The following is a 57671-nucleotide window of genomic DNA, read 5'->3' on the forward strand; positions in this document are numbered from 1 at the left end:
TGTTGCCTGCGCCAATTGCTTGTCAGTGATCTACGGGCCGCCGGCACCTTTGTCATAGGTGCCGGCGGCGGTTGCTTGCAGCCTCGGGAGTTATATCAGGCGTCCAGCCAGACGTTCTGGAAGTCCATTTCGTAGGTCTGGTGCATTCCGTAGTTTTTCACCTTCTTGCTCATGTGGCAGTACAGCTTCTGCCAGAACGGCTGGATGATGACGCCGGAATCCTGCAGGATCTGCTCGACGTCTTTCATCACCTCCTTGCGCTTGGCAGGATCGGCCAGCGAGAGCGCCTGTTTCAGCTTGGCGTCGAAATCCGGGTTGGCATAGGCCGTTTCGTTCCAGGCCTCGCCCGAGCGATAACCGAGCGCCAGCACCTGGACGCCTAGCGGCCGCATGTACCAGATGGTCATCGAGTATGGATACTTCGTCCAGTCGTTCCAGAAGGTCGAGCCCGGCAGCACCGTGCGCTTCACCTTGATGCCGGCATCGCGCAACTGGCCGGCGATCGCATCGCCGGTGTTCTTCTGCCATTCGTCCTCGACGGTGATCAGTTCATGCTCGAAGTCGGCCTGCCCGGCATCCGCCATCAGCTTCTTGGCTGCGGCGGCATCGCGTGTCTTCTTGGGCAGCGGATAATATTCGGGATGGATCGGGGCGACGTGGTGGTTCTCGCCGACCGTGCCGCGCCCAGCGTAGCCGAGCTGCATGACGGCATTGTTGTCGACGGCCATCTGCAGCGCGTTGCGCACCCGCTGGTCGTCGTAGGGCTTGTGCGTGATGTTGGTGCGGGCAACCAGCGTGGTCGCCGTTGCGACCTCCGATTTCACCAGATCCATCTTGTCGAGGGCGTCGATGAAGTCGGCCGGCGTTTCGAAATCGAGGTCTATCTCGCCGGACTCGAAGGCATTCAGCGTGGCGTTGAAGTCAGTGCCGTAGTCGATGAACTCGACACCGTCGAGCGGCGTTTCGCCACCCCACCACTTGCCGTTCTCGCGACGCTTCACGACCGCCTTCTGGCCGACGTCGTAAGAGACCAGCTCGAAAGCTCCGGTACCGATTGGCTTCTTGATCGGGTCGGCGCCATCCTTGTCGAAGTCGCGATGCATGACCAGCGCCGGATAGTCGGTGAGGCCCGGTATGATCGCGATGTCCGGTTCGTTGAGCTTCAGCTTGACCGTGAGGTCGTCGACCTTAGTGATCGCGCCATCCTTCGCCTTACCGGTCTTTGTGTCGATCAGCGCACCGACGCGTGCCGCCATGGAATTGCCGGAAGCACCCTTCTCGCACCAGCGGTTCAGATTGAAGACCACGTCATCGGCGTTGAAGGCATCGCCATTGTTCCAGGTGACGCCCTTGCGCAGATGCAGTGTGTATTCGGTGGCGTCATCATTGACGTCCCAGCTTTCGAGCAGGACCGGCTCGAAAGTGAACTGGTGCGTGTAGCGGACGAGCGGTTCCAGCCAACAACGGGTGACGTTTGCCATCTCGGTCCAGTCATAGGTGCGCGGATCCTTCTGTGCCTTGACCGACATGGCGACATGCAGCGTTCCGCCCTTTTTCGGTTCATCGGCCAGGGCTTTTGTCGGCGCGGCAAGGCCGATCATGCCATAGGCGAAAGCCGTCGATGCACCGAATGCGCTGGCCAGCGCCAGGAATTCGCGCCGGTCCATATGGCCCGCACGTGTCTTTTTCGCCATTGCCTCGATAGCGCCCGGCACGCGGTCGCCATTGCTTCTGAAGAGCGTCATTTTTTCCTCCCTGGGTGGTTCCGTCAGGTCTTCGCCATCAACTAGTGCTGTTGTTCTATCAGCTGACGCTGTCCGGTAGCTTTTCCTCGCGCCGCGCGATCAAATCCTTGAGACCATCGGCGATGCCCTCATCGAGCTTCGGCTCCTCATAGTCCGCGAGCATGTTGCGCGCTTTCTCGCGACCGCGGGTGTCGTGGTCCTTTGCGCCTTCAGCCTTCCACTGTTCGAACGAATTGAAGTCCATGATGCTGGGCATGAAGAAAGCGGACTCGAAATGTTCGAGCGTGTGCTGGGTGCCGAGGAAATGACCCTGCGGCCCGACCTCGCGGATCGCCGCCATGGCTTCCTTGAAATCGTCGAACGGCAGCCCGCCGGCATATTTGTACCAGCCGACAAGCTGCTCGCAGTCGGTCGCGAATTTCGAATAGCCGCAGGTCAGGCCGGCCTCGAGCCAGCCGGCGGAGTGCCAGATGTAGTTGGCGCCGGCCAGGATGGCGGCATGCATCAGCATGTTCGCCTCGTAGCCGGCCTGGGCGTCGTTGAGCTTCGAGCCGACATGGAAGCCCGACGTGCGCCACGGCAGCCGGTATTTCCTGGCCAGCGCGCCCATCAGATACATCATCTGGGCGGCTTCCGGCGTGCCACCCATGGGCGCGCCGGTCTTCATGTCGACCGTGACCATGAACTGTCCGTAGATCTGCGGCGAACCCGGACGCAGCAGCTGCGTGAACGCGACGCCGGCCAGCGCTTCCGCATTGACCTGCGCGACCGCGCCGACGGCGGATGCCGAGGTCGAGGCGCCGCACAGCGCGAAGGGCGCCAGGATCAACGGCTGGTTGCTGCGCGCGTAGACCTTCATGGCGTCCAGCATGGTGGCGTCCCAGACCAGCGGCGAGTTGCAGTTGGTGATCGCCACAAGCACCGAATTGTCGCGGACAAAATCCTCGCCGAACACGATGCCGGCCATCGCCATGGTGTCTTCCGCCCGCTCCTTCGACGTCACAATGCCCATGAACGGCTTGTCGGAGTGCTTCAGCGCTGAGTGGATGATGTGCAGATGGCGCTTGGGCACCGCAATTTCCATCGGCTCGCAGATGACCGAGCTCGACGAGTGCAGCGCCGGCGCCATGTAGGCGAGCTTATGGAAATTGTTGAGGTCGGCAAGCGAGCCGTAGCGCCTGTTGTTGTCGAGGTCGCGCACGTAAGGCGCGCCATACATCGGAACGAAGATGGAATTCTTGCCGCCGACGCGCACGGTACGCTCGGGGTTGCGGGCATTGAGGGTGAACTCTGGCGGGACCTTCGAGACCAGTTCCATCAAGAGCGCACGGTCGATACGGACGCGCGTCTCGGAGACATCGGCTCCGGCGGCCTTCCACAGGGCGATCGCCTCGTCGTCGCGGAACTCGCAGCCCACCTCTTCAAGGATCGAGAGCGACTCCTGGTGGATCAGCTCCACCGCCTCGTCTGGGACCATCTGATAGGCGGGGATCTGGCGGACCAGGGTTGGAAACGACGCCATGGGCACGCCCCGCATCGCCTTGCGCCCCAGACGGCCACCGCTGCGGCGGTGGGCAGTTTCGGTCACTTCAACGGCCGGTGCGTTCATGGCAAGTCAATCCTCCCTGAGCCCGTCAACTTAGCGAGACGAAATATGACTGTGACGCTGGAAAAACCTGATCTCTTGTATAAGCTCTGCTTATGCGAAGCTTGCGCCACCTCCTGCCCTCGGCCGGCAGCCTGATCGTCTTCGAGGCGGCCGGGCGGCTGTCGAGCTTCACCGCCGCCGGGCGCGAGCTCGGCATGACGCAGGCCGCCGTCTCCTATGCTGTGCGCGGGTTGGAGGAACAGCTCGGTGCCAAGCTGTTCCAACGCCGCCACCGGCAGGTCAGCCTGACCGAGGCCGGCGAGCGCTTCCACGCCGATGTCTCACTCGGCCTGTCCCACATCCGAAAATCGGCGGAAGACCTGCGCCTGCAGGTGACCGGCGGCCATGTGACGCTTGCCGCGTCGACCGCCTTCGGCTCGTTCTGGATGATGCCGCGCCTGCAGCAGTTCCGCGACGAATTGCCGGGCGTTGATCTACGCATCCAGACCGCCGACCGCGACCTCGACATCATCGCCGAGGGCATCCCGCTCGGCGTGCGCGGCGGCGTGCCGCGCGATTGGCCGGACTATCATTCGCTGTCGCTCTCTGACGAGGAGATCTTCCCGGTCGCAGGCCCCAACTATCTGGCGAAGTTTGGGCTGCCGAAGACCGTCGAGGAACTGGCAACGCACCGACTCATCCATCTCGAGGAGCCCTACCGCGAGGCCCCGAACTGGGACGAATGGTTCGCGTCCGCAGGAACCAGCCTCCGTAATGCCGAGCGCGGCTTGCGCATCAATGACTATGCCTTGGTGATTCAGGCGGTCATGGAGGGACAAGGCATCTCGCTCGGCTGGCGGCATCTGGTCGCGCGCCTCGTGGCATCTGGACTGTTGGTGCCGGTGACGGATCATGTGCTGAGGACCGGCGTCGGATTCTACGTCATCTGGCCGAAGAACCGCGAGCTCAGCGACAATGCCCGCAAGGTGCGGGACTGGCTGGCGGCGCAGGCGTGACGAGGCAAGCCGCATAGCTGGGATCGCAGCGAGGGGGTGCTGCCCCGCCGTCTTGTCCGCTATTCCGCCGCATCGAAAACTTCCGCATCCGTTACGAATCCGCCTATAGTGCTCCCATGCCCATCCGCCAGCTTTCCGAAACGATGATCAACCAGATCGCCGCCGGCGAAGTCATCGAGCGTCCGGCGAGCGTGGTCAAGGAACTGGTCGAAAACGCGCTCGATGCCGGTGCTTCCCGCGTCGAGATCGTTACCGCCGGTGGCGGGCTGAACCTGATCCGCGTCACCGACGACGGCTACGGCATCCCCGAACAGGAGCTGGTGCTGGCGATTGCCCGCCACTGCACGTCCAAGCTTGGCGACAACATCCACGACATCCGCTCGCTCGGGTTCCGCGGCGAGGCGCTGCCGTCGATCGGTTCGGTGGCGCGGCTGTCGATCCGCTCGCGCACCGCATCCGGCGACAGCGCCGCCGAGATCGGCATCGAGGGCGGCCGTATATCCGCCGTCAAGCCGGCGGCGGCCAATCGCGGTACGACGGTCGAGGTGCGCGACCTATTCTTCGCCACGCCTGCCCGGCTCAAATTCATGAAGGGCGAACGCGCCGAAAGCTCGGCAACCAGCGACGTGGTCAAGCGGATTGCCATCGCCTTCACTGCCGTGCGCTTCACGCTGGCCGGCTCCGACCGCTCGACACTGGAATTGCCGGCGACCGACGACAGCTCCGAGGGCCGCCTTGCCCGTGTCGCACAAGTGATGGGCGCCGACTTTCCGGACAATGCGATCGCCATCGATGCGACCCGCGACGGCGTGCAGCTTGCCGGCCATGTCTCGATCCCGTCGTTCAGCCGCGCCAACGCGCTGCAGCAATATGCCTATGTCAATGGCAGGCCGGTGCGCGACAAGCTGATCGCCGGCGCCATTCGTGGCGCTTTCGCCGACGTGCTGCCGCGCGACCGCCACGCCGTGACCGTGCTGTTCCTGACGCTCGATCCGGGAACCGTCGACGTCAATGTCCACCCGGCCAAGGCCGATGTGCGCTTCCGCGACCCCGGACTGGTGCGCGGGCTGATCGTCGGCGCCATCCGCGAGGCGCTGGCCGATGCCGGCATCCGCGCCGCGACCACAGGTGCGGCCGGCATGATGGCGGCGTTCCGGCCGGGTGCTGCCAGCTACGCGCATCCCGGCCCGGCCCATGGACACCGCAGCTACGATGCGGCCTATCGCGCCTCGGGCTTTTCCGGGTTCGACCGCTCAGCGCAGCGGCCGCTCGACATGGAAGGCGGTGGATCCGGTAGTGGCGGCTTCCGCGAGAACGATCAGGCCGCCTTCGATGCCGGGTCGCTGGCCAGCGCCGATGCGCGCGCCGGCCAGGACGAGGCGGCCGAGACGCTGCTCGGCACAGTGCTGGGTGCAGCGCGGGCGCAGGTGCATGAGAACTACATCGTCGCCCAAACCAGGGATTCGCTCGTCATCGTCGACCAGCATGCCGCGCATGAGCGGCTGGTCTACGAAGCTTTGAAGAATGCGCTGCACGCCCGCGCGGTGCCCTCGCAGATGCTGCTTCTGCCGGAGATCGTCGACCTGCCGGAGGAGGATGCCGAGCGGCTTGCCATGCATTCCGAGACCTTGGCCCGCTTCGGCCTCGGCATCGAGCGCTTCGGGCCGGGTGCCGTCGCGGTGCGCGAGACGCCGTCGATGCTCGGCGAAACCAATGTGCAGCAGCTGGTGCGCGACCTCGCCGACGAGATCGCCGACAACGACACGGTCGAGACGCTGAAAGGCCGACTGGACAGGATCGCCGCGACCATGGCCTGCCACGGCTCGGTGCGCTCCGGCCGTCTGCTGAAGGCCGAGGAGATGAACGCGCTGCTGCGCCAGATGGAGGCGACGCCGGGCTCCGGCACCTGCAACCATGGCCGCCCGACCTATATCGAGCTCAAGCTCGCGGATATCGAACGGCTGTTCGGGCGGCGGTGACGAACACGCTTACCAGTTCCGTCGGCGTTTGCGGCCACCTCTCCCTCGCATCGTGGGGGTGAGAACCCAAGCTTTCCGAGGTCGCCTCGTGCAACGGATCGTAATTCTCGGAAATGCTGGAAGCGGCAAATCAACCCTGGCGAGGGAAGTGGGCGAACGGCTGAAATTGCCGGTCGTGCATTTGGACAGACTGTTCTGGGGGCCGGGTTGGACCAAACCTCAAAATGCGGTCTTTCGTGCAAGCGTCAGCCAAGCCATCTCTGGTAACGGCTGGGTGTGCGAGGGAAACTATTATCGGCAGACTTTCGACCTAAGGCTGCCCCGCGCCAATCTCGTTGTCTGGCTCGACACCCCTCGCGTAACCTGCCTGAGCCGGGTCATATTGCGTAGCGCATTGAACCGGCCTCGGCCTGATCTTGCGGCCGGATGCCGGGAGAGACTGGACAAAGAGTTTTTGGAGTTTCTTCGCTACATCTGGAATTTCGACCGTGACAGTCTACCGCTCATCGAGCAGGAGCGTCTGGCGAGGGGAGCACTGGTGCCGGTGATCAACTTGCGTGGCAGCCGTCAGATATCCGACTTCGTAAGCTCGCTTGCTCGCCAGCCCTAATGCAGCCAACCGCTACAACCCTCTGATTCACCTCTTCAAATTCACCACGACGACGCCGCCAAGCGCCAGTGCGCCGCCGATGATGCCGAGCAGGGTCGGCACTTCGCCGAGCCAGAAGAGGCCGATCAGGGTGGCCACCGGCGACACCAGATAGAGGAAGTTCGAGGCGCGCGCGGCCGGCAGGCGCGACAGCGCGGTTGCCCAGGCGGCGTAGGCGATCAGGCTCGGCACGATGCCGAGGAAGACGACGGCGCCAATACCGGCGGCGTCGGCGACCGCGGCCTGCGAGAGCGCGTTGGGCAGGAAGGGTGCCAGGCAGAGCGCGCCGAGCACCATGTTCGAAGCGGCTATGGTCAGCGGGTGGTGGTGGGCGAAAAGCGGCTTCTGGACGATGGTGTTGACGGCTGAGCACAGAGCGGAGCCCAAGACCAGCAGCGCGCCGGTGTTGAAATGCAGGCCTTGCCCCTCGCCCATGGCGATGATGCCGATGCCAGCGAAAGAGATCGCCGTGCCGAGCCAGGCCAGGCCGGAGAAGCGTTCGCCAAGCAGCGCCATGGCCATGATGGCGGTGAAGATCGGGCTGACATTGATGATGAAGCCGGCGGCACCGGCCGAAACCGTCAGCTCGCCGAAATTGAGCATCGCCGTGTAGAGCGCGACGAAGATGGCGCCACCGAAGGCGAAGCGCCACAATTCGTCGATCCTGGGCAGCGCCGGGCGCTTGACGGCGAGGAAGATCGCGGCCGGCACGGCGGCGATGGCGAAGCGCAGCGCACCGAGTTCCAGCGGATCGAAGGCAGCGAGGCCGGCGCGGATGGCCGGAAAGGCGGAGGCCCAACCGACCACGGTGAGGGTCACCGCGATGACCGCCGTGGTGTCCATGCGCTGTGTCGAATTCAACGTGCCGGTGTAAGCGCTCATCTGACCGTCCTCGCGATTCAATTGCATGATGTATAGAAATGCCATTGCCGGCCGGTTGACAAACGAGCAAATCGAGGGTCACCTGTGAGCATGGATCACAGCTTAGAACCGATGCTGCCGCTCGAGACCTTGCGCGCCTTCGACGCGGCGGCGCGCACCGGGAGTTTTTCAGCCGCCGCCGAAAAGCTCAACCTCACCCATGGCGCCGTCAGCCGGCAGATCGCCAAGCTGGAGGACTGGCTGGGGCTGAAAGTGTTCGATCGCGGCGCTCGCGGCGTGTCGCTGACCATCGAGGGTAATCGTCTGCATCTCAGGACCACCGAAGCCTTCGCTCTGATCGCGAGCAATTCCGACCGCTGGGTGGAGCCGCGCGGCACCGCCGTGGTGCGGCTCGCCTCCATTCCCTCGGTGGGAGGACTGTGGCTGATGCCGCGCATGGCCGCACTCGAGAACAACCCGACCAAATTGCGCATCGTGCTCGACGTCGACAACCGTCAGGCCGATCTCGCCGATGAGGGCATCGATCTTTCGGTCCGCTGCGGACGCGGCCGCATTCCCGGCCGCGTTTCGGTGCAGCTGTTCGAGGAACATGTCTTTCCGGTCGCCTCGCCGGAACTGGCGAACGAGATCGGCCGTGGCGATCCTGCCCGGCTGCTCAAATTCCCGCTGATCAACGATTCCGATGCGTCCACCTGGCGCGCCTGGTTCGCGGCGCAGGGCATGGACTACCGCCCGCGCCCGCACGACCGCCGCTTCGAGGACTATAATCTGGTGCTCGACGCCGCCGCGCACGGTCTAGGCATCGCGCTTGCACGGCCGCCGCTGACGCAGGATCAGCTGAAGTCGGGGCGTATCGTCGCCGTCGACGACCGCGTCGCGCTCAATCCGATCTCCTATTGGCTCGACCGGCCCGCCGGCCGCCCGCGCGCCGCCGCCGCCGACCTTGCCCGCCGCATCGCTGCGCAGGCCGGGCTGGCGCCGGAAAAGATCGAGGCGTTTATCGAGGCCGAGGGCTAGCGAAGCACCGTCAGCAGAAATCCGACGATCGCGCAGGCAAGCAACCCGGCGCCAAACGACATCAGTCCGACGCTCATGTGCCTGGGTTCGGGCTCCGCCATGTCGCCCGGCCGAGAGCCGCGCTGCCCTTGTCTCGCTTCCGAGCCAATGGCGGGAGCACGGCGAAGCGGCGAGACCTCTGCTGTGAGAAGCGCCAACCAAGCCATGACAATTGGCTTGCCGCCCTCATCTGCGGTCACCTGGGCCAACGCCAAGCCACGTTGCGCGGTGTCGGCTTCCGGCGCCTGTCTCCTCGCGGCGGTTGTGACCGGTGTGGCATCGCTTGCCGCATCCGCGCCCGGGTCGATCAGGAGCCGGTAGGCATGCTCGATCTCGGACGAGGACAATTGCTGCGGCATTCCGGCAGCGCCGGCCGGCAGCAGGGTCGGCAGCACAGCCGCCATCGGCTGCGACGGCCCTACCGCCGGTGCCGGCGGCGCAACCAAAGCCTTGATGAGCGCCGTCCTCGCTGGATCGGCCTTCGCCGACGGCAAAGCCTCCGGCGTGAAGGCTTGCCGCAACAACGATGTCAGGCGGGCAGAGGAAATGTCCATGCCGGTCCCCGCAAGAGCGGTTCATCGTTTCACGGAAACGCCGAACCACTCTATCTCTTTGTCTTGACGCAATCCCGGACGGAAAACCCGTTTCACACTTTTCCTGGAATTGCTCTAGCAGTATCAAATCGGACAATAGGCCATCAGCATTGCGTCAAGCTTGACCTCGCTGGCAATTTATGGCGATGACATTCTCATGAACCTTGGCGCCACCTCATGATGAACCGCTTCGAAGGCCCTGGCGGCAAGGAAGCCCGGATTCGCTATCTCGATGGCGATTTCCAGGTCACCAGCCCCGGCACGTTCGTGCGCTGCGCGGTGACCGGCGAGAGCATACCGCTCGACGAGCTCAAATATTGGAGCGTCGCCAGGCAAGAGCCTTATGCGAACGCCACTGCCTCGCTGCGGCGTGAGATGGAAGCGAATCCGGATCTGCGCAGCCGGCGCTAGTCACCCCCGCAACTTCCGCTGCCGCCACGCATCCAGCGTTTCGTCGATGATCCGCTCCGGCACGTGGTCGAGCTCGAACACGGTGTCGATTTCCAGCACGTCGAGCTGATCCAGGAACCCGGCGAGTGCAGTGCCGTGGCGTAGCCGGGCCGCATCCTTGGCGGTGGTGACGAGGCGAAGCCCTTCGCGGCGCGCGGTGCCGGCGAGTTCGGCAAGCTCGTCCTCACCGTAGAAATGATGATCCGGAAAGGCCCTCGAGAGCGCGACCTCGCCGCCGGCGGCGCGAAGCGTGTCGAAGAATTTTTCGGGATGGCCGATGCCGGCGAAGGCCAGGAACCTTTTGCCGGCAAAGCGCTCCTTACCCCGAGGTAAGGTATGCGCCTCGAAGATCGGCCGGCCGGCGCGCGCCGCCTGGCGGACCACCGCATCGGCCGCTGTGCCCTCGCCCATCTTCAGCAACGCACTGGTGAAGACCAGCTGGTCGACGATGTTTGCCCTGAGCGGCCCGCCGGGGATGACGCGGCCGTTGCCGATGCCATAGCGCGTGTCGACGACGACCAGCGCAAAGTCGATATGGATGCGCGCGCTCTGGAAGCCGTCGTCCATGATGAGGAAGTCGCAGCCATGCTTCTCGATGAGCAGTCTGGCGCCCGCCGCACGGTTCGGCGTCACCGCGACCGGCGCATGTTCGGCCAGAAGCAGCGGCTCGTCGCCGACATGTTTGGCGGCGTCATGGTGCGGATCAACGAGATGCGGCTGCGCGAACGAGCCGCCATGGCCACGCGACAGGAAACCGGGATTGAGCTGCATGCGTTTGGCCTGCCTGGCCAGCGCAATCGCCACCGGCGTCTTGCCGGTGCCGCCGACGGTGAAATTGCCGACGCACAGCACCGGTGCCTCGACCTTTTCGCGCGGTGCACGGCGCATGCGGCGACCGGCGACAATTGCATAGGCGGCCGACAGCGGCGACAGCGCCAGCACGCGCCAGTCCGGCTTTTCCCACCAGAAGGGCGGCGCCTCGGAGGTCACGCTACCTCCCGTTGGCGCCCTTCAGGCGCGACTTGACGACCAGCGGCTGGATATAGGGCTCCAGCGACTTCAGCGTGCGCGCCAACGCGCCGCGCATCTCGTCGACGGTCGCCACACCGGCGGCCATCATCTCATAGCGCGCCGCCTCGTTGGTCAGAAGGAAATTGACGGCGCCGGCCAGCATGTCGCGGTCGCGCACGAGTCTCGCGCCGCCACTGTCGAGCAGCCGCTGATAGGCCTCGCGGAAATTCTGAACGTTGCGGCCGGCGAGTACCGCCGTCTCCAGCATCGCCGGTTCCAGCGGGTTCTGGCCACCCTCGGAGGTCAGCGAACGGCCGACGAAGGCGATCTCCGTCAGCCTGAGGTAAAGCCCCATCTCGCCGATCGTGTCGCCGAGCAGGATGTCGGTGTCGGCGGTGATCCTGTCGCCCTTGCTGCGCCGGGCGAGCTTCAGGCCCATGCCGGAAATCTGCGCGGCCAGCGCCTCGGCGCGGTCGGGATGGCGCGGAACGATGATCGTCAGCAGGCCGTGATGGCGCCTGTGCAGCATGGCGTGGACTTCCGCCGCCACCACTTCCTCGCCGTCATGGGTCGAGATCGCCGCCCAGGTCGGCCGCTCGCCGATCTGCCGCTTCAGCGAGGACAGCGCCCGTTCGTCAAACGGCGGCGGCGCGGTGTCGACCTTGAGATTGCCCGACACGGTGACCGGCCGGGCGCCCAGCGAGCGGAAGCGCTCACCGTCGACATCCGACTGGGCGACGACATGGGCAAGGTTCTCGAACAATGCCTCGGCGATGTTGGCGCGCTTCTTCCAGGAGGTGAAGGAGCGGTCGGACAGCCTGCCGTTGACCAGCACCTGCGGCACGCGCCGGGCGCCGAGTTCCAGCATGGTCATCGGCCAGATTTCCGATTCGGCGATGATCGCCAGGTCCGGCCGCCAATGGTCGAGGAAGCGGCTGACCGCCGGCTTCAGGTCGAGCGGCACATATTGGTGGATGATGCGGGCGCCAAGCCGCTCGTCGGCGACTTGCGCGGAAGTGACGGTGCCGGTGGTCAGCACGATGTTGACGCCGTAGTCGAGGATGCTCTCGACCAGGGGAATGACGGCGAGGGTCTCGCCGACACTCGCTGCGTGGATCCAGATCATCGGCCCTTCCGGGCGTGGCCGGCCGGCGACGCCGTAGCGCTCGCGCCGGCGCACTCGATCTTCCTTGCCACGGGAGGTGCGCCAGGCGACGTAGGGCCCGATCAGCGGATAGGCGGCGGCGCCCGCGTAGCGGTAGGCCGACAGCATGGCGCGCGCCCAGCGCTCGCTCACTTAGGGCCGTCCACGAGGCGGTAGGCCTCGGCGGTGGCGGCGTTGAGCGAGGCGGTCAGTTCCTGGCGCTTGCGCTCCATCTCGGCGTCGTCGGCATTGGCCGGCACCAGCACCGGCGTCCCGAGGACGATCGAGGCTCGGCCGAAAGGCAGGTTGATCGTGGTCTTGTCCCAGCTCTTCTCCAGCACTTTGCGGCGGCTGGTGGCGATGGCCGCGGGCATGATCGGGCGGCCCGAGAGCCGCGCCAGAAGGACGATGCCGAGCCCCGCGTCGCGCGGCGTGCCGTGGGGTATGTCTGCGATCATGGCGACGTTCTTGCCGGCCGTGAGCGACTTTTTCAGGGCAATCAACGCCTTGGCGCCACCCTTGTCGAGATGCCTGGTGCTGTCACGTCCGCCGGAGCCGCGCACGGCCTCGATGCCGAATCTCTCGAGCATCAGCGCGTTGAGCTCGGCATCGGCGCTGCGCGAGACCATGGCGACCAGCGGCCGCCCCTTGGGATAGTAGGCCGGCGTCAGAAGATGCTGGCCGTGCCAGAGCGCGATGATGCCGGGTTCCAGATGCGCATAGGCGCCGCCCGCAACCTTCGCCGATCCCTCGACCAGGCGATTGGTCAGGCGCACCAGACGCACGAACTGGGCGAGCAGGCCGACGATGACGTTCTTGACGATTCGCGACTGCGCCAGCGGTTCGCGGACCCTGCGCCAGAAGGCCTTGGTGGCTCGGCTGCCGCCACGGCCCGCGGGCGCGGCCTCGCCGGCCGGCGCTTTCGCCGCATCATGGTGCATAGAAGTCAACCGACGGCCTTGCTGTCTGGGTCGAGCAGCCGATGCAGGTGAACGACGAAATAGCGCATATGGGCGTTATCGACACTGGCTTGCGCCTTGGCCTTCCAGGCCGTGTGCGCGGATTGATAGTCGGGGTAGATGCCGACGATGTCGAGCCCGTCGAGGTCGCGGAATTCGGTTCCGCCCAGCTTTTTCAGCTCGCCGCCGAAAACCAGGTGCAAAAGCTGCTTCTTTCCGTCTTCCGCGGTCATGTCGGTCCTTCACATATCGTGAGTTTGCAGAGGTCTAGACCAAAGCCGCCGATTTTGGAACCTTTGATGATGGTTAACTGTCCAGCCCGGCAATGACACCGGCGAGCACGGCAAGCAGCGCGCCGCTGCCGGCGGCGAGCGCGCCATGGCGAATCACCTCGCCGGCATAGCGCGGCCGCTCGCCATTCCGGTCGAGCAAGGCACCGCCGGCCTCGTGCAGGATGAGATCGGCGGCGGCGATGTCCCAGTCATGCGCGCTCGGCTTGACGAAGGTTGCATCGAGGCGGCCATTGGCCACCATCGCCAGCCGGTAGGCGAGCGAAGGAATATGGGTCACGCGGTTCAGCCGGCCCTGCCATTTAGCCGGCATCAGGTCGACCAGCGGCTTCGGCCCGCCAATCTCGACCTTGGCCGAGAGCTGGCGCACGGCAATGCGACGGTCGTTCAGGAACGCGCCTTCGCCGGGCAGCGCCCAATAGGTCTCTCCCATGGCCGGGCATTCGAGCACGCCGGCCAGCGTGCGACCGTCTTCGACCACCGCGACGCTGACGCACCAGGAGCGCAGGCCTTCGAGGAAGCCGCGCGTGCCGTCGATCGGGTCGACAACGAAGGTACGGCGCGCCGAAAGCCTGACGGGATTGTCGGCGGTTTCCTCCGACAGCCAGCCATAGTCAGGCCGCGCGGAAAGCAACGTGTCGCGCAGATAGGCGTCGGCGGCGTGGTCGGCTTCGCTGACCGGCGAGGTGCCGCCCTTCATCCAGACCTGCGGGTTGTTGCCGAAATAGCGCATGGCGATGATGCCGGCCTCGCGGGCGGCGTCGCGCAGCAGGGCCAGGTCCTCGCCGGCCCCGGCCGATATGACCGTATCAGGCGCCGGCAAGGGTCATCCCTTCGATCATCAGCGTCGGGGCCGCGGTGCCGAAATCGCGGTCGAGATCGCTGGCCGGGACCATGTTGAGGAACATCGTCTTCAAATTGGAGGCAATGGTCACTTCCGCGACGGGATAGGCAAGTTCGCCATTCTCGATCCAGAAGCCGGACGCGCCGCGGCTGTACTCGCCGGTGATCATGTCGACGCCCTGGCCGAACACTTCGGTGACGTAGAAGCCGCTCTTCAGCGATTTGATCAAATCTTCCGGCGTGCGTTCGCCCGGCTCGATGGCGAGGTTGGTCGAGGAAGGCGAGACGGAGGAGCCGCTGCGCGACCCGCGTCCATTGGTGGTCAGGCCGAGTTCACGCGCGGCAGAGGTCGACAGGAACCAGTGATTGAGCACGCCCTTTTCGACCATCAGCAGCCTCTTTCCCTCGATGCCCTCGCCGTCAAAGGGGCGCGAGGCCTGGCCACGGCGGCGCAGCGGTTCGTCGGTGACGGTGATCGCTGCCGACGCCACCTGCTTGCCCATCATGTCGCGCAGGAAGCTTGTCTTGCGCGCCACGGCGGCGCCATTGATGGCGCCGGCGAGATGGCCGGCAATGCCGCGCGCGACGCGCGGATCCAACACGACATCGACCGACCCGGTCGCCGCCTTGCGGGCGCCGAGGCGGCGCACGGCGCGCTCGCCGGCCTTGCGGCCGATATCTTCGGGTGCGTCGAGATCGGAAAAATGCTGGTGCGAGGAGTACTCGTAGTCGCGCTCCATGCCGGTGCCCTCGCCGGCAATGACACTGGCCGAGCGCGAAAAGCGCGAGGCGACATACTGGCCGACGAAGCCGTGCGAGGTGGCGAGCACCAGCCCGCCGAGCCCGGCGCCGGCGCTGCTGCCGGACGAGTTGGTGACGCCCTTGACGGCAAGTGCTGCCGCTTCCGCCGCAAGGGCCGCTTCCTTCAATTCATCGGCCGAAACCTCGGTCGGGTCGAACAGATCGAGGTCGCGCGGCTTGCCGGCCAGCAGCGCCGGATCGGCGAGCCCCTGATAGCGATCCTCCGGCGACACCTTGGCCATGGCGACCGCGCGCTCGGCCAGCGCCTTCGGGTCGGAGGCGGCGGTCGCCGAAACGCTCGCCACGCGCTGGCCGACGAACACACGCAGCGAGACATCTTCGCTCTCGGACGATTCGGTGGCCTCGACCTTGCCCAGCCGCACCGACACGCCGGCCGAGCGGCCACGCACCGCGACCGCATCCGCGGCATCGGCGCCGGCGCGTCTGGCGGCCTCGACCAGGGCCGCGACGCGGTCGGTCAATTTCGCTGCGTCGAGCGTATCGGTCATGCGTATCAATCCTGCTTTTTCTGCCGGCCTTCGGAGGAAGCCACTGGCACCCATCTATTGGTCCGCCGTGGCTTGTACAATGGGAAACGCGGCAATCAAAAGGCAAGGCAGCCGGTTCAGAGCCCCAGCCACGCCCATCTCGCCTTTCCGGTCTCGCCGAGAAGGCTTCGCGTCCTAAGGAGGAAAGGACCGTCAGAAGCGATCTGCGGCAAAAGGAGCGACGCGCGCCGCATCGCCGTGTCCGGCGATAAGATCGGCGACCAGCCGCGCCGTGATCGGCGCCAATGTCAGCCCGAGATGGCCATGGCCGAACGCGTGGACGACGCCGGGACTGCGGCGCGAGAGCCCGATGACCGGACGCGAATCGGGCAGCGATGGCCGGAAGCCGAGCCATTCCGATGACGGCTTGCCGAGCTGGGGAAAGATCTGCCTCACGCCGCGGTCGAGCAGCGCCAGTCGGCGCGGATTGGGCGGTGCGGCAAGCCCGCCAAGCTCGACAGTGCCGGCAACACGCAGCCGGCCGGCCATCGGCGTCATGTAGAAGCCGAGATCGACGGAACTGACCGGCCGGTTGAGCAGCGGCGCATCGGTTGAAAATTCGAGGTGATAGCCGCGCTCGGTCTCGAGCGGAACGCTGTCGCCGGCTTGCGCGGCCAAGGCGCGTGAGCGTGCGCCGGCGGCGATGACCACCGTCTTCGCTTTGACCCGGAAACCCGGGCCGCTGAGTTCCACGCCGCCGGCGCCGGCTCGCAGGCCGGTCACTTCGGCCCTGGCCAGCGACGCGCCGCGTGCGACGGCCGCCTCGAGCAGGCGGCGCATCACCATGCTCGGATCGGTGACGTTCAGCGAGTCCGGAAAGTACAGGCCACGGGCCGCGATCGCCTGCAGGCCGGGCTCCAGCACGGCGACCTGCTGCGGCGTCAGCACCTCCTGGTGGACGCCAAATTCGGCACGCAACGCCCGGCCGCCGGCGGCAGCGGCAAAGTCGCTCTCGCGGCGGTAGAGATAGAGGCAGCCATTGCGGCGCATAAGGTCCTGCAGGCCGGCCTCCTGCACCATCTCTCCCCAGGCCGGCAAGGCTTCTGACAGCAGCCCGGCAAGCGCCAAGGCATTGGCGCGGGTGGCCCCGGGCAGCGACTGCCTGACGAAACGGGCGAGCCATGGCGCCAGCTGGAAAAGCGCGGTCCAGCGCAGCGCAAACGGGCTGTCGGGATCGAGCAGCAGCTTTGGCAAGGCGTGCAGCACGGCCGGGTTGCCGACCGGCATGCAGGCATATTCGGCGATCGTCCCGGCATTGCCGAAGGAAGCGCCGGAGCCCGGCTCGTTAGGATCGATGAGCAGAACCTCGCGCCCCTCTCCGGCAAGCCTGAGCGCCGTCGCCAACCCGACAACACCGGCGCCGACGATGGCGATCTCGACTGTTTCGGATGCGGCCACGACTGACCCCTCAGACGAAGCCAGGCAGTTGCAGATGGCCGGCCGCAAGCAGCTCGGCCATCGTGCTCAGCGCCATCCGCAAATCGTCGAGCGAACGGGCGGCGCCGACATTGATGCGCACCCCATGCTGTACCGGCTCGCGGCCGATAGCGAAGGCGTCGCCCGGCAGCACGGCAACGCCGCGTTGCTGGCAGGTGCGGGCAAAGCCGGCGCCGCGCCAAGGTTCGGGGAGCCGCAGCCAGGCATGGGTCGACGTCGGATGGGTCTGGACATCGAAGCCGCCGAGGATGTCGCTCAGCACCGCCTGGCGCTGGCGCAGTTCCTGCTTCTGTGCCTCGATGATGCGCGTTGCCGTCCCCTCCTCCAGCAATTGCGTACCGATCAGCGCCGCCATCGGGCTGATGCTCCAGCAATTGATGCGAAGTGCGGCCGCCACCTGGCCGGCGATGGCGCGCGGCGCGATGACGAAACCGAGCCTCAGCCCCGGCGCGATGCATTTCGACAGGCCGCCAATATGGACCGTCAGCTCCGGCTCGAGGCTGGCCAGCGACGGCGGCGGATTGTCGGCCAGCGGACGATAGACGTCGTCCTCGATGATCAGCACATTGTGGCGGCGGGCGACTGCGACCAGTTCGTTGCGGCGTTCGGCGCTGAGCGTGATCGTCGTCGGGTTGTGCAGTGTCGGCACCAGGAAGACCGCGCGGGGCCGAAGTTGCCCGCAGGCGGCATCAAATGCGTCCGGGCGCATACCGCCGCGATCCATGGCGACGCCCCTGAGATCGAGCCCATGCACCCGGCAGAGCGCATTGATGCCCTGATAGGTGACCTCGTCAGCGAGAATGACCTCGCCCTGCTTGGTCACGGCGCCAAGCACGCAATCCAGCCCGTGCTGGGCGCCAGCCGCCAGCACGACGCGGCCAGCATCGCCGTCGCCGGCCACCGGCCGCATCCATTCGGCGATCGCCGATCTCGCCCACAACGGTCCTTCCGGCGGATGGTAGTCCTGCAGCGTGGCGTAGTGCCGGTGCTTGGCCATGCGCGGCAAGAGCAATGCCAGCGCGTCGAGATAGGCTGACGTCGCCGGCCGGTTGACGGACAGGTCGACGACGCCGCTGTCGTCGCTCGGCGCCGAGACGAAGCCCGGCCTTTCGCCGGCATCGCGGGCGGCGACGGTCGTGCCGCGCCCCGGCCGTGCTTCGAGCAGACCGCGCTCCTGCAGCGTCGACAGCGCCCGCGTTACCGTGGTGACATTGATGCCCAGCGCTCGCGCGATCTCGCGCTGCGGCGGCAGCCTGTCGCCCACGGCAAGCGTGCCGGCGGCGATCCGTTCGGCAATTGCGTCGGCAAGGCGGCGATAGACCGGACCTTCATCCGAGGCGAGTTGCAGGTCTTGAAGCATGCGGATTGGCGGATTCGGACTGTTGAGACGATTGGCATCTAGCATAAGACAATGCGCCGGACAATAGCGCTTGTCTGGTTGATAAATTCAATATCCGACCGCGAAAATCCCACACAATCGTAAAAAAAGTCGCTTGACGTGGAAACTTGTCTGCATCTATGGTTCTTTAGCCATCGATTGTGTGAGCATACAAGTTTGGTTTGCCGCCCTTGTGCGGCCAGCGCCCCGCGAGACCGAGACATGCAACGCAAGCCCCTTTTCGTTTCGACCAACGGCCTTGGCGGCCGCACGACGGATTTCCACCCGTGACCGCCGTCGCGACAGCCCGGCCAGCCGGCAACGCCGCCTCGGCACCAGCAGCCGACCTCAAGGGGTTTGTCGAATTCACCGACGTCGAGAAATCCTATGACGGCCGCACCTTTGCGGTGACGCGGCTGAACCTCGGCGTGGCGCGCGGCGAATTCCTGACCCTTCTCGGCCCTTCCGGCTCAGGCAAGACGACGACGCTCAACATGCTTGCCGGGTTCGAACGGCCGACCAGGGGTGTCATCACGCTGGAAGGCCGCTCGGTCGACCGGCTGCCGCCCTATGAGCGCAACATCGGCATGGTGTTTCAGAACTACGCGCTGTTCCCGCACATGACGGTGGAGGAGAACGTGGCCTTCCCGCTCTCGGTGCGCAAGATCGACAAGGCTGACATCACCACCCGTGTCGGCCGCGCGCTGGACATGGTGCGGCTCAAGCAGTTCGGCGACCGCCGGCCGACGCAGCTTTCCGGCGGCCAACAGCAGCGCGTGGCGCTGGCGCGCGCACTGGTGTTCGAGCCGAGTCTGGTGCTGATGGACGAGCCGCTCGGCGCGCTCGACAAGAAGCTGCGCGAACATATGCAGCTCGAGATCAAGCAGCTGCACACGATGCTCGGCGTCACCATCGTCTATGTCACGCACGACCAGAGCGAGGCGCTGACGATGTCGGACCGCGTCGCCGTGTTCAACAATGGCGGCATCGCCCAGCTCGGCTCGCCCGACGATCTCTACAACACGCCGCAAAGCTCTTTCGTGGCGAGCTTCATCGGTGAGAACAACACGCTGGCCGGCAAGGTCGAACACGTGGTCGGCAAGGAATGCCGCGTCGCTCTGGACGGCGGCGGCGCGATCACCGCTTTGGCCATCGGCGTCGCCGAAGGTGGCGCCTGCCATGTCGCCATCCGCCCCGAGCGGCTCGGCCTGGCGGCCGCAGCGCAGGCCGGCAACAGGCTGACTGCCACGGTCGACGGCCGCATCTATCTCGGCGATCACCAGCGCCTGCTGGCCAGGCTCGAAAACGGACAGGTGCTGACCGTCAAGGTCGGCCCCGAAGCGACCATGGCGAATGGGGAGCCGGTGATGGTTTCCTGTGCGCCCGGTGATTGCCGCGCCTTCCCGGCCGATGCCGGAACGGCCGGATCGATATCAAAAACAACAGGGGAGTAAGATCACATGAAAATCACCAAGACCCGGCTGCTCGCGCTTGCGGCGGCAACCGCCTGGATGGCGATCGGCCACGCCGCCGTCGCCGACGAGCTGTCGATCATGGCCAGCGGCGGCGCCTGGCAGGACGCGCAGCGCAAGGCGTGGTTCGAGCCGTTCACCAAGGAGACCGGAACCAAGATCGTCGAGCAGGAATATCTCGGTGATCTCGGCAAGGTCAAAGCCATGGTCGACACCGGCAACGTGCCGATCGACCTTGTGACGGTGGAAACCGCGACCGTGCTGCAGGGCTGCGACGCTGGCATCCTGGAGCGTCTCGACTACTCCAAGATCGCGCCGCGCGACAAATTCCTCGAAGGCTCCGCGCTCGATTGCGGCGTCGGCCTCGACGCCTATGGCGACGTGCTGGCCTATGACCCGACCGTGCTGAAGGAAGCGCCGACCTCGGTGCTCGACCTCTTCGACACCACCAAATTCCCGGGTAAGCGCGCCATGCGCAAGTTCCCGGCGCAGAACCTCGAATGGGCGCTGATGGCCGATGGCGTCGCGCCCGCCGACGTCTACAAGGTGCTGGGCACGCCCGAAGGCGTCGACCGCGCCTTCAAGAAGCTCGACACGATCAAGAAGGACATCGTCTGGTGGGATGCCGGCGCGCAGCCGCCGCAGCTTCTGGCTTCCAAGGAAGTGGTTATGACCACCGCCTGGAACGGCCGCATCCAGAACGCCATCGACAAGGACGGCGCGCCGTTCAAGATCGTCTGGAACAACCAGATCCTGGAATACGACATGATCGCGATTCCGAAGGGCGCCAAAAACCCGGATCTCGCCTACAAATACCTTGCCTATATCAGCCAGCCCGAGAACAACGCCAAGCTCGCCAGCTACATCACCTACGGACCGGTGCGCATCGATGCGGCGTCCTTCGTCGCCGCCGACGCCTTGCCTAAGCTGCCGAACGCTCCCGAGCATCTGAAGGGTGCCTATCTCGTCGCCGACACCGAATTCTGGGGCGACTATGGCGAGGACCTGGTCAAGCGCTTCAACGCCTGGCTCGCGCAGTAGAAGTCGATGACGGCGGTCCCGCCCAGCGAACTCGACCGGCCCGCGCTGGCCCGCGGCCGGTCAGCCGCCGATGCCGATCTCAAGTCGGTGTCGGCGGCGATCCGCCGCGCCGAGTTCGGCGACCGGCTGCGCTCGCTGGCGCTGGCCGCACCACTGTTGGTGCTGCTGGCGCTGAGCTTCGGCATCCCGATCGTGCTGTTGCTGTCGCGCGCCGTCTACGATCCGACCATCGCCAATGCCTTGCCGCAGACGTCCCAGGCGCTCAGCGGCTGGAGCGGCAGCGGCCTGCCCGACGATGCTGCCTTCCTGGCATTAGCCGCCGACCTCAAGGACAATCAGGCCAAGGGCACCTCTTATGAGCTCGCCAAGAGCCTGAACGCCCGCCTGCCTGGCGCGCGCAGCCAGGTGCTGAAGACGGTGCGCCAACTCGAAGGCGCCGGCGACAGGCCGCCGCTGGAGGTGGTGAAATCCGTGCCGTTCTGGTCGCAGCCGGGCACCTGGCCGGCGATCGCCAGCGGCACCCACGCCGTGACCTCGTTCTATCTGCTCAGCGCCCTCGACTTGCGCTGGAACGCCGATGGTTCGATCGAACGCGTGCCGCCCGAACAGGCGATCTTCCTGCAGGTGTTCATGCGCACCTTCTTCGTCGCGGCGGCGGTGACGCTGGCGACACTCTTGCTGGGCTTTCCACTGGCCTATCTCATCGCCAGCGCGCCGAAGGGGCTGGCCGCCATCCTGATCGTCGCTGTGCTGCTGCCGTTCTGGACGTCGATCCTGGTGCGCACGGCGGCTTGGACGGTGCTGCTGCAGAAGTTCGGCCTGGTCAACCATATGCTCCTGTGGCTCGGCGTCGCCGACGACCGGCTCGACCTGATGTACAGCCGCGTCGGCCTGATCATCGCCATGACCCATATCCAGCTGCCGTTCACGCTGCTGCCGATCTACAGCGTCATGCGGACCATCCCGCCGTCGCAAATGAAGGCCGCCTATTCGCTGGGCGGGCGGCCGTTCACAGCGTTTCGCCGCATCTACCTTCCGCAGGTCTTTCCGGGTGTCATGGCCGGATGCCTGCTCACCTTCATCCTGTGCCTCGGCTACTACATCACGCCGGCGCTGATCGGCGGCGCCAGCGACCAGCTGATCAGCAACTTCATCGCCAACTACGTCAATGTCGAGCTGAACTGGGAGATGGCGGCGGCGCTCAGCTTCATCCTGCTGGTGTTCACGCTGGCGCTGTTCGGCATCTTCGCCCGCATCCTCGGCCTCGACCGGGTGAAACTCGTATAGGAGCTTCTCGCCATGATGCTGTCTCCCTATCCGACCACCGGCGAGCGCATCCGCATCGGGCTGTTGTGGCTGTGGTGCGGGCTGGTGATCCTGTTCCTGCTGGTGCCGATCCTCATTCCGGTGCCGCTGTCGTTCAACAGCGGCTCCTTCTTCATCTTTCCGCTCGAAGGCATTTCGACGCGCTGGTACGAGGTCGTGCTCGGCACCCAGCGCTGGCAGTCGGCGATCGGCAACAGCCTGCTGGTCGCCTTCGGCACGACGCTGATCGCCACGACGCTCGGCACAATGACGGCGATCGCTCTGGCCGACGAAAAATTCCCGGGACGCCGCATCGTCATGCCGCTGCTTTTGTCGCCGCTGATCGTGCCGGTGGTGATCACCGCCGTCGGCTCGTATCTGTTCTACGCCCGCGTCGGGCTGGCCAGCACCTATGCCGGTATCATCCTGGCGCATACGGCACTTGCCAGCCCCTTCGTCGTCGTCACCGTGGCGGCGAGCCTGACCGGCTTCGACCGCAATCTGATGCGCGCCGCAGCGATCTCGGGAGCCAGGCCGGTGCGGTCGTTCTTCAAGGTGATGCTGCCGCTGATCCTGCCCGGCGTACTCTCGGGCGCGGCGTTCGCCTTCGTCACCTCGTTCGACGAGGTGGTCGTGGTGCAGTTCCTGGCCAGCGCCAACCAGCGCACCATGCCGCTCGAAATGTTCATTGGCTTGCGCGAAAAACTCTCGCCCGCGATCACCGCCGCCGCGACGCTGATGATGGGCCTGTCGATCGTGCTGCTGGTCGTGGCCAATATTCTGGCGCGGCGCGGCCAGAAGCGGCCAGGCACGCGCGCATAGCCCGTTTCAGGCGACAGGCGTCCAGATCACGTCGTCGATCCTGAGCGCGCCGGTGGCGAGCATGACCAGCCGGTCGAAGCCCAGGGCCGAACCGCTCGCCTGCGGCATGATGGCGAGAGCCGAGAGAAAATCCTCGTCCAGCGGATAGCGCTCGCCATAAACGCGCTCCTTCTCGTCCATTTCGGCGGCAAAGCGGCGACGCTGCTCGGCCGGATCAGTGAGTTCGCCGAAAGCGTTGGCGAGTTCGACGCCGCAGCAATAGAGCTCGAAGCGTTCGGCAACGCGCGGGTCGGCGGCACTCGGCCGGGCGAGCGCGGCCTCCGAGATCGGATAGCCGTAAAGAATGGTGGCCCGTCCCTGCCCCAGCGCCGGCTCGACCTTTTCCACCATCACCCGGCTGAACAGGTCGGCCCAGTTGTCGTCGAACGCGGTGCGCAAGCCTGCCTTGACCAGGGCGTCATGCAGGGCGGCGCGGTCGGTGCTGCCATCCGCGGCGACCGTGGCGAGCAGGTCGATGCCGGCATAACGCGAAAACGCGTCGGCGACGCTCAGGCGCTCCGGCTCGGCGAACGGGTCGGCCTCGCGGCCGCGAAAGCGGAAGGTTTTTGCACCGGCACGCTCGGCCGCCAGCGCCAGCAGCGCAGCACAGTCGGCCATCAGGCTCTCATAGGTCTCGCCGACCCGGTACCATTCGAGCATGGTGAATTCGGGATGGTGCAAGGGGCCGCGCTCGCGGTTGCGCCAGACGGCACCCAGGCTGAAGATGCGCTGCTCGCCGGCGGCAAGCAGCTTCTTGCAGGCGAATTCCGGCGAGGTGTGGAGATAGAGCGGCGAGCGTACGGCGTCCGGCCCGATCACCTCGGTGGCGAAGGCCGACAGATGCGCCTCGTTGCCGGGCGAGACCTGCAACGCCGCGGTGGTGACTTCGATGAAGTCGCGCCGCGCGAACCAGTCGCGCATGGAGGCTGCGATCGCGTTGCGCTGGATCAGCCGCGGCCGGCGGTCGGCGTGGACGTCGGGCGTCCACCAGGGCGAAGCGGTGATCATCGGGCCAGGCTCATCGGCAATGGACGTGCAGTGGGGGCTGGCGGTTCGGACCAAGATGCGCTAGGCCGCAGCGGACGGCTCTCGCAGCCGATTTGTGCCAATCGGCTCTTTCAGGCCAACAAACTTTAGGATTGTTCCCCGTGGTGAAGGTCATCGCCAGTTCCCTACGCAAAGGCAACGTCGTCGATAAGGACGGCAAGCTCTATGTGATCCTCTTTGCCGAAAACATCCACCCTGGCAAGGGTACGCCCGTGACCCAGCTCGACATGCGCCGCATCGGCGACGGGGTAAAGGTTTCCGAGCGCTACCGGACCACCGAGCAGGTCGAGCGCGCCTATGTCGAGGAGCGCGAGCACACCTTCCTTTACGCCGACGGCGAAGGCTATCATTTCATGAACCCGGAAACCTACGACCAGGTGGCGGTGTCGGAGGGCGTGGTCGGCGACGCCGCACCCTATCTGCAGGAAGGCATGCCGGTGCAGGTCTCGCAGTTCAACGGCATCGCGATCTCGCTGGTGCTGCCGCAGCGCGCCACCTTCGAGGTGGTCGAGACCGAACCGGTGACAAAGGGCCAGACGGCCTCCTCGTCCTACAAGCCCGCCATGCTCTCCAACGGCGTGCGCACGGCGGTGCCGCCGCACATCAGCGCCGGTACACGCGTTGTGGTGATGACGGCCGACGGTGCCTATGTGGAGCGCGCCAAGGACTGAGGCGCGAGGCCTCCCTCCCCCGATGAATTCTCGATGACGCTCATTCATTCGAGCCAATGCGCGTCGGCACGACCGGCTGCACTTGGAGGATTTAGGAACTCGGAAGACCTGCTCTCGACAGCATTTCAAGCAGCCGGGAGTGATGATGGTCCTTCATATAGCGCGGCAAAAAGCCAGGGCAGACATTGCCCAGATTGAGATGTGGAAGCTGTGACAGGCAATGATGGATGGCCCGGGAAGCCTCTTCGTTGTTACCGGTCGCCGACGCGGCCGCGGCCCAATAAAGGGCGCCACGAACGAAGCCCGGCTTGGTCCTGACCACCTTGCGGGCGACTTCGAGCGCCCGCCGATCGTCACCAGCGGCGAACAGCGCCACAACCAGGCCGTGGTGACGCCAGAAGTCGATGACGTCATGCGTTCCGAGCCGGATCGCCTCGTTGGCCTCGCGCACGGCTTCGCTGAGCTGACCGCGCAAGGCGAAGAGCATCGAAATATCACCGTGGCCGCTGGGATAGCTTGGGTTGAGACTAATCGCATGCCGGCATTCGGCGATCGCCTCGTCGATACGGCCGGCGCTTTCGAGAGCAAAAGACAGGATGCACCGGGCAATCTCGTCGTCCGGCACCGCCCTCACCGCATCTTCCGCAAGTGCCAGCGCATGCTCGATTTGACCCTGCTCCCGAGACAACGCGCCAAAAGCCACGCCCATGGAGATCAAGATCGAGAGCGTCCGCTTGGCACGGGCATTGTCGGGGCTAAGCGAAAGTGCCTTCTCGGCGAGCTCTATCCCGGCCAGGAGTGAGTCTCGAGTCATCTCGAAATACTTCATGAGCGCTTCGTTCACCAACCTGCGCACTTCGGGCGGGCCGGGCGGGCTCTTGTCGCGCACTTTCCAGTTGGTCAGTTGAAGTTCGAGGATCACGGCCAGCACAACCGATTGAGCGATCCTGTCCTGGAACGCGAGGGCATTCTCGAAGTGACCGTCGAATTTTTGGGCCCAGACATTGTGACCACCGGCAGCGTCGACAAGTTGGACGTTCACCCTCAGTTCGTCCCCGGATCTCTGGACACTGCCGCTGAGCATGTAACGGGCCCTTGGAGCCGACGCCCTGGATTCCTCGCCACTCTTCTCGAGCGGCGATAGCCCTGAGATGACGATGTAGCTGGCCACCTCCGAAAGCGCCGTGGTGATGTCATGAACGAGGCCCTTGGCGAAGAAATCGTCGCCTCGCTCTCCGGTCAGATTGACGAAGTCGGCGACGCTGATGGACGGACGCCCGGTGTGCTGAACGGCCGGAGCACCATTGACCGATTGCTGGCCTGATGAGACGTCGGCAGCAGAGAGAGACTGCCAAAGCGCCCGCGTCTCGGGGCTGACGTCGACACCAAACTCCTTTTTCAGGATGCTTCTGCAAGCCTCGAATGTTCGCGACGCCTTGTCACGTTGGCCGCACGCGACCAGCAGTTCCATCTTCAGCCGATAGGCTTCCTCCCGCGTCGGCTCCATGGCCAGAATTCGATCAGCCACGGCCAGTCCGCTTTCAGCGTCCACCAGCCGGGCAAGCTTTTCCATCGACTCCAGCGCGCGGCTCAAAAGTCTTTCGCGTTCCGATGCCGCCCATTCATCGAAAGCGTTGCTTCCCAGGTAAAAGCCATCGAGAAATGGCCCGGTGCAAAGCGCCAGAGCAGTCTCGAGTTCCGGTGCGGAACGGGCTGAGAGGCCGGATTCGAACTCCCCGACGTCGACGCGAACCGCATCCGGCCTGAGGCCGATCAACTCCTTGCGGGAATGAATGAGATCCACCCCCGCTCGTGACAAATCCCGGCGCAGGACGCTGAGGGTTTGCCGCAGGCTGTTGCGTGAGTGCTCGCTATCGCTATCGCCCCATAGCAGGTCAGCAAGCCTTTCCCTTGTCGCCGACATACCCGGACAGCGGGCCAGATAGGCAATGATCGCGGGGCCTCGCTTCCCGGTCAGCCAGAGTGGGCCGACAGCCTCCTTTTCAATCCGGAAACCGCCGAAAAGCGAGATTCTACTTGCAGTGACGCCATCCGCATCTTGCATTTGCTTAACAGCTTCCCTCGTGACGAAATTCTAACTCAAAACTAACGCTTCGCAAACAGTAGAGCCGCGCCTCAAGCGCTCTCGTGACGGTCGGTCGATTAGACTTCGCTGAATTAGGGGTGACTGAGCCTGCGGCAGGCTTTGGCCCGAGGGGGCGGCGGATGTCAAAGCTTAGAGCCAATTTGCTGCTCCTGTTTGCCGCCGCCTTGTGGGGCTTCGGAAATGTCGCGCAAAAGACGGTGCTCGACCACCTCGATGCGCTGAGTGCCGTTGGTCTGCGCTGCCTGATCGGCGGGCTGCTTGTGCTGCCCTTTGTCCTGACTGAAAGGCGACTGCCGGTCGGGGCGGGCCATCTTGCCAGCCTGGCCAGAGTGGGGGCGCTGTTTGCCATCTCCATCATGCTTCAGCAGCTTTGCTATCTCGGCGCCACCGTCACGAATGCAAGCTTTCTGATAAGCACGGCAACGGTGATGACGCCGCTGGCTGCGTGGCTACTTATCGGCGAACGTCCGACAGCCAGTCTGACATTCGCCGCCGGATTGACCGTAGTCGGTGCCCTGCTCTTGTCCGGCGGGATCGCCGGTTTCAGCGCTGGCGATCTCACCGCTGTCCTGTCGGCTGCCTGTTATGCGCTCTGGACGGTCGAGCTTGGCCGGCATATGCAGACCCACGGGCGGCCATTCACCGCCGCGGCGACACAGTTCCTCGGCGCCGCCGCCTTCGCCCTGCCGCTCGGGGCAATGCACGGCAATTTGTCGATGGCCGCTGCATTTGCAGCCGGCCCGGAACTGGCGGTCCTCGGTATATTCTCCACCGCATTTGCTTTCGGCATACAGATTGTCGCCCTGCGCTACACCTCGGCCAGCCATGCCGCCGTGATCGTCAGTGCCGAAAGCGTCTTCGGCGCGCTAGGCGCGGCGATCTTCCTCGGGGAGCAGACCTCGCCAGCAGGCGCATTGGGGGGCGCGATCATTCTCGGCGCGATCCTGTCGGTCGCAATGTCGAACCGAACGCCGCAGGCACGTGCGCCCCTGCAGACCGATCCGATTCAACCATTCGACGCTCCGGTGCCAGCCTTCGCCGCCGCCAATCCCGGTCAAGAGGAGGCACGCCATGCTCCTTACCGAGACCCTTCCTCGCTGCGCTCGTCTTGATTGCCGTGCATTGACCACCTCGAAAAACAGCCCGTTGTTGAAATGGAGAGTACCATGTTCGAACGTGTGTCCGAGGAAGCCGGTCCCTCATTCCTGAGACTGGCAACGTTGCTTGCGGCGTCGATGTTTGGGGGGCTGCCGGCACATGCCTCCAATGTCGATGTGGCGATCGTGTTCGCCGTCGATTTCTCGTCCTCGATTGACCCGAAGATTGCCGACCTGCAGCGCGAGGGACATGCCGCGGCACTTACTTCGCCCGAGATCATTGCCGCCATCACCCGAAATTATCTTGGCTGCATCGGGGTGGCCTATTTTGAATGGTCGAGCCCCGGGCACACGCGCATTGTGCTGCCGTGGACAAGGATCTGCGGGCTCGAAGATGCCAAGGCAGCGGCGGCGGTGATCAGCAAGAAGGGCGATACCGGCTATACCCGCAGAGGCCGAGGCGGAACATCGGTTTCCTCGGCCATCGACGTCGGAAGTCTCCTGCTCGATCAGTTTCCTGGAAACGCGATGAAGAAAGTGATCGACATCTCTTCCAATGGCGAGAACAACGACGGGCTTCCGGTTCAGCCGAGCAGGCTGAACGCCATCACCAAGGGATACACGATCAATGCAATCGCCATTCCAACGGAAGGCGAGAACCCGGAGCAACCGTTGGCATCCTACTTTGCCCGATCGGTCATTGGCGGCTCCCAAGCCTTCGTCATATCGCCGACGGGGCCAAACGACTACATCAAGGCCCTTCGCCGGAAGCTGGTGACGGAAGTAAGCATGAACGCAGCCCCTGCCGCCACAAGTGGATGGGGACTCATCACACCCGTGGTTCCGCATATGCAAGACTAAGCCTACTCCCTCATCGGCCCCAGCAGCCGGATTTGATCCGCTGCATTGCCTTCTGAGGCCGCTCGCTCAATAGTCCTGCCGATGTTGCAGACCATAGTGAGTCACTGGCCTCAGCTTATCTTGATCATTTCGGTGGCGATGGCGGCCGTCGGCATCGCTCATGCCATCATGACAAAGGAAGACGTGCGCGCGGCAACCGGCTGGGTGGGCGTTATGCTGCTGTCGCCATTCCTCGGCGCGATCATCTACACCGTAGCCGGCATAAACCGTATCCGTCGTGCAACGATCAGCGCGCAGCGGCCGACCGCCGGTGAGACGGCAACTGCAGAGCGCGAGCGCGACATCGCCAGCGAAGAGCTGATCTTCGAGCGCTACGGCCAGCGTTTCGCCGGACTGAAGACATTGGGCGACAGAGTGGCGCGGCGCGCCCTGACGTCGGGAAACACAATCACGATCTTGAAGACCGGTGACGAAGCCTATGCCGTGATGTGCCGGGCGATCGACGATGCGCAACGCAGCATCCTTCTCGAGACCTACATCTTCGACAATGACGATGTCGGGCGGCTTTTCGTCGACTCGCTGGCCGGAGCGGTCCGCAGGGGCGTCAGCGTTCGCGTGTTGATCGATGCCGTTGGTGTGCGCTACTCGGTCCCCAGCATCCTGAAGCTCCTGCGAGAGGCCAACGTCACCGTCGATCTCTTCAATGGCAACATCGTCATGGGCCTGCGACTTCCCTATGCCAATCTGAGAACGCACAGGAAAATCCTGGTTGTCGACGGCATGGTGGCATTCACGGGAGGCATGAACATCCGAAAGGGATTCTCAGCCGAATTCGCGGGTTCCACCAGCGCTGGGGATACGCATTTCCAGGTCACCGGACCGGTCGTGGCCGACCTCTTTTCGGTTGCCGCCGAGGATTGGCGTTTTGCCGGCAACGAGGCGCTGAAGGGCGAGACATGGCATGTGGAAAAACCCTTGCCGCCTCCCGATCAGCCTATGCTGGTGCGGGCGGTGGCGTCGGGGCCGGATGCCAGTATCGAGACGAACCACAAATTGCTGATGGGGGCATTTTCCGTCGCCCGCAAATCGATCCGCATCATGTCGCCCTATTTCCTGCCGGACCGGGAACTGATCAGCGCGCTGACCACGGCAGCCCGGCGCGGCGTCGAGATCGACATCGTCGTGCCAGCGGTGAACAACCTCTTCCTCGTCGACCGCGCCATGACGGCGCAGTTCGACCAGGTGCTGAAGCACTATTGCCGCGTGTGGCGCCACGCGGGGGCGTTCGATCATTCGAAGTTGCTGTCGGTCGATGGGGTGTGGGCCTATATAGGTTCCTCCAACCTCGACGCCCGGTCGCTCAGGCTGAACTTCGAGATCGACATGGAGGTTCTGGATGCAGGCTTTGCCGCCGAGATCGACGCGCGTATCGGATCGGCAATTCAATCCGCGACACAAGTGACGCTCGACGCCTTGAAGGCCCGGCCATTCATCGTTCGCCTGTTCGACCGGGTGCTGTGGTTGGGATCGCCTTATCTCTAGCCGGACCTATATCTGGGGAAGACGAGCAGCAGACACGATGAAGAGAACCGGCCGCAGCCTTCCCGAGAACATGCTCCTGTCCATTCGCCGCCGAAAATCCCGGACGACGAGGACCGAGCCGCGCGAGCCTGTGGACGGCGCCAGTGCGCTGGTCGCATCCTACAACGTCCACAAATGCGTTGGCGTCGACAGAAAATTCGACCCCGAACGAATTGTCCGCGTCATCCGGGAAATCTGCCCTGATGTCATGGCGCTGCAGGAGGCCGACAACCGTTTCGGCGACCGCGCCGGGCTTCTCGATCTTGGGCGTCTCGAAATGGAGACCGGCCTGGTGCCCGTGCCGGTGTCCGGAAACGGCAAGGGGCACGGCTGGCACGGCAACGTCCTTTTGTTCAAGCGCGGCACGGTTCGCGATGTCCACCAGATAAAGCTGCCGGGGCTCGAGCCGCGCGGGGCGCTGGTAGCCGAAATCGACATGGACGAAAAACGGACGCTGCGTGTCATCGCCGCGCATCTCGGCTTGCTGCGCCGCTCACGCTCCGAACAGGCGCGCGTCGTGCTCGATATCATGAACAGCCCGGACGAAAAGCCGACGCTGCTGCTCGGCGACCTCAACGAATGGCGGCTCGGCAACCGTTCCGCGCTGAACACGCTGCATACGACTTTCGGGCCGTCGCCGCCGGCGGTTCCCACCTTTCCATCGAGCCTGCCGCTGCTCGCGCTCGACCGGATCATGGCAAACCGGCACGGGATGATCTCGTCGGTGGAAGCCCATGACACGCCGCTGTCACGGGTCGCCTCCGATCATCTGCCGCTTACGGCTTTCGTGCACCTCTAACGCAGCGCCTCATCCGTCCCGCAGCCAGACCAGCATCTCGCCGGGCTCGCGATTGTCCCAGGCGTAGTAGGGAACCGCCGTAAGCTTTGTCTCCTCCACGGCAGGCGCATCGGTGCGGTAGAGGCCGCTGTCCCAGTTCTCGGCCGCCTCCCTGCTGCCGGTGGCCGAAAGCGTCACGACACCGCCTAGCACGTTTGGCTCGGTATGCGCCTCGATCTCGGCCGTGCGCGGCAAGGTGATGCGGTGCAGCTGGCCGGCATTGTCGGTCGCCTCGACGCAGTAGATCAGCGGACCGCGGGCAAGTGCGACGCGGCCGATATCCTGGCGAACTTCGGGGTTGGCGAAGAGCCGGGCGATCGACATGTCGAGCTCGAGCTCGACGCGATCGCCGCGCTGCCATTCGCGCTGGATCGCGGCATAGCCGTCCCTGGTCACGCTCCCCAGATCAACAGCGGCGCCATTGACCCTGAGCGCCGCCTTGCGGCACCAGGACGGTACGCGCAGGTGAAGCGTAAACTCGACCGGCGCCGCCGGCTCGACGCGGATCGAGACGGCGCCATCCCAGGGATAGTTGCTGGTCTGGACGAGCTCGACCTGCCCTCCCTTGATCTCGAAGCGGGTGGTCGAGTCGCCATAGAGGTGGACGGCCAAGGCATCGTCCGAGAGGCCGTAGAAATAGCTGCCGATCGAAGCGACCATGCGGCCGATATTGGGCGGGCAGCACGGGCAGCGGTGCCATTTCCAGCGGTTGTGCCTGCCGCGGCTTTCCAGCGGGTTTTCGTAGAAGAACAGCGAGCCGTCGAGCGACAGGCCGGAGATCGAGCCGTTGTAGAGCGCCCGCTCCATCATGTCGGCGTAGCGCGCGTTGGGCCCCATGCCGAGCATGCGGCTCGCCCAGAACACCAGCCCGACCGAGGCGCAGGTCTCGGCATAGGCGGTCTCGTTGGGGAGATCATAGTCGGCGGTAAAACCCTCATTGTGCGCCGACGGCCCGATACCGCCGGTGATGTAGAGGTTCTTGGTGGTCAGGTCGTCCCACAGACGATCAAGCGCCACCCTGAGCGTGTCGTCGCCATATTCGGTGGCGATATCGGCCATGCCGGAGAAAAGGTACGTCGCCCGCACCGCGTGGCCGACGACCTTGTCCTGCTCGCGCACCGGCCTGTGCGACTGGTTGTATTCGTAGGTCTTGAAATGATAGGCCTTCGGGTCGGCGCCGCGGGCGCGCGCCTCCTCGTCGAAATAATGCGGCTGCTGTCCACGCTGGTCGATGAAGTACTTTGCCAGATCCATGTACTTTTGCTCGCCGGTGACCCGCGAAAGCTTGACCAGCGCCAGCTCGATCTCCTCATGGCCGCAATAGCCCTTCTTCTTGCCGGGCTCGGGACCGAAGGTGTCGGCGATGTGGTCGACATAGCGGCACATGATGTCGAGCAGCTTGCGCTTGCCCGTGGCCTGATAATAGGCGACGGCGCCCTCGATCAGATGACCGGCGCAATAGAGTTCGTGGCAGTCGCGCAAATTGGTCCAGCGCAAGCCCGGCTGGATGCGCTGATACCAGCTCGACAGATAGCCGTCGGGCTGCTGCAGTTTGCCGTACATGTCGATGACGGTGTCGATCTTGGCCTCCAGCGCATCGTTGCGGCGGCGGTAGAGCGAGTAGGCCGCGGTCTCGATCGTCTTGCCCCAATCGGAATCCCAGAACATCTGGGTGGTCACCGTCGAGCCGGTGAACTCGTTGCCGGTGAAGGAGACTTCGTCGGGCGACGGCGAGTGGAACGGGATGACGACACCCGGCGATGGCCGGTCGGGGTCGATCTGCTCCAGCATGCGCGCGGCAACGCAGCGCTCGTAGAGGATGTCGGCGGTGCGCGAGGCCACCGCATCGACGCGGTCGCCCCAGAAGCCGCGCACATCGACCTGCGGCACCGGCAGCGGCCGGAAGGCGAGCATCGGCTTGCCCGAGGTGACGGTCTTGCTGGCGGGTTGTTTGGCGGATTGCGTTGCGGTCATCAATTCAACTCCGTTCGAATGCGATTGGTCATTTCACGGCCCCTGCCATCAGGCCGCGGATGTAGAAGCGCTGCAGCAAGAGGAAGAGGATCAGGCACGGCACCATCATCACGGTGACGCCCGCCTGCACCGCGCCCCAGTCGATGGCGCCGAAGCGGCCGGACTGCAGCGCCGTCATCATGATCGGCAGCGTAAATTTCGACTGGTCGGTCATCAGCACCAGGGCCGCCAGGAATTCGTTCCAGGCGCCGAGGAAGGCGAACAGCGCGATGGTGACGATGCCCGGCCAGACCAGCGGCAGCATCACCCTGATCAGCATGGTGACGTTGTTGGCGCCGTCCATGCGCGCGGCTTCCTCGATCTCGCGCGGCACCGCGTCGAAGGCATTGCGCATCATGAAGATCGAGAACGGCAGCTGCAGCGTGACATAGACGCAGACCAGCCCGGTCAGCGTGTTGTGCAGGCCGATCTTGGTCAGCACCAGAAAGATCGGCGTCAGGATCGACTGGAACGGGATCATGATCGTCGACAGGATGACGACGAAGAGCAGGTCCTTGAACGGAAAGCGGAAGCGCGAGAAGCCGTAGCCGGCGAGCACGCTGACGATGACGGAGAACACCACCGTCATCACCGAGACATAGATGCTGTTTTGCGCCGGCAGCCAGAGCCCGTCGCCGAAGGTGTTGAGCGTGCCGTAGTTCTCGACCGAGAAGCCTGTCGTCGGCCAGGGCGGCAGCGGCGGCAGGCGCGCCTCCTGCGAGGGCTTGAAGGCCGACAGCACGGTCCAGACGATCGGCGCCAGGAACAGCACCGAGGCGATCATGCCGGTGGCGTGCTCGGCGATGCCGAGGCGCAAGCGGCTGCTGCGGCTGCGTGCCTGCGCCATCAGTCGACCCCCTCGGGTTTGCGCAGCAGCCAGAGCTGGATCGTGCTGAGCGCGACCAGGATGGCGAGCAGGATCATCGACAGTGCCGCGCCATAGCCCAGCTTGAACGAGACGAACGACTGGTTGAAGATCCAGTAGACGGCGGTCAGCGTCTGGTTGCGCGGGCCGCCGCGCAGGATGATGTAGAACTGGTCGAAGGCGAGGATGGATCCTGCGACCGACAGGATCAGCGCCAGTGCCAGCGTGCGGCGCATCAGCGGCAGCGTGATCGCCCGGAAGCGGGCGAACGCCCCTGCCCCGTCGATCATCGCCGCCTCCTGCAAGTCGGTCGGGATCGACTGCAGGCCGGTCATCAGGATGATCATTGTGAAGCCCGCCACCTTCCACACGACCATGGCGATGATCGACCAGAAGGCCGGCTGGAAGGTGGCCAGAAGGTTGACCTTCTTTGCGGTCAGGCCGAGGTCGAAGGCGGCCGGGCTGAACAGGCCGGAATCGACATTCAAGAGCCACGACCAGAGCAGGCTCGCCGAAGCGAAGCCGATGACGGCCGGCATGAAGAAGGACGTGCGGTAGAACCCGGTGAGCCGCCGCGGACGCTCGATGAACAGCGCCAGCGGAAAGGCAACCGCGAAGATCGCGATCGTCACCACCAGCGTGTACCAGCCGGTGAAGCGCAGCGCGTTCCAGAACCTGGTGTCGCGCAGGATCGCCCAGTAATTGGCAAGGCCGATGAAGCTGTGCTCGCCCATCAGCGGCCAGTTGTGCAGCGACATCCACGCCGTCATGCCGAGCGGGATGATGAAGAACACCACGACCAGCGCCACCGCCGGCGCGACATAGAGCAGGCCGACCCATTGCCGACGCCCGGCGCCGACCAGTTTCCTGGGGCGGGCTGGAGCGGAGGTTGCGGTGATGGTGGTCATGGCTGGGCCTTCCCTTCTCCCCCTGTGGGAGAAGGTGGATCGGCGCGCAGCGCCGAGACGGATGAGGGGTGCTGGAAGGAATGAGGCGGCGGCGATTTCGAACGTATCGCCAAGCTGGAGCACCCCTCATCCGACCGAGCTTCGCTCGGCCACCTTCTCCCACAAGGGGAGAAGGAAGGGCGAACCGCGCGGCGCCTCGAGCCGGCAATGCAAGTAAGCTTCCTCAACGCGACAATCCTACCGTTAGCGATGCGATGTCCGGCCGCCCGGCCAGGGAGACGGGGCGGGCGGCCGGGTCAGGACCTTGGACGGCAGGGCGTTGCGCCACCCTGCCGTCCAGCCAGTCCTTATTTCTGCGGCGCCTGGTCGATGATCGACTGCATGGTCTCCTGCGCGTTCGAAATCGCGCCGTCGACATCGTCGCCGAAGAAGACCTCGTTGACCATCTGCGTCCACGGGCCGTTGGCGGAGTTGATCAGATCGTTGAACACCACCGTATAGGGCGTGCGGCCCTTGGCCATGGCTTCGGCGGCGATCTGGTAGCGCGGATCGAGATCCTTGAGCGCCTCCTTGGCGATGTCGCCGCGCACCGGCAGGCTGCCGTATTTCGCCAAAATGGTCTGGCCTTCCAGCGAATAGGCGAAGTCCAGAAACTCCTTCACCACGGCGAGTTTCTTGGTGCCCTTGGTGACGACGAAATTGTCGCCGCCGGCAAAGGACGACCAGCCGCCATCCTTGCCCGGCAGGAAGGTGACGCCATAATCGACATTCGGGTACTGCGTGTTCAAAGCGCCGATGGCGAAGGCGCCCGACGGCGTGATGCCGATATTGCCGGCGGCAAAGGCGGCAAAGAAATTGGAGCCGGTGTCGGTCTGCGCGCCGGCCGGCACCAGGTCCTTCTTGACCATCGAGCGGTAGAGGTCGATGGCGCCGCGCAGCTGCGGACTGTCCAGCGTCGCCTTGGAGCCATCTTCGCTCAGGATATCGCCGCCCGAGGCCCAGATCAGCGGCGTGAAGGTGAAGATGTTGCAGCCGCCGCAATTGCCGGAGAAATAGAAGCCCTTGATGTCGCCGCCGAGCGCGTTGACCTTTTCGGCGTCGGCTTCGATCTCGGCCCAGTTGGTCGGGCCCTTTTCGGGATCGAGCCCGGCCTGCTTGAACAGTTTTTTGTTCCAGATCAGCACCGAGCTGTCGGCCGAGAACGGCAGGCCGTAGATGCGGCCCTTGTAGGTGCCGGTCTTGACATGGGCCGGCGACAGGCTGGCGAAATAAGGCAGCGACTTCGCCCAGTCAGTGATGTCTTCCAACTGGCCGGCGGCGGAAAAAGCCGGCGTGTAAATCAGGTCGAGCGACAGCGCGTCGGGCGCGGTGCCGCCGGCGCTGCGCCATATTTCGGGATGATCTCGGCATTGGGGATGATGTCGAGCTTGATCTGGTTCTCATGCGCCTTGTTGAAGGCATCGACGATGCGCGGCATGAAGTTCGAGCCGTCGGCGCGAACCCAGATGTTGGCGGTGTCGGCGGCCATTGCGGGCAAGGCAAAGATGCTCGCGGCAAGAGCGAGCCCGGCTATCATGGTCTTCATGGTCTTCCTCCTCATAGGTTCTTCTCCCTGTTCGGCCGCGCCGCCCGGTTCACGGGGCAAGCAGCGGCCTGTCTCAGCCGCCCGGTGGACGGCCGCATGACTGACGCACCACCAGCCGGCACGGCAGTTTCCTGATGCCCGGCGCGGCCACCTGGCCGCCGACGAGCGAAAGCAGAGCGAGCCCGGCCTCGCGGCCAAGGGCTGAAAGGTTCATGTCGACCGAGGTCAGCGGCGGGCGCGTTGCCTCGGCCACGATCTCCCAATTGTCGAAGCCGATGACGCCGACATCGTCGGGCACGCCTATGCCGCGCTCGCGCAGCGCATCGATGACGCCGCGCGCGATCTGGTCGTTGCCGCAAAAGACGGCGTCTGGCGTCCCTGCCCCGCCCGCCTTGCCGTCGAACAGTTTTGCCACCGCCTCATGTCCCCATGCTTCCGACCAGGCGCCGAGCAGCGGCTCGGCAACCGGCAGGCCGTGCTCGGCAAGCACCTCGCGATAGGCCCGGGCACGCTCATGCACCACGGCGAAGCTCGCCGGACCGGTGACATGCGCAATGCGCCTGCGCCCCAGCCGGCAGAAATGCTCGACCGCCAGCCGCGCGCCGCCGGCATCGTCGGATTCGAAGCCGACGGCGTCGGGATCGGGCTGGGTGAAGGCATAGATCACCGGAATGCGCAGATTGGCGAGATCGACCGGGAGATGGCGGTCGATGCGCTTGCCGGTGGCGATGATGCCGTCGACGCGCTTGTCGAGCATGGCCTCGACATGCAACTGGGCGAGCAGCATGTCGTCCTCGACATTGCACAGGAACACCGAGACGCCGGCATCGACCAGCGCATCGGAAACGCCGGACATCAGCGGCAGCGAGAAGCGGCCATAGGTATCGTTGGTGAGCAGCCCGACGGTGAAGGAGCGCCGGCGCAACAGGCTCTGCGCCAGGCTGTTCGGCCGAAAACCCAGCCGCTGCGCCGTCTCGCGAATACGCTCGCGCGTCTCGGCCGTCATCCGCCCCTGCCCGTTCAGCGCCTTCGACGCGGTCGCGACGCTGACGCCGGCGGACGCGGCCACCTGACGCAAGGTGACCGGTGTCTTGGCGGGCGCTGGCGAGGCGTCGGAGGACATGGTGGGTGGCGAATTCCCTTAGTTGGGAAAAGGTTTTCTCTTATCGCCCTGCGAGGTGCTGATTGGTGAGGTCAGCGGATGCGGGGTGATTTGGGAAAAGGTTTTCTCAGAGGGAGATTAGGGGAAGGATTTGGGGATGGCAAGGGGGATAACTTGGGTATGGGCGTGTCCGAGACGACCGCTTCGCGCCTGATGGCGGCCGTAGAGGTCAGCTTCGCCACTGCCTGAAAGCAGCCATCGCTGGGGACCATAGTAGAGGTCACAGTTGCGCCCAAAGTTTGCCATTCGCTTGTGGCGGAAGGAACGGCCACTCGTTGATGCAGAGCGGTCTTCGACGCCGAAGGCGATGTGAGGTGATTTTGACCCTATTCAGACGCCCCGGAGATTAGTTCTTATCGTCGAGACAATACAAACAACGAGGCGTTCTCAGTTTGATCTTGGTGCTTCTGAAAGTGCATCTATCTAAATTGATCGAGTAGTTCCTTTGCTTCGACGAGGTCGCGCGTATCGAAACCTTCGGTAAACCAAGCATATACAGGAGTCAGCAGGTCGCGAGCCTCTCCGTCTCGGTCCCGAGCGTGGCACAGCCGCGCGAGGCTAAGAGCCGTCCGCAACTCCAGCGATTTCGTGCCTTGGTCACAGGCTAGGATCAGGGCCTTTCGGAACCAGCTTTCGGCGGTATCATCTTGGGGATTTTGCTGGAGCAGGAGTTCACCCTTGGTGCGGAACAGCTCAGGCACAAGATGTTTCGAACCGAACTCTGCGACGATATTCAACGCCCTATCCAATAGAGGCAGCCCTTCGCTTGCCCCACCACACTCGCCGCAGGCCCGCGCCAGAACACAGAGGTTGTGTTGCAAGCCAGCTTCCGCACCCATCGCTGTGATAGCTGCAAGTCCCTCGCGCATCTCCCGGATGCCATCCACCAAATGCCCCTCTTCAGCGAGCGCCCAGCCGAGTTGGAATCTGCCCTCGGACATCTCGCGCCGCAGGCCGAATTCCTTTGACAGCGCGATTGATTTCTCTAGATAGCGGCGCCCTTCGGCGGGTTCGCGCCGCAAGAGATGAAGGTCGGTGAAGATCGACTGCGCCATCGCCATCGTAAAGGGATGAGATACTCGTTCGGCCAAGGTTACGGCTTCTTGGCAACGGACAAGGGCTTGGTCAGGATAACCGCGAAGCCAAAGCATCAGCGCAGAAAAGTTCCTGCAGCAGACGCCTGGGTCGTGTCCGGTATAGATGTAAGTCAAGCGATGATCCCGATCGGGATCGTAGGTCGCGATACCATAATCTAAATGGTGTTCGGCGGCAGTATAGTCTCCGATGTAGTATTTGGTGGCCCATTGCCGATGATGTGCCTCGAGGAGTAGGGTCTGGTCGCCGGATGCCCGCGCGAGATCCAGGCACTGAACGCCGAGTTCGTCAGCGGCGGGCAAATTGCCGGAAATCATGTGGTACGAGGCTTCACCACAGAGCGCGACGAACAACTGGTCCGTATCACCCAGTTTCTCGGAAAGCGTACGGGCTTCGGAGAAGGCCTGCAGGACCTCCGTCGCTGCAAAGCCCCTGGTTGCCATCATGGTCACGCCCAATGCCGTCTGGAGATGAATCTCCTGTCGCAGGCGACTCTCTGCGTCCGGCAAGGACGCAACCAGTTCGAGTCCCTTGCCTAAGTTGGCAATCGCCTCAGGATGGGCCGATCGCTTCAGGGCTTGTTGGCCAGCCTTCAGCCAAAAGTCGACGGCTTGCTGAGGAAGGCCGCCGGCAGCGTAGTGGTACGCCAGCGTCTCAGGTTCGGCCTCGACGATCTCGCGGAACTGCGCCTCCAGCTCTGACGCGATGCTGGCGTGGATGTGTTGCCGCCGGCTTTTCAGCAGGCTCTGATAGGCAGTGTCCTGGACCAATGCATGCTTGAACGTGTAGGTCGCCTCGGGCGGGACGCCGCGCCGAAAAACGAGTTCGGACTTTTCAAGTTGCTGCAGGATGCCCTCGAGCCGGGCATTATCGTAGCCGGTCACAGCAGCCAGCAGACGATGCTGGAAGACACGGCCGATGCAGGCGCCGATCTGTGCCACCTCCTTGACCGGAGCGAGCCGGTCGAGGCGAGCCATCAACGAATCGTGCAGCGTCGACGGGATCGCAAGGAAGGGCAACGTCCGCGACAGGACATAGTGGTCGCCTTCATCGGTAAGGAGGCCGGACTCGAGAACAGTCTTCGTCAGTTCTTCGACGAATAGGGGCACGCCCTCGGTCTTGGCCAGAATTTGGTTTCTAACGTCCGTGGGCAGCATCTTGCCACCAGCCACCCGGTCGACGATCGCTGATCCCTGATCGTGATCAAGGCGGCTGAGCGATACCGCGGTGACGTACGATAGCGGCGTCCACCGTGGCTTGAACTCAGGGCGGAAGGTTATGATGAGAAGAACCGGCACGCTTTGTAGGCCGTCGATCAGCATGTCGAGCCATTCGCTGGTCGTCGGGTCGATCCAATGGGCATCCTCGATAATCATCAGAACCGGCTGTCGCGCCGCGAATCCTTCGAGTAGTTGGAGCAGGGTTGTCAGCGTACGTGATTTACGCGCCTGCGGCGTCAGCTTCAGGGGCGCATAGCGGCCAAGGGTGTCGATCGACAGCAACTCCGCCAACAATGGTACCGTTTCGGCAATGTCGGGGACAGCCTGTCCCAACAGAGTCTGGAGCTTGTCGAGCTTCGTCTCCGAACTGTCGCTGCGCACCAGTCCCGCAGCACGCTCGAGCTGCTTGATCACCGGGTAGAGCGCGGTGTTCAGGTGGTAGGGCGAACAGAAATAGCGCAACCGGGCGTGCGGCTCGGCGCTCAATCGCTCTTCCAGCGCGGCTATCAGTCGCGATTTGCCGATGCCCGGTTCACCAGACAGCAATACCGCCTGGCCGTTTCCTGCCCGAGCCTGCTGCCAGCGTTGAAGCAGAAGCTCGAGTTCCTCGGATCGCCCCACCAGAGGCGTCGCAACTCCATGCAGCGCATCAAAGCGCCCCTCCGTGTCGGCCTCGCCGATAATGCGCCAGGCGCGGATGGGAGTTGCGAAGCCCTTGAGCTGGCGGCGGCCTAGATCGATCATGTCGAACAACCCGACGACCAGCCTGTGCGTGCCGCCGGCAATCACGACGGTGTTCGGCTCGGCCAGGGCCTGCATGCGTGCCGCAAGGTTGGGCGTTTCACCGACGACGGCTTCTTCCTGCGCTGACCCTTCGCCAACCAGGTCGCCGACCACGACAAGGCCGGTGGCGATGCCAATGCGGGCTGCAAGAGGTTCGCCCGATGGCGTCGTCAGGTTAGCGGTCGCCGCTGCTGCCGCCAGGCTTGCGCGCACTGCCCGTTCAGCATCGTCTTCATGCGCCCTGGGCCAGCCGAAATAGGCGAGCACGCCATCGCCCATGAGCTTGGCAACATAACCCTCGTAGTGTGCAATCTCGGCCGACACCGCACTCTGGTAGGCACGGATGACGTCGCGCATTTCCTCCGGATCGAGCCGCTGTGACAGCTCGGTCGACCCCACGAGGTCGATGAACACCACGGTCAGGTGCCGCCGCTCGGCCTCGCGTACAGGCGCCGCTGATACCGGAGCGGACACGGAACTCGCAGGCGACATGGTGTCGTCGTCCAATGCGGAAATCGCCGCCAGAACCTTGCGACGCGGGCCGACGGGTAGGCCCAGCTCCCTCAGGTCATCTTCCGTGAGATGCCGAAGTGCATCGAAATCAACTTCGTTCGCGGTGAACGCCTCAATGTACTTGTCGAGCCCAAGGCGGGCCAGCCAAGAGGCGATCTCCGGCATGATGCTAACCTCGCTGGCCGGAAATCTATCACGACCGTCGCGCGCCGGACAGCAACACTCTACAATTCATATCTTCGCTTTCGGAGCAAACACACACCCAAGGTGGCCTGGGCGAATGTCGGCTCGCACCGCTTTTCCGGACCTTCAAGATCGCGAGACTGAACGGCAGCCTTGGGTCAGATCAGGACGCTGCTCGCGCAGAACTGAATGTCAGCTTTTATAGATCTCGCTGCTGGGAGCTGGCGGTCCGCTTCCGGCCAAAACCGGCCGCCCTGGCGCAAAGCGGTCGTTGACGTCGCGCGCTGCGTAAGTCGGCGTTGGGTCAAAAGCGGCGGTAGCGGACAAACGAGCCCAGACCACCCACCAATGCTTCCCCTCACCCCACGCGCTTCTCGTGCCCACTTGGAGGTGACGCTAAGCACCAGGTCGACTGAGGTCGACGCTTGAGCCTGACATCGGCCAAAAAAACCAAAGCGCCGCGCTATCTTTCACAGAGCGTGTCGCAAAACGCCCGCGCCATCCGTCCTCTGACCAAAGGAGAGCGCCATGCGAAAACTCATCGTCACCGAGTTCATCAGCGTCGATGGCATTGCCGAGGTCGAGAAGCTGCCTGGCGTGACCTGGAACGACGAGATGCAAAGGTTCAAGGAGGATGAGCTTGCCGACAGCGGCGCCATGCTTTTGGGGCGCACGACCTATGAGATCTTTGCCGGCTCTTGGCCGAGCGAAACCGGAGATTTTGCCGAGCGGTTCAACGCGTTGCCGAAATATGTCGCTTCCACCAGCCTGAAGGCGCTCGACTGGAAACCGGCCGAACTGCTCGAGGGCCAGCTGCCGGAAGCAGTCAGCACGCTGAAGCAGGGCAGCGGCGGCAACATCTATGTGCATGGCAGCCTCAGCGTCGCGCAGGAATTGCTGCGCCATGGCCTGGTCGACCGCGTCAGGCTGCTCCTCTATCCCGGCGCCGTCGGCCAGGGCAAGCCGCTGTTCCCGCCCGGCGAGAAAGTGCCGCTCGCGCTGATCTCGGCCACGCCATTCAGCAACGGCGTGGTGGCGCTCGAATATGCGCCGGTGACGGCGAAGCCGTGACGCGCGCTGCAACAGCAGCCGTGCCCGAGGCCGGCTGGTGTTTCAACCCGTCCGGATTTCTGTTTGAATGCGGCATTGCGGCGTGGAGTAGCGTTCCCATTTCAAACGATCCATTTGGCCCTTTGCGGCTTCGTTTTCTGGCCCGGTGCGCCGATCAGCTCGCTGAGCTGAAGGTGATGGCGGATGAACGGCTATCAGGGCGAAGTGCCGACGATCCTCTGGTCAGGATCGCTCACTCGCTGGCGGGTGCGGGCGGGACGTTCGGCTTTCCGGATATCAGCGCGCGGGCGTCCGCGCTGGAGACGCTGCTGATCGCGCAAGCGGATGCCACTGAGACAGGTCTGGCGCTCGACGCGCTGATCGCCGAGATCGAGCGGGCCGTAGATTAGAAATTGGCGACGCCCTGCCCTGTTCACTTCTTCGGGCCGGTCAGGCCGGTCCTGGTCATCTCGCCCCAGCTCTGGTCGGCGCGCAGATACTGCCACCAGCCCTTCACGCGCCAGAAATTGTTGAGCTGGCGATAGCCGAAATTCTCGAACACGGCCACGGCCGTCAGCACGGCGAGGTCCCGCGCGCGCGGAAAACGCCGAAGCTCGGCCTCTTCGAGGACCAGCGAACACACGCTCACGCAAACGCCATAGGTGAACACCAGCGACGTGAACGCCAGCAGATATTCGGTCGAAAGGATGCCGAGCAGCCAGAAGGCCGGGATCAGCACATAGCCCAGCACCTCCGATATCGGCCCGAGCACGTCGACGACCAGTATGTGGCCAAAGCCGAGGAAGCCGACACGCCCATAGCGGGGGTTGAAGAGCATGGAGCGGTAGCGGAAGAAGCATTCGAGCGCGCCGCGCTGCCAGCGCGTGCGCTGCCTTGCCAGAACGCGCAGCGTTTCCGGCGCTTCGGTCCAGCACACCGGCTCCGGAATGAACTGGATGCTGTATTTGCGTTTGGTATCCATCATGTGGCGGTGCAGCTTGATCACGAGGTCCAGGTCCTCACCCATCGAACCACTGGTGAAGCCGCCAACCGCCACCACTTCCGCGCGCCGGAACAGGCCGAAGGCGCCAGACACCAGCATCAGCGTGTTGATGCGGCTCCAGGCAAGCCGCGCCATGAGGAAGGCGCGCAAATATTCGACCACCTGCAGCAGCGGCAGCAGCCGGTGCGGCAGCCGGACCTCGCGCACCCTGCCGCCTTCGATCCTCGAGCCGTTGGCGATGCGGATCGTGCCGCCCACGGCGATGGTGCGCTCGGGATCGTCGATAAAGGGCTGGGCGGCGCGCATCAGCGCATCGGGTTCGAGGATGGAATCGCCGTCGATCACGCAGAACAGCGGCGCGCGGCAGACATTGATGCCGGCATTCTGGGCATCGGCCTTGCCGCCATTTTCCTTGTCGACCACGAACAGCCGTTCGGTCATCGGCGAGGAATAGAGGCCGCGGATCGGCTTGTGTGTGAGCGCCTCCTCATAGGGCCGGTGGAACTTCACCAGCTTGAAGCCTTCGATAAGGCGCTGCAGCGTCTGGTCCTTGGAGCCGTCGTTGATGACGATCACCTCGAAATTCGGATATTCGAGCGCCAGCATCGAATGCACGCTCTCGACCACGTTCACTTCCTCATTGTAGGCGGGCACCAGCAGCGCGATCGGCGGCGCGACGTCGCCATAGCGATGCCACAGCAGCGCCGAACGCGCGACCGGCGGGCGCTTGGACAGCGCATAGCCGGCGATGATGAGCTGCAGCAGGTAAACCGCCGTCTGCGCCAGTCCCGTCACGATGATGAACCAGGACAGGATGGAGGCAACCAGGACGATCTCTTGGCTCCAGTCGAACATCAGGCGGCCGGCCCCTCGGCAAGGATCAGGGAGGCCGTGCGCTGGCTGCGCGAGACCTCGCTGGCGGCAATCACGCGCAGCACCTCTTCTCCCTGTTGGCCGAACGAGCGCAGCGCGTTGGCAGCGGCATAGCGCACGATCCATGCCTCGTCGTCCAACAGTTGCGCGAGCGGCGCGGCGAGTTCGGACAGGCCGAGGCGGCCGGCGGCGTCGGCGGCGTCGGCACGCACGTCCCAGCCATTGTTTTCCATCGCCTTGACCAGAATGGCCGGTGCGTTGGCATGTCCGGTCAGGCCGAGCGCCCGCAATGCGGCGGCGGCAACCTCCGGCGACCCATCGCCGGCCGTGCGGGCAAAGAACTCGCCGAACTGGAAGCCGCCGGCGCGGGCAAGTGCGTCGATCGCGGCCGCCCTTATGAAAGGCACCGCGTCCTGACGCCCGGCATAATCCCTGAGCTCGTCGAACCGCTTTGGCGGAAAGCGCCTGAAAAGCTCGATCAGGCGCCGCGAGCGCTGCCCCGCCACGCCGATCTTGCGCAGCGTTATGACGAGCGGCGGCAAGGCGCCGACATCGCAGAGCGCGATGGCCACCGCGATCCTGACCTCGCGCGAGCGGTCGCGGTCGAGCGCCGAAAGCAGGCTCGCCACCGCGTTCTCCGAACGCAGCGCCGCCAGCATCTCGGCCGCGTGGATGCGTTCGGCGCCGTTGCCTTTTTCCAGCTGGGTGCCAACAAGCGCCGGCAGCCCGCATTCGTTGAAGGCTGCAAGGAGTTCGTCATGTTCCTCGCCGCGCAACAGGGAAATGAACTCGAAGCCGGCATCGGTCGCCACCCTCGCCGGCACCGCGAGCAGCGCCGCCTTCAATGCTTCGCGATCCCGGTTTTCGGTGAAGGCGATCAGCGCCGTCAGAAGAGAGCGCCGCTGATCGGCGTCCGCCGTCCCCCGGCGCTCGTGCAGCACCCGGCGCACGATCAGCAGAAGCATGATCGCCAGGGAAAGGACACTGAGCAGGATGGACAGGTGCCAGATGTACAACATGATCAGAACCGCGTGGTAAGGCCGAGCCCGAATATGGTTCGGTCGAATGTCGGGCGTTGCTCATGGGCGAGGCTGGCGCGCAGCGTCAGCGGGTCGGTGACGTCCCAGGAGATGCCGCCAAAGACGGTGCGCGTCGGGACCAGCGTGCCATCGGAGATTTCGGGGGCATCCGCGTAGCCACCGAACACATTGACGCCCGGCGTGAGCGCAAGATCGGCCCGCAGCACATAGCCGTCGGCGCGCGTGCCGATATCGTCGGCCGCGTGCACCCATCGGGCCGAAAGTCCCAGCCGGCCATCCAGGACATAGGCCTGCACCCAGGGCGAGATCGTGGTGATCTCGGCGTTGGCGAAATCGTCGTAGCGGGTGTCGATGTTGAGCGAGAACGGGCCGAAGGCCTTGGCCGGCGCCATGATCTGCCACGAAGCGCCGGCACCGATCGAATAGCGCGCCAAAAAGTCGGCATCCGGCGTCGCCGCCGCCAGCGCATAGGCGGAAACCGTGGGCGAGAAAGCCTGGTCGATGCGGCCTTCGATCTGAACGTCGGTGCGACCGTAGCGGGTCGCCACCCGGGTGCGGCCCGAAATCGTCGTCCGTGGGGTGAGCCGATAGGCAAGGCCGGCCGAACTGTCGGTCCAGTCGCCAAGCCCGTCGGTGAGATCGCTCACTTCGCTGCCGAGATCGAACCGCCATTTGCGCGGCGGCGGCGCGGCCAGCCTCTGCTCGATGTCGCGCGAGCCGGGTTCGAGGGCAAGCGCCTGCCGGTAGGCGTCGCGCGCGGCGCCGTCGTCGCCACGGGCGCGGCGCACATCGCCGATCCCCACCAGAGCCTCGGCATTGCGCGGATCGATCGCCAGCACCCTCTGAAACGACTGCTCGGCCCGCGCGTAATTCTGCTCGAGCAGGGAAATCCGTGCGTCGAGGCCGAGCGCCTCGACATTTTCCGGCGCGGTGCCGAGCACGTCGTCGATCATCGCGAGGGCGCCCGGCACGTCGCCCTGCCAGATCGCCAGGCGGACCTTACCCAAACGGGCGTCGAGAAGGCCCGGCTCTATGGCCAGCGCCTGGTCGAAGAAATGCCCGGCCTCGTCGAATTTCTGCTGGGAACCCGCGACGAGGCCAAGGGCGACGAGAATGTCGGTGTTTTTTGGCGCCAGCCGGAGCGCGCGGCGATAAGCCTTCTCCGCCTCAGGCAACTCTCCCGACGCCCGCAATCTCCGGCCCTCCTCCATCAGGCCGGCAACGGGATCCGGCCGCGGAAGGCGTGGCTTCCCCGCGGTCGCGGCTGCAGGCTTCGCCTTGCTGCTGGCCTGCTGGGCCTTGCGGATGTTGGCGACAAGCGCGGCCGCGTCGGTATTGCCGGGTGCGGCACGCGAGACCTTTTCGGCCAGCGGCAGCGCGGCGTCGAGATTGCCGGAGCGGAATTCGATCTGGGCCATGCCGAAGCTGGCGTCCAGATAGGCCGGCGCCAGTGAAAGCGCCTTGGAAAAGGCCTCGCGCGCCGCCGGCAGATCGTTGCGGCCGAGCTCGGCGAAGCCGAGTTGCACCAGGGCGTCGGCATTGTCGGGCTTGAGCGCCAGCGCACGCCGAAGCAGGTCCGCCGCCTCGTCGAAATTCTGGGCTTGCCTGGCCTTGACGCCGGAAGCGTACAGTTCGTCGACCGTCTGGGCCAGCGCCGCGGCAGGCGCAGCGGCAACCGCCAGGAATACGCATGCGGCAATGGTGGCGCGCCGGCCGCGCCGCATCAGCGTCTCCCGCTCTTCCGCGCGAGCAGACGCGCAAGCCGGGCCAGCAGTTCCTCGGGAATGAAAGGCTTAACAAGGTAGTCGTCCGCTCCCTTCTCAAGGGCCGAGACGATGTCTTTTTCGCCCTTGCGGGCGGTCAGCATGACGACCGGGGTTTCGGACAAAGCCGGATCGCCCTTGATGCGGGCAAGCACTTCCAGGCCGTCGGCCTTGGGCATCATCGCGTCGAGCACGATGATGTCCGGCGCGTCATGCTCCGCCTTAGAGAGCGCTTCGGCCCCGTCTACCGCCTTGATGACCTCGTATCCCTTCGCCCTGAGCCTGAATTCCATCAGTTCGAGCAACAAGGGATCATCATCGCAAATCAGAACTCTTGCCTTCGCTCCGTTCACCAGCCTTGCTCCGGTTCGCGCCTCGTATGCCGCTAGCCCCCCGGAGTGATTGATCCCATGAACCGACATCCGCCAACGCGGTTCACGCAGACAGACACATTCCTCTCGAATCTCTCGCCGACGACCGCCGATGCCGCGCGATCATAGACAACCTGATTCGAGACGGCTGCGCCTCAGCACAATCAGTAGATGAATAAGGCCGCATGGTATAGGAGCGTGAACGGCATCGCACAGGCTGCGGACAAGCCAGCCCGTCATCTCCGGCTAAGCGCAAGCAAATTCTTGACTTCACCGGCAAGCGCAAGCGGGTCGAACGGCTTGGCGATCACCCCTACCGCCCCCATTGCCAGATAGCGTTCGACCTCATGCGTCTGGGTGCGCGCGGTGATGAACACCACGGGTATCGACGCCGTCGGCCCGGATTCGGCCAGCCGTTTCAGCGTCTCCGGCCCGTCCATGTCCGGCATCATCACATCGAGCAGAATGAGGTCGGGTTGCCATTCAGCGGCATCGGCCAGCGCCTGCATGCCCGAGGAACAGGACCGCACCTCGAAATCCGGCTCGAGCTCCAGCGACATCTGCGCAATTTCGCGGATATCGTCCTCGTCATCCACATACAGGATCCTTGCGGGCATCAGCATCACTCGTTGGCGTGCGCGGCAGACCGGGTGCCCCTGCGGGACGAAACCAACATGCTTCTGACCAGCTTGGCGACATCGATCTCCGACGCCCTGGTCTTGGTCATCATCGCCTGCACCCGGTCGCCGAGTTTCTCGTCCAGCTCCGCCGCCGAGAACACGATGACCCCGGTCTCGAGCGGCAGATCGATGAGCAGATCCAGCCCCGATCCGTCGGGAAGCGCGATGTCCAGAATGACCAGGTCGAAGCGATGCTTCGCGACCGCCCGGCGTGCCTCCTGCAGCGTTTTCGCCGAGGTGAACGAGACGCTCGGACCCAGCCCCGCGGACATCACGGCAAGCACACCCTCGTCGTCCTCGACATGGAGGATCCTCGGCCTCCGGTCGACCTTGCCGTCAACGATCTTGGCAAGAGCGGCGTGAAGCCGCCTCGAATCCACCGGCTTCTCCAGCCAGTCGACGATGCCGACGGCGGTGCCGTTCAGCGAGCGCTTGGCCTCATCGGCGACGGCGGAGATGACGATGACCGAAATATCGGAATTCACCGGTGACGCCCTGATGTCGTGGAAGAGCTTGATGCCGGATTCCCCCGCCAGCCTGATGTCGAGCGTCAGCGCCACGTAATCGCGGGAGCGCAGCAGCGCCTTGGCGGTGTCGATGCCAGGGGCGACGTCGCTGGAAAAGCCTTCCGCATCAAGAAGTGCCGCGATCACCGCCGCGACGTCGGCCTCGTCCTCGCAGATGAGAACACGCAGGCGGCCATCGCGCGGCCGCGACCGGCGCTCGACCAAAACCGGCTTCTCGGCCTGCCTGTGCGCTTCGGCAAGGTCGACGTGAAACGAGGTTCCCTTGCCTTCCTCGGTTTCGAAGGAAACGGCGCTGCCCAGCTTTTCCGCAATGGCCTTGACGATGCTCAAGCCCAGGCCGGTGCCGCCTATCCTGCGGGTGCTGGACGCGTCCGCCTGCTCGAACTTGCCGAATATGCGGCTGCGGAAGGCCTCGGGGATGCCGGCGCCCTGATCGATCACCGAGATGCGCAGCATGTCGCGATCGCGACGCTCGAGTTTCACCGTCACGGTTCCGTCGGCGTCAGAGAACTTGATCGCATTCGACAGCAGGTTCGCCATCACCTGATGCAGGCGGTCCGGATCGATGTTGGCTTCGGCGCGCGGGGCATCGTCGACCAGGACGATGCGTATCCGGCTATCGGCCATGTAGTTGGAACTGGCGGCAATGGCCTGCTCCAGGACGGGGCGGACAGGCATCTGCTTGATCTTGAAGGGGATCACGCCCGATTCGATCTTCTCCATGTCGAGGATGTCGTTGATGAGGAGAACCAGCCTTTCGCTGTTTTTGTGGGCGATGTTGACGAGGTTGGCGGCCTTGGGCGGCAGTTCGCCGGCCACGCCGGCCGCGATCAGGCCCAGCGAGCCGCGGATGGAGGTCAACGGGGTGCGCAATTCGTGGCTGACCGTGGAAATGAAGTCGTTCTTGAGCTGGGCGGTGCGCTTTTGCTCGGTGATGTCGCGATTGTAGGTGATGACACCGGTGATCTTGCCGGACTCGTCGCGGAACGGGGCCTTGAGCGTGTAGAGCCAGCCCTGCCTGCCATCCGGCAAAAGCGCCGGCTGATCGATCCGCAGCGTCTGCCCGGCCTCCAGCGCGCCCATCTCATCCTGCCGGAAGCGCTCTGCCACCTCCTTCGGATAGAAATCGAAATCCGTCTTGCCGATGAGCTGCTCCACCGAAGCGGCGCGAATCATTTCGGCGGTGGCGGGATTGGCGGCGATGAAGCGGCCATCCACATCCTTTATGTTCAGGCAGTCCGGCAGCTCGCGAACCATGGCCCGGTAGATCATGTTGGACATCAGGAGATCGCGCCGCCGCTGCTGGCGGTCGAGCAGCACGCCGATGATAATTGTGCTGAGAAAACGGAACACGAGGGACGGGAACGTGCTCTGTTGCACCAGGCCGGTAATTTGCGCGGGGATCACCAGGAGCGTGATCAGCCCGGCAAGGGCGACCGATACGCCGAGACCGAATATGTCGTACATGGTGCGCGACCGGGCCGCAATGATGTGGTGCCACGCAATGCCAACGACGGCGGTGATGAGGATGCCCATGACCCCGACGCTCGCTCCCTGTCCGCCGAGATGGATGCGATAGGCAATGGAGCCGACCGTCGCGATGAGCATTGCCGGCCATCCGCCGAAGAACGCGGCCGCAGCAATGAAGGCGGCACGCAGATCGACGACGAAGCCGGAGACGGACAGGGCCGTCGCCATAGAAATGATCGCGCCCACGCACATGACCACGCCGAGAAGCAGCGACTGCATCCGCCGCGAGAGACGCCCAGTGAAATCCGCCACAAGGTCCCAGGCGACCACGAGGATGGAGACCAGGGCAAGATTGGCGAGGAGTGAGTGCCAGATCTCGATCATGACGTTCCGGCTCCTTTTTTCCGATAGATACCGGCAAAACCTATCCGAGGTCTAAAAGAGCCGGCGCTCTGCGGCAACGGCGCACGTCGAAACCACGCAGAAACGGTGCCGCCCGGCCTGGCTTCGTGACGGCCGAACCGCCAGTCGCAATGCTCTGCGATGCGTGGATCGCCTTTTAGCGATCTCGCGGGTGCCGGCGGCATGTCAGTGGATGAAGTGGCCCGGTGCGGCGTCGAACGACGCTGATCCAAACACAGCGAATCGCTGGTGAATGACTTTTCCTGGGTGCAGTTCCGCAAACTGCCCATGACTTGGGCAGTTTGCCAATCACCGTGGCATTTATACAACCACTAATTTAATCACCCCCTGCTAAGACACGCTGGGCTTATTCATTGGGGGTACGGGCGATGTTCACGCGCTTTTCTGCGAAATCCTTTTGTGCGCCGTTTCGACGGTGGCTTTGATATCTGCCGCGCATGCGGCCGATGTCGCCCAGCCGGTCGAGGCGTCCGGGCTCAACTGGAGCGGGCTCTATGTCGGCTTCGGCGTTGGCGCCGGCGCCAACGTTCATGAGATCAGCAGCGACTTCATCCCGGGCCTGTCCCTGAACGGCATTGGCGGCGAAGGCGTCTACGGCGAAGTGACCGTCGGCTACGACTATATGGTTTCGCAGCGCTTCCTGCTGGGCGGGCTGATCGACGCCCATTTCGGCAATATCGAGACCTCGCTTGATGCATTCGGGCTCAGCGCCTCGATCCAGGAAACCTACGGCTTCGATGCAGGCCTGCGCGCCGGCTATCTCTTCACGCCGAACACGCTGGGCTATGTGCTGGGCGGCTATTCCTGGCAGAAGTACAAGCTGGACACCAACGCGGGCTTTGACCTCGATTGGGACCAGGGCGGCTACTTCGTCGGCGCCGGCGTCGAGACCGCCGTCGCCGGCAACTGGACGATCAAGGGCGAGTATCGCTACACGCGCTTCGCCACCAATGACGATCTGCTGTCCGAGTTCGGCGCACCGGATGGCTTTCTCAACCTCGACACTTCGCGGCATACGTTCCAGGTAGCCGCCAACTATCGCTTTGGCGCCCAGAACGGCGGCGGCGCCGCCTTCGAGGCTCCCGCCTACAACTGGACCGGCTTTTATGTCGGTGGCGGGCTCGGCGCGGGTGCGTCCGTGCATCAGCTCGACGTTCCGCCGGCCGGTGTGACGTTGAACGGGATCGGCGGCGAAGGCGTGTTCGGCGAGGCGAGCATCGGCTACGACCAGGATTTCGGCAGCTGGGTGGCAGGCGTCATGGTCGACGCACGCTATTCCGGGATGACGTCGAAGGTGGAAGTCCCCGGGGGGCAGATCAACCTCGACACCGACTACGGCTTCGACGTGCTCGGCCGCCTCGGCATGAAGGTCAACGAATCAACCCTCGCCTATGCGCTCGCCGGCTACACCTGGCAGCATTTCGACCTGAATGCCTCGGCGCCCATCGGCGACATCCTCGACTGGGGCTCCAGCGGCTTCTCGGTGGGTGGCGGTGTGGAAACGGCCGTATCGAGCAACATGACGGTCGGTCTCGAATATCGCTACTCGCAATTCGAAGAGCATGATTTCTCGTCGGATCTGGGCGCACCGGACGGCTCCCTCACCTCCACGCCGTCCTTCCACACCGTGCGGATCGACTCCAAGTACAAGTTCAACTAAGCCCTCCAGGCAAAACAGCTAAGCCCGCCGGCAATGCTGGCGGGCTTTTTCTTTGCCGCGTGGAAATGCTGCCGCGGGCAGGTTACCTCCGCGGAAACAAATACCCCACGCCGCGGATCGTCTTGATCAGTTCCGGCTTGGCCGGGTCCTTCTCGGTCCGGCGACGCAGCCGGGTTATGCGGCTGTCGATGCTGCGGTCGAACGGCTCGTCGCCCCTCGGCGGTGCAAGGTCGAGCAGTTCGTCGCGACCGATGACCTGGCCGGGCCGCGTGGCGAAAGCCGCAACCAGGTCGAGCTCCATCGGCGTCAGCGACATGGCCCTGCCCTCGGCGTCGCTCAGCGTCCGCGCGTTTGCATCGAAGATATAGGCGCCGAAGGCGAAATGCCCGGCCGGCAAGGAATCGGCGCTATCAGCCGCCTTCGGCCTGCGCCTGCGCAGCACCGCGGCGATGCGTGCCTCCAGCTCGGTCGGCGCGAAGGGTTTTACGAGATAATCGTCGGCGCCGACCTCGAGGCCCGCCACCTTGTCGAAGACCGAATCGGCGCTGGTCAGCATGACGATGCCCGCATCGTGATGCTCGCGCAGCCAGCGGGCGAGGCTGAAGCCGTTCTCGCCGGGCATGTTGAGGTCGAGAACGACAAGGTCGGCCTTCGCCGCCGTGATCGCCTCGCGCAGTTCGGCGCCGCCGGATGCAGTACGGACACTGTGGCCTTTAGCCTGCAGATAGTCGGCGATCATGAACGCCACGTCGGTCTCGTCGTCCACGACAATGATGTCGGCCATGCGTTCCCCCGATGCCGCGAGCCACCACCGGAAACGTACAGAGCATTCGCCCGGGGTCAACCGCACCCTGCCTTGGCGGCAATTCCCGGCTGATCGACACAACTGAAACAAGGACCGTCGAGAAAGCCGGCGCACGGCATCGTCGTGAAACCTGGCCGCGCCAGCTTATCGGACAGCACAATGAAAGAGGGAGCAATGCCTTGGCACCGCTTGAGATGGCCGACTTGACAGGTCGGGAGCCGTTCAGTCCACTGGCCACGCGGGAGCAGCAGCATCGCGACCGGCGCATCCATCAGTGGAGATCCCGCCTTGCCGACCTCCTCGAATCCGCCCCTGTCCCGGCACTTCGCGTTCGCCATGGCCGCCCTGCCTCTGGTTTTGCTTGTCGCCGGCCTCGGCCTGCATCAGTTCCACAGCCGGCAAGCCTCGCTTGTTCCCTACGCGATCATCCTGGCCGGCCTGCTGGCCTTCCTGTTCGCAACGCACCGGATACTCCTGCGCGAATTTTCACGCCCGGACGCCGGCGATGAGCGCTTCGCCGGCGATGGCTCTGAGCAGGCAGGCAGAGCTTCGGGCGTCGCCGAGGACGCCGAGCAAAGACGGACCCGCGAGGCATTGGAGGCCAGCGAACAGCGCTACCGCAGCGTCGTCGAAACGCAGACCGAATTCGTCATGCGCATGCTGCCCAACGGCCATCTGACCTTCGTCAACGAAGCGTATTGCCGCTACTGCGAGATGCCGCGTGAAAAACTGCTCGATCCGGCCTGGTGCGACCTCGACCAGTTGACGCAGGCCGAGCGCACGCGGTTTCTCGCCCATGTGGCGCGTCTCACCCCGGACAACCCGGTCGCAACCATCGAATTGAAGGTGGAACGGCCAATGCGAGGCTCGACCTGGGCAGCCTGGACCGATCGCGGCATTTTCGACGAAAACGGCAAGCTCACCGAAATCCAGTCCGTCGGGCGGGACGTCACCGAGGAGAAACGCGCCCTAGAGGCGCTGGAGGCCAGCGAGCAACGCTACCGCAGCGTGGTCGAACTGCAGACCGAGTTCGTCGTCCGCATGTCGCCGGACGGCTACCTGACCTTCGTCAACGATGCCTATTGCCGGGCATGCCGGATGACACGGGAACAGCTTCTCAGCCCATCCTGGTGCGAACTCGACGTGCTTCCCCCGGACGAACGGCGCCGGTTCGTCGAGCATCTCGGCCGCCTCACCCCGCAGGCGCCGGATGCCAGCATAGAACTTCTCAACGCAATGCCCGATGGCGTGAGCCGATGGCTGGCCTGGAACGATCACGGCATCTTCGATGGCGAAGGCCGCCTGATCGAGGTGCAGTCCGTCGGCCGCGACATCTCCGACCGCGTCTTCGCCGAACAGGCGCGACTTGAAGCAGAGAAATTGTCGAGAGAAGGGGATGCGCAGTTCCGCGCCATCGCCGAGGGCGTGCCGTTGCCGATCACCATCTCGGCAATCGACGGGCCCGAGATCCTGTTCGTCAACGAGCCGGCGCGCAAGATACTTGGCGTCGAGATCGGCCAGGTCGGCGCGGAGGCGATATCGACCTGGGAAAGCCGCGCCCGGCGCGACGATCTTATGCGGCTTCTGCTGCGCGACGGCCTCGTCGACGCATTCGAGGCCGGCATGACCACCATGCAAGGGACGAGGATCGACACGCTGGTTTCGGCGCGTCTGATCACGCGCGGCGGCCGGCCGGCCATGCTTGCCGCCGTCACAGACATCACGCGTCAGCGCGAAGCCGAAGCCGAAATCGCCCGCCAGCGCGAGACGCTCTATCAGTCCGAGAAGCTCTCCGCGCTTGGTTCGCTGCTGGCGGGCGTAGCGCATGAGCTCAACAATCCGCTGTCGGTCGTCATCGGCTACAGCTCGATGCTGAAGGAGTTTTCGACCGACAGCGCGACAGTGGGCCGCGCCGACAAGATCCACGCGGCGGCCGAACGATGCTCGCGGATCGTGCGCACGTTCCTGGCCATGGCGCGCAAGAAGCCGCCGACGAGAGGCGCCGTCGACATCAACGAGGTCGTCATCGCCTCGCTGGAACTCGCCGCCTACAGCCTGCGCTCGGCCGGGATCGAGGTCCGCACCGAACTGGAGGATGGGCTTGCCAATATCTGGGGCGACCGCGACCAGCTGCATCAGGTCATCACCAATCTGGCGGTGAACGCACAGCAGGCCTTGCTGCAGGTGCCGCATCCGCGGCGGCTGACGATCATAACCACCGGGCAAGACGGCATCGTCGAGATCGTGGTGGCCGACAACGGCCCGGGCATGGCGGAGACTGTGCGGGCGCGCGCCTTCGAGCCTTTCTACACGACCAAATCGGCCGGCGAAGGCACCGGCGTCGGCCTGTCCGTCTGCCATGGCATCGTAACCGCCCATGACGGCAGCATAGAGCTGGATTCGACCGAGGGCGGCGGGGCGCGCTTCACGATCCGGCTGCCGAGCGGCAAGGCCGAGACGGTTTCAGCGCCCGCGACGGCCGGCAAGGCGCCGCCCGCGCCATCGGCCGCGCGCATTCTGGTGGTCGACGACGATGCCGATATTGCCGCGATGATCGCCGAACTGCTCAGGCGCGATGGCCACGAGGTGACCATCGCCGACGACGCGCATGCCGCCCTGAGGGCCGTGCGCCACGAAAGGGTCGACCTCTTGATCAGCGACATACGCATGCCCGGCCTCGACGGGCCCGGCCTCTATCGCGCCTTGGAGGGGGTGCGCCCGGGGCTCGCCGGCCGCCTGCTGTTCGTGACCGGCGATACGCTGGCCCCCGAGATCGATCGCTTCATCGGCGAGACGGGCGCGCCCGTGGTCGAAAAGCCGCTCGATCCGCAAAGCTTTCGCAGGCTGGTGACGGAACGCCTCAGCGCAATGGAAGAGGCCAAGCCATGACCAGGCAGAAATTGCTCATCGTCGACGACGAAGCGCCCCTGCGCGAGATGCTGTGCGACTACCTGCCGGTGCATGGCTTCGACGTCCGCGCCGTCGCGGATGGAGCCGGCATGCGCGCCGAACTCGACCGCTTCAGCCCCGATCTGGTCATTCTTGACGTCAATCTCATCGGCGAAAGCGGCTACGATCTCGCTCGCGAAATCACCGGACGGAGCCGCATTGGGATCCTGATGCTGACCGCCGTCGGAGACCTGCCGCACCGGCTCGAAGGCCTCGCCGCCGGCGCCGACGACTATATGGCCAAACCCTTCGAACCGCGTGAACTTCTGGCGCGGGTCAGAAGCGTTATAAGGCGCTTGGGCGAGGAAGAGCAGGCGCCGGCAAACCGCATCCGCTTCGGCCGCTGCGTGCTCGACATGGATGGCCGCACGATGGTCGATCCGGACGGCGCCGACGTGGAGCTGACGCCGATGGAATTCGACCTGCTCTGCGTGTTCGCGCGCCACCCAAGGCAGATCCTGTCCCGCGACCAGCTTTGCAGGCTGGCGCACAACCGCGACCTCGAGCCGGGCGACCGCAGCATCGACATCCGCATCACGCGATTGCGCAAGAAGGTCGAGGCCGAACCCGAGGCGCCGGCCGTCCTGGTGACGGTGCGCGGCGAAGGCTATGTCTTCGAGCCCGCCCGCGATGAGGCGCGAAGCCGCTAGAGCTGCGACTTGCGACCTGGTGCAGACGTCTGTTGCAGTGCCTCACGCCGTCCCACCCGCTTGCGAACTTCCCTGCGCAGGCTGCGCGCGGTGTCGCGCACGACGGGAATGGTCCAGCGCGCGGTTGCGGTCGCGATCAACAGCCCGGCGACCGGATCGACGAAACGGGCAATCACCGTACCTTCCCAGACCATGGCTGTTGCCAGCGATGCGGCGATCAAGAGGTTCGACGAGAGCTTGTCGGAGAACAGGCATATCTGCGCGCGCGCCAGTGCGGATGCAGCAAGGGCGTTGCGGGCCTTCCAGCGCCGCAGGATCCAGAAATTGATCGCGGCGTAGACGAGATTGAGGTTCATGGCGAGGACCACGCCGGAGCCGTGCGGTTCGACGCCGCCGGCCGTAATGCGCTGGACCGCGATGCCGGCGACGACAGCCATGGAAAGGCACATGCCGGAGGCAGCAAGCGCATTGGCGAGTGTTTCCGCCAGGGCCGCCCGGCGCTTGCCGATGCCCGATTTCCTGCCGCCAGCCACGACCGCGACAACGACCAGCACCAGCATGTCCATCAGCGTCAGAGCGAGATCGGCGCGGATGGTCAGCGAGGTGGACGTGGCGGCCGCGTAGGCCGTCAGCAGCAGGCCGGGCGTGCCCGCCAGGACAGCCAGATGTGCCGTGCGGACAGCCGCCGCGTCGCCATCCGATCCGCCATTGGTTTTCTGCAAAGCTTGCATCGCCAGAATCTCCCCGTTCTGGCGCCACCGATGACGCAGCGATGTTGCTCGGATTTGCCGATTTGCCGTCGGAAGGTTTCGTTTGTGTCGTTGCGCGGC

47 protein-coding genes and 1 pseudogene (1 of these 48 running past the window's edge) are annotated in these 57671 nt (G+C 64.6%); 19 read left to right on the forward strand and 29 right to left on the reverse strand.

All coding sequences use genetic code 11. The features are described from left to right. Positions 1–95: 95 nt before the first annotated feature. Together ACFX5Q_RS04920 and ACFX5Q_RS04925 are read right to left on the reverse strand one after the other, a co-directional pair. On the reverse strand, positions 96–1745 hold the full coding sequence (locus tag ACFX5Q_RS04920; RefSeq protein ID WP_404275853.1) for an ABC transporter substrate-binding protein: 1650 nt from the start codon (positions 1743–1745) through the stop codon (positions 96–98). Between the two features lie 58 nt (positions 1746–1803). Beyond that, entirely contained in the window at positions 1804–3354 is a 1551-nt protein-coding gene (locus ACFX5Q_RS04925; protein WP_404275854.1) for a trimethylamine methyltransferase family protein, read from the reverse strand. A 92-nt stretch (positions 3355–3446) separates the two neighbouring features. Here ACFX5Q_RS04925 and ACFX5Q_RS04930 point away from each other — a divergent pair, with 92 nt between their 5' ends. From ACFX5Q_RS04930 to ACFX5Q_RS04940, 3 genes are all read left to right on the forward strand, one after another. Then, a complete protein-coding gene (locus tag ACFX5Q_RS04930) occupies positions 3447–4349 on the forward strand; it encodes a LysR substrate-binding domain-containing protein (protein ID WP_192179531.1) in 903 nt (300 codons plus the stop codon). A 116-nt stretch (positions 4350–4465) separates the two neighbouring features. Then, complete coding sequence (mutL, locus tag ACFX5Q_RS04935; RefSeq protein WP_404275857.1) at positions 4466–6328, forward strand: DNA mismatch repair endonuclease MutL; 1863 nt, start codon at positions 4466–4468, stop codon at positions 6326–6328. A gap of 88 nt (positions 6329–6416) precedes the next feature. Beyond that, positions 6417–6938, forward strand: coding sequence for an AAA family ATPase (locus ACFX5Q_RS04940; protein ID WP_404275859.1), 522 nt, complete (start codon positions 6417–6419; stop codon positions 6936–6938). A 27-nt stretch (positions 6939–6965) separates the two neighbouring features. On the opposite strand, the gene ACFX5Q_RS04945 is transcribed toward ACFX5Q_RS04940, so the two are convergent. Further along, positions 6966–7859 (reverse strand): DMT family transporter, encoded by an 894-nt coding sequence (locus ACFX5Q_RS04945; RefSeq protein WP_404275860.1) that lies wholly within the window; start codon positions 7857–7859, stop codon positions 6966–6968. Between the two features lie 90 nt (positions 7860–7949). Between ACFX5Q_RS04945 and ACFX5Q_RS04950 the strand changes: the two genes are divergently transcribed. After that, positions 7950–8876 carry a LysR substrate-binding domain-containing protein gene (locus tag ACFX5Q_RS04950; protein WP_404275861.1) on the forward strand — a complete coding sequence of 309 codons (927 nt, stop codon included), beginning with the start codon at positions 7950–7952 and terminating at the stop codon, positions 8874–8876. On the opposite strand, the gene ACFX5Q_RS04955 is transcribed toward ACFX5Q_RS04950, so the two are convergent. After that, on the reverse strand, positions 8873–9469 hold the full coding sequence (locus ACFX5Q_RS04955) for a hypothetical protein (RefSeq protein ID WP_404275863.1): 597 nt from the start codon (positions 9467–9469) through the stop codon (positions 8873–8875). The two genes, ACFX5Q_RS04950 and ACFX5Q_RS04955, sit on opposite strands and share 4 nt — an antisense overlap. Positions 9470–9685: 216 nt before the next feature. Here ACFX5Q_RS04955 and ACFX5Q_RS04960 point away from each other — a divergent pair, with 216 nt between their 5' ends. Further along, positions 9686–9919: a DUF2093 domain-containing protein gene (locus tag ACFX5Q_RS04960; RefSeq protein ID WP_040584002.1), complete on the forward strand. Its 234-nt coding sequence runs from the start codon at positions 9686–9688 to the stop codon at positions 9917–9919. Here ACFX5Q_RS04960 and lpxK read toward each other — a convergent pair whose 3' ends face one another. The 8 genes from lpxK to ACFX5Q_RS05000 all read right to left on the reverse strand — a co-directional run bounded on the left by lpxK (position 9920) and on the right by ACFX5Q_RS05000 (position 18351). Then, a complete protein-coding gene (lpxK, locus tag ACFX5Q_RS04965) occupies positions 9920–10948 on the reverse strand; it encodes a tetraacyldisaccharide 4'-kinase (protein WP_404275865.1) in 1029 nt (342 codons plus the stop codon). 1 nt (position 10949) lies between these two features. After that, the gene (waaA, locus tag ACFX5Q_RS04970; protein WP_404275867.1) at positions 10950–12266 is read right to left on the reverse strand and encodes a lipid IV(A) 3-deoxy-D-manno-octulosonic acid transferase; all 1317 of its coding nucleotides are present in this window, start codon (positions 12264–12266) and stop codon (positions 10950–10952) included. Next, positions 12263–13054, reverse strand: coding sequence for a lysophospholipid acyltransferase family protein (locus tag ACFX5Q_RS04975; protein WP_404275868.1), 792 nt, complete (start codon positions 13052–13054; stop codon positions 12263–12265). The genes waaA and ACFX5Q_RS04975 overlap by 4 nt, the downstream gene beginning before the upstream one ends. Before the next feature lie 5 nt (positions 13055–13059). After that, on the reverse strand, positions 13060–13305 hold the full coding sequence (locus tag ACFX5Q_RS04980) for a DUF4170 domain-containing protein (protein WP_064992210.1): 246 nt from the start codon (positions 13303–13305) through the stop codon (positions 13060–13062). Positions 13306–13378: 73 nt separating this feature from the next. Then, positions 13379–14185 carry a 3'(2'),5'-bisphosphate nucleotidase CysQ gene (locus ACFX5Q_RS04985; RefSeq protein WP_404275870.1) on the reverse strand — a complete coding sequence of 269 codons (807 nt, stop codon included), beginning with the start codon at positions 14183–14185 and terminating at the stop codon, positions 13379–13381. Continuing rightward, entirely contained in the window at positions 14172–15515 is a 1344-nt protein-coding gene (locus ACFX5Q_RS04990; protein WP_404275871.1) for a TldD/PmbA family protein, read from the reverse strand. The genes ACFX5Q_RS04985 and ACFX5Q_RS04990 overlap by 14 nt, the downstream gene beginning before the upstream one ends. 192 nt (positions 15516–15707) lie before the next feature. Beyond that, positions 15708–16952, reverse strand: coding sequence for an NAD(P)/FAD-dependent oxidoreductase (locus tag ACFX5Q_RS04995; protein ID WP_404275873.1), 1245 nt, complete (start codon positions 16950–16952; stop codon positions 15708–15710). Positions 16953–16962: 10 nt separating this feature from the next. Then, positions 16963–18351, reverse strand: a complete 1389-nt coding sequence (locus ACFX5Q_RS05000) for a PLP-dependent aminotransferase family protein (protein WP_404275874.1) — start codon at positions 18349–18351, stop codon at positions 16963–16965. Positions 18352–18656: 305 nt separating this feature from the next. On the opposite strand from ACFX5Q_RS05000, the gene ACFX5Q_RS05005 reads away from it, so the two are divergent. Genes ACFX5Q_RS05005 through ACFX5Q_RS05020 form a run of 4 tightly spaced genes read left to right on the forward strand, consistent with a single transcriptional unit; the run spans position 18657 to position 23009 of the window. Continuing rightward, positions 18657–19823 carry an ABC transporter ATP-binding protein gene (locus tag ACFX5Q_RS05005; RefSeq protein WP_404275875.1) on the forward strand — a complete coding sequence of 389 codons (1167 nt, stop codon included), beginning with the start codon at positions 18657–18659 and terminating at the stop codon, positions 19821–19823. A 6-nt stretch (positions 19824–19829) separates the two neighbouring features. Further along, positions 19830–20882 (forward strand): ABC transporter substrate-binding protein, encoded by a 1053-nt coding sequence (locus tag ACFX5Q_RS05010; RefSeq protein WP_006204043.1) that lies wholly within the window; start codon positions 19830–19832, stop codon positions 20880–20882. A gap of 6 nt (positions 20883–20888) precedes the next feature. After that, positions 20889–22169, forward strand: a complete 1281-nt coding sequence (locus ACFX5Q_RS05015) for an ABC transporter permease (RefSeq protein ID WP_404275877.1) — start codon at positions 20889–20891, stop codon at positions 22167–22169. A gap of 12 nt (positions 22170–22181) precedes the next feature. Beyond that, positions 22182–23009, forward strand: a complete 828-nt coding sequence (locus ACFX5Q_RS05020) for an ABC transporter permease (protein ID WP_404275879.1) — start codon at positions 22182–22184, stop codon at positions 23007–23009. A gap of 6 nt (positions 23010–23015) precedes the next feature. Here the strand turns inward: ACFX5Q_RS05020 and epmA are convergent, their stop codons facing one another. Beyond that, positions 23016–24056 carry an EF-P lysine aminoacylase EpmA gene (gene epmA / locus ACFX5Q_RS05025; RefSeq protein WP_404275880.1) on the reverse strand — a complete coding sequence of 347 codons (1041 nt, stop codon included), beginning with the start codon at positions 24054–24056 and terminating at the stop codon, positions 23016–23018. A gap of 140 nt (positions 24057–24196) precedes the next feature. On the opposite strand from epmA, the gene efp reads away from it, so the two are divergent. Next, complete coding sequence (gene efp, locus ACFX5Q_RS05030; protein ID WP_404275882.1) at positions 24197–24766, forward strand: elongation factor P; 570 nt, start codon at positions 24197–24199, stop codon at positions 24764–24766. Positions 24767–24857: 91 nt separating this feature from the next. Here efp and ACFX5Q_RS05035 read toward each other — a convergent pair whose 3' ends face one another. Beyond that, positions 24858–26831 carry a BTAD domain-containing putative transcriptional regulator gene (locus ACFX5Q_RS05035; protein ID WP_404275883.1) on the reverse strand — a complete coding sequence of 658 codons (1974 nt, stop codon included), beginning with the start codon at positions 26829–26831 and terminating at the stop codon, positions 24858–24860. A 161-nt stretch (positions 26832–26992) separates the two neighbouring features. Here ACFX5Q_RS05035 and ACFX5Q_RS05040 point away from each other — a divergent pair, with 161 nt between their 5' ends. The 4 genes from ACFX5Q_RS05040 (at position 26993) to ACFX5Q_RS05055 (ending at position 31211) form a co-directional block, all read left to right on the forward strand. Beyond that, on the forward strand, positions 26993–27985 hold the full coding sequence (locus tag ACFX5Q_RS05040; RefSeq protein WP_404275935.1) for a DMT family transporter: 993 nt from the start codon (positions 26993–26995) through the stop codon (positions 27983–27985). Between the two features lie 54 nt (positions 27986–28039). Then, positions 28040–28831, forward strand: a complete 792-nt coding sequence (locus ACFX5Q_RS05045) for a DUF1194 domain-containing protein (RefSeq protein WP_404275885.1) — start codon at positions 28040–28042, stop codon at positions 28829–28831. A gap of 81 nt (positions 28832–28912) precedes the next feature. Beyond that, a complete protein-coding gene (locus tag ACFX5Q_RS05050; RefSeq protein WP_404275886.1) occupies positions 28913–30373 on the forward strand; it encodes a phosphatidylserine/phosphatidylglycerophosphate/cardiolipin synthase family protein in 1461 nt (486 codons plus the stop codon). Between the two features lie 37 nt (positions 30374–30410). Continuing rightward, entirely contained in the window at positions 30411–31211 is an 801-nt protein-coding gene (locus ACFX5Q_RS05055; protein ID WP_404275888.1) for an endonuclease/exonuclease/phosphatase family protein, read from the forward strand. 9 nt (positions 31212–31220) lie between these two features. On the opposite strand, the gene ACFX5Q_RS05060 is transcribed toward ACFX5Q_RS05055, so the two are convergent. The 6 genes and pseudogenes from ACFX5Q_RS05060 to ACFX5Q_RS05085 all read right to left on the reverse strand — a co-directional run bounded on the left by ACFX5Q_RS05060 (position 31221) and on the right by ACFX5Q_RS05085 (position 41559). After that, positions 31221–33224: a glycoside hydrolase family 127 protein gene (locus ACFX5Q_RS05060; protein WP_404275889.1), complete on the reverse strand. Its 2004-nt coding sequence runs from the start codon at positions 33222–33224 to the stop codon at positions 31221–31223. 28 nt (positions 33225–33252) lie between these two features. Next, entirely contained in the window at positions 33253–34110 is an 858-nt protein-coding gene (locus ACFX5Q_RS05065; RefSeq protein ID WP_006205735.1) for a carbohydrate ABC transporter permease, read from the reverse strand. Continuing rightward, positions 34110–35036 carry a carbohydrate ABC transporter permease gene (locus ACFX5Q_RS05070; RefSeq protein ID WP_404275890.1) on the reverse strand — a complete coding sequence of 309 codons (927 nt, stop codon included), beginning with the start codon at positions 35034–35036 and terminating at the stop codon, positions 34110–34112. Before ACFX5Q_RS05070 ends, ACFX5Q_RS05065 begins: the two co-directional genes overlap by 1 nt. 347 nt (positions 35037–35383) lie before the next feature. Then, positions 35384–36621 (reverse strand): annotated as a pseudogene (locus tag ACFX5Q_RS05075) (ABC transporter substrate-binding protein). 73 nt (positions 36622–36694) lie between these two features. Next, positions 36695–37744: a LacI family DNA-binding transcriptional regulator gene (locus ACFX5Q_RS05080; protein ID WP_404275892.1), complete on the reverse strand. Its 1050-nt coding sequence runs from the start codon at positions 37742–37744 to the stop codon at positions 36695–36697. A gap of 458 nt (positions 37745–38202) precedes the next feature. Continuing rightward, entirely contained in the window at positions 38203–41559 is a 3357-nt protein-coding gene (locus ACFX5Q_RS05085; RefSeq protein WP_404275894.1) for an AAA family ATPase, read from the reverse strand. 546 nt (positions 41560–42105) lie between these two features. Here ACFX5Q_RS05085 and ACFX5Q_RS05090 point away from each other — a divergent pair. Together ACFX5Q_RS05090 and ACFX5Q_RS05095 are read left to right on the forward strand one after the other, a co-directional pair. After that, positions 42106–42648, forward strand: coding sequence for a dihydrofolate reductase family protein (locus tag ACFX5Q_RS05090; RefSeq protein ID WP_404275896.1), 543 nt, complete (start codon positions 42106–42108; stop codon positions 42646–42648). After that, positions 42645–43037, forward strand: coding sequence for an Hpt domain-containing protein (locus ACFX5Q_RS05095; RefSeq protein ID WP_404275897.1), 393 nt, complete (start codon positions 42645–42647; stop codon positions 43035–43037). The genes ACFX5Q_RS05090 and ACFX5Q_RS05095 overlap by 4 nt, the downstream gene beginning before the upstream one ends. Before the next feature lie 23 nt (positions 43038–43060). Here the strand turns inward: ACFX5Q_RS05095 and ACFX5Q_RS05100 are convergent, their stop codons facing one another. From ACFX5Q_RS05100 to ACFX5Q_RS05125, 6 genes are all read right to left on the reverse strand, one after another. After that, positions 43061–44485 (reverse strand): glycosyltransferase family 2 protein, encoded by a 1425-nt coding sequence (locus tag ACFX5Q_RS05100; RefSeq protein ID WP_404275899.1) that lies wholly within the window; start codon positions 44483–44485, stop codon positions 43061–43063. Beyond that, the gene (locus ACFX5Q_RS05105; protein ID WP_404275900.1) at positions 44485–45522 is read right to left on the reverse strand and encodes a HEAT repeat domain-containing protein; all 1038 of its coding nucleotides are present in this window, start codon (positions 45520–45522) and stop codon (positions 44485–44487) included. Before ACFX5Q_RS05105 ends, ACFX5Q_RS05100 begins: the two co-directional genes overlap by 1 nt. Positions 45523–45524: 2 nt before the next feature. Beyond that, positions 45525–47267 (reverse strand): YaiO family outer membrane beta-barrel protein, encoded by a 1743-nt coding sequence (locus ACFX5Q_RS05110; RefSeq protein WP_404275902.1) that lies wholly within the window; start codon positions 47265–47267, stop codon positions 45525–45527. Next, positions 47267–47659, reverse strand: coding sequence for a response regulator transcription factor (locus ACFX5Q_RS05115; RefSeq protein ID WP_404275904.1), 393 nt, complete (start codon positions 47657–47659; stop codon positions 47267–47269). Before ACFX5Q_RS05115 ends, ACFX5Q_RS05110 begins: the two co-directional genes overlap by 1 nt. A 254-nt stretch (positions 47660–47913) precedes the next feature. Next, positions 47914–48294 (reverse strand): response regulator, encoded by a 381-nt coding sequence (locus tag ACFX5Q_RS05120; RefSeq protein ID WP_404275906.1) that lies wholly within the window; start codon positions 48292–48294, stop codon positions 47914–47916. Positions 48295–48299: 5 nt separating this feature from the next. Next, a complete protein-coding gene (locus ACFX5Q_RS05125; protein WP_404275908.1) occupies positions 48300–50738 on the reverse strand; it encodes an ATP-binding protein in 2439 nt (812 codons plus the stop codon). A gap of 463 nt (positions 50739–51201) precedes the next feature. Between ACFX5Q_RS05125 and ACFX5Q_RS05130 the strand changes: the two genes are divergently transcribed. After that, positions 51202–52437, forward strand: a complete 1236-nt coding sequence (locus ACFX5Q_RS05130) for an outer membrane protein (protein ID WP_404275937.1) — start codon at positions 51202–51204, stop codon at positions 52435–52437. Positions 52438–52519: 82 nt separating this feature from the next. Here the strand turns inward: ACFX5Q_RS05130 and ACFX5Q_RS05135 are convergent, their stop codons facing one another. After that, positions 52520–53221 carry a response regulator transcription factor gene (locus ACFX5Q_RS05135; protein ID WP_404275910.1) on the reverse strand — a complete coding sequence of 234 codons (702 nt, stop codon included), beginning with the start codon at positions 53219–53221 and terminating at the stop codon, positions 52520–52522. 56 nt (positions 53222–53277) lie between these two features. Beyond that, positions 53278–53580, reverse strand: coding sequence for a hypothetical protein (locus tag ACFX5Q_RS05140; RefSeq protein WP_404275911.1), 303 nt, complete (start codon positions 53578–53580; stop codon positions 53278–53280). Between ACFX5Q_RS05140 and ACFX5Q_RS05145 the strand changes: the two genes are divergently transcribed. Further along, entirely contained in the window at positions 53579–56131 is a 2553-nt protein-coding gene (locus tag ACFX5Q_RS05145; RefSeq protein WP_404275912.1) for a PAS domain S-box protein, read from the forward strand. The genes ACFX5Q_RS05140 and ACFX5Q_RS05145 overlap by 2 nt on opposite strands. Beyond that, entirely contained in the window at positions 56128–56841 is a 714-nt protein-coding gene (locus ACFX5Q_RS05150) for a response regulator (protein WP_404275914.1), read from the forward strand. Before ACFX5Q_RS05145 ends, ACFX5Q_RS05150 begins: the two co-directional genes overlap by 4 nt. On the opposite strand, the gene ACFX5Q_RS05155 is transcribed toward ACFX5Q_RS05150, so the two are convergent. After that, positions 56838–57671: the 3' portion of a hypothetical protein gene (locus tag ACFX5Q_RS05155; RefSeq protein WP_404275916.1), read on the reverse strand. The gene runs 180 nt beyond the window's last position; only the last 834 of its 1014 coding nucleotides appear in the window; the start codon falls outside the window, past its right edge — the gene reads right to left on this strand; its stop codon occupies positions 56838–56840. The two genes, ACFX5Q_RS05150 and ACFX5Q_RS05155, sit on opposite strands and share 4 nt — an antisense overlap.

The sequence above is a fragment of the Mesorhizobium sp. IMUNJ 23033 genome (genome assembly GCF_044778005.1).
In the GTDB taxonomy this organism is placed as follows: Bacteria; Pseudomonadota; Alphaproteobacteria; order Rhizobiales; family Rhizobiaceae; genus Mesorhizobium; species Mesorhizobium amorphae_A.

Bases quoted from the DNA above. Each gene is read 5' to 3' on its own strand.
- ACFX5Q_RS04930 (WP_192179531.1), top strand. From the start codon at position 3,447: ATGCGAAGCTTGCGCCACCTCCTGCCCTCGGCCGGCAGCCTGATCGTC.
- ACFX5Q_RS04975 (WP_404275868.1), bottom strand. From the start codon at position 13,054: ATGCACCATGATGCGGCGAAAGCGCCGGCCGGCGAGGCCGCGCCCGCG.
- ACFX5Q_RS05100 (WP_404275899.1), bottom strand. From the start codon at position 44,485: ATGTTCGACTGGAGCCAAGAGATCGTCCTGGTTGCCTCCATCCTGTCC.
- epmA (WP_404275880.1), bottom strand. From the start codon at position 24,056: ATGATCACCGCTTCGCCCTGGTGGACGCCCGACGTCCACGCCGACCGC.
- ACFX5Q_RS05050 (WP_404275886.1), top strand. From the start codon at position 28,913: ATGTTGCAGACCATAGTGAGTCACTGGCCTCAGCTTATCTTGATCATT.
- ACFX5Q_RS04990 (WP_404275871.1), bottom strand. From the start codon at position 15,515: ATGACCGATACGCTCGACGCAGCGAAATTGACCGACCGCGTCGCGGCC.
- ACFX5Q_RS05010 (WP_006204043.1), top strand. From the start codon at position 19,830: ATGAAAATCACCAAGACCCGGCTGCTCGCGCTTGCGGCGGCAACCGCC.
- ACFX5Q_RS04920 (WP_404275853.1), bottom strand. From the start codon at position 1,745: ATGACGCTCTTCAGAAGCAATGGCGACCGCGTGCCGGGCGCTATCGAG.
- ACFX5Q_RS05040 (WP_404275935.1), top strand. From the start codon at position 26,993: ATGTCAAAGCTTAGAGCCAATTTGCTGCTCCTGTTTGCCGCCGCCTTG.
- ACFX5Q_RS05145 (WP_404275912.1), top strand. From the start codon at position 53,579: ATGGCCGCCCTGCCTCTGGTTTTGCTTGTCGCCGGCCTCGGCCTGCAT.
- ACFX5Q_RS05000 (WP_404275874.1), bottom strand. From the start codon at position 18,351: ATGCTTCAAGACCTGCAACTCGCCTCGGATGAAGGTCCGGTCTATCGC.
- ACFX5Q_RS04945 (WP_404275860.1), bottom strand. From the start codon at position 7,859: ATGAGCGCTTACACCGGCACGTTGAATTCGACACAGCGCATGGACACC.
- ACFX5Q_RS05090 (WP_404275896.1), top strand. From the start codon at position 42,106: ATGCGAAAACTCATCGTCACCGAGTTCATCAGCGTCGATGGCATTGCC.
- ACFX5Q_RS04925 (WP_404275854.1), bottom strand. From the start codon at position 3,354: ATGAACGCACCGGCCGTTGAAGTGACCGAAACTGCCCACCGCCGCAGC.
- ACFX5Q_RS05080 (WP_404275892.1), bottom strand. From the start codon at position 37,744: ATGTCCTCCGACGCCTCGCCAGCGCCCGCCAAGACACCGGTCACCTTG.
- ACFX5Q_RS05060 (WP_404275889.1), bottom strand. From the start codon at position 33,224: ATGACCGCAACGCAATCCGCCAAACAACCCGCCAGCAAGACCGTCACC.
- ACFX5Q_RS05045 (WP_404275885.1), top strand. From the start codon at position 28,040: ATGTTCGAACGTGTGTCCGAGGAAGCCGGTCCCTCATTCCTGAGACTG.
- ACFX5Q_RS05065 (WP_006205735.1), bottom strand. From the start codon at position 34,110: ATGGCGCAGGCACGCAGCCGCAGCAGCCGCTTGCGCCTCGGCATCGCC.
- mutL (WP_404275857.1), top strand. From the start codon at position 4,466: ATGCCCATCCGCCAGCTTTCCGAAACGATGATCAACCAGATCGCCGCC.
- ACFX5Q_RS05020 (WP_404275879.1), top strand. From the start codon at position 22,182: ATGATGCTGTCTCCCTATCCGACCACCGGCGAGCGCATCCGCATCGGG.
- ACFX5Q_RS05015 (WP_404275877.1), top strand. From the start codon at position 20,889: ATGACGGCGGTCCCGCCCAGCGAACTCGACCGGCCCGCGCTGGCCCGC.
- ACFX5Q_RS04960 (WP_040584002.1), top strand. From the start codon at position 9,686: ATGATGAACCGCTTCGAAGGCCCTGGCGGCAAGGAAGCCCGGATTCGC.
- ACFX5Q_RS05135 (WP_404275910.1), bottom strand. From the start codon at position 53,221: ATGGCCGACATCATTGTCGTGGACGACGAGACCGACGTGGCGTTCATG.
- ACFX5Q_RS05105 (WP_404275900.1), bottom strand. From the start codon at position 45,522: ATGTTGTACATCTGGCACCTGTCCATCCTGCTCAGTGTCCTTTCCCTG.
- ACFX5Q_RS05110 (WP_404275902.1), bottom strand. From the start codon at position 47,267: ATGCGGCGCGGCCGGCGCGCCACCATTGCCGCATGCGTATTCCTGGCG.
- ACFX5Q_RS05120 (WP_404275906.1), bottom strand. From the start codon at position 48,294: ATGCCCGCAAGGATCCTGTATGTGGATGACGAGGACGATATCCGCGAA.
- ACFX5Q_RS05085 (WP_404275894.1), bottom strand. From the start codon at position 41,559: ATGCCGGAGATCGCCTCTTGGCTGGCCCGCCTTGGGCTCGACAAGTAC.
- ACFX5Q_RS04980 (WP_064992210.1), bottom strand. From the start codon at position 13,305: ATGACCGCGGAAGACGGAAAGAAGCAGCTTTTGCACCTGGTTTTCGGC.
- ACFX5Q_RS05140 (WP_404275911.1), bottom strand. From the start codon at position 53,580: ATGGCGAACGCGAAGTGCCGGGACAGGGGCGGATTCGAGGAGGTCGGC.
- ACFX5Q_RS04955 (WP_404275863.1), bottom strand. From the start codon at position 9,469: ATGGACATTTCCTCTGCCCGCCTGACATCGTTGTTGCGGCAAGCCTTC.
- ACFX5Q_RS05125 (WP_404275908.1), bottom strand. From the start codon at position 50,738: ATGATCGAGATCTGGCACTCACTCCTCGCCAATCTTGCCCTGGTCTCC.
- ACFX5Q_RS05035 (WP_404275883.1), bottom strand. From the start codon at position 26,831: ATGCAAGATGCGGATGGCGTCACTGCAAGTAGAATCTCGCTTTTCGGC.
- ACFX5Q_RS05055 (WP_404275888.1), top strand. From the start codon at position 30,411: ATGAAGAGAACCGGCCGCAGCCTTCCCGAGAACATGCTCCTGTCCATT.
- ACFX5Q_RS04950 (WP_404275861.1), top strand. From the start codon at position 7,950: ATGGATCACAGCTTAGAACCGATGCTGCCGCTCGAGACCTTGCGCGCC.
- ACFX5Q_RS05150 (WP_404275914.1), top strand. From the start codon at position 56,128: ATGACCAGGCAGAAATTGCTCATCGTCGACGACGAAGCGCCCCTGCGC.
- ACFX5Q_RS05070 (WP_404275890.1), bottom strand. From the start codon at position 35,036: ATGACCACCATCACCGCAACCTCCGCTCCAGCCCGCCCCAGGAAACTG.